We start from the raw sequence: 56,613 nt of genomic DNA, 5'->3' as shown, positions 1-56,613 counted from the left end.
TGGCTGCAAAAACCGGGTCTGTTTGTCCCTTTGGCCTGACGCCGGGCGCTTTAGTCTCCAGCCTGACCAACGAACCTTTGGAGTTCCGGCATGATCGACCGACTCGCCGCCGCGCTGAATTTCGACCGCGAGGCGCTCAACCTGCGCCACGAGCGCCAGAAGGTGCTGGCCGGCAATATCGCCAACGGGGATACGCCCAACTACAAGGCCCGCGACTTCGATTTTTCCCGGGAGCTTTCCCGCGCGATGGAGGGTGGGGAAGCCGGGAGACTGGCGCTGCGCACCACTTCGCCCCGCCACTTGGCCGCCCGGGCTTCCGGGGAGCCCGGCGTGGAACTGCTCTACCGGCTGCCGGACCAGCCCAGCCTGGACGGTAACACGGTGAACATGGACCTGGAGCGCACCAACTTTGCCGACAACTCGGTGCGCTACCAGGCGGCACTGACCATTCTCAACGGCCGTATCCAGGGCCTCAAATCGGCGATGCAGCCGGAATAACCGCGAACAGGAGAGCCCCGTGTTTTCGATTTTCCAGATCTCAGGCTCGGCCATGGCCGCCCAGGCCCAGCGCATGAATGTGACCGCCAGCAATCTGGCCAACGCCGATAGCGTGGCGGGCCCGGACGGGCAGCCCTACCGCGCCAGGCAGGTGGTGTTCGAGGCGCGCGGCCGGGACACCGGTGGCGTGGGGGGCGTGGCGGTCACCCGCGTGGTCGAGGACCCCTCGCCGCTGCGCCGCGAGTACCGACCGGAGCACCCCCTGGCCGACGAGCAGGGCTACGTGAGCCTGCCCAACGTGGAGCCGGTCGACGAGATGGTCAACATGATCTCCGCGTCCCGCTCCTACCAGGCCAACGTGGAGGTCCTCAACACCGGCAAACAGCTGATGATCAAGACCCTGACCCTGGGAGAAAGCTGATGACCGTAAGCAACGTTATCGACAGCGGCGTGCGGGATGCCCTCAACGCCACCACCTCCACCCGGAGCGATGCCGCGGACCTGCAGGGCAGCTTTATGACCCTGCTGGTTACCCAGCTGAAGAACCAGGACCCGCTCAACCCCGTGGAGAACGCGGAGATGACCTCGCAGCTGGCGCAGATCAATACCGTCAGCGGGATCGAAAACCTCAACGAGACCCTCGAGGGTATCGACGGCCAGCTGGACACTGGCCGGGCGCTGCAGGCCGCCGGGCTGATCGGCAAGGGCGTACTGGTGCCCGGCGACCGGGTGCTGGTGGGCGAAGAGGGCAGTGCCACGCCCTTCGGTATCGAACTGGGGCAGTCCGCCGAGGAGGTGACCATCACCATCCGCGACGGCAACGGCGAAGTGGTGCGCCGTTTCGAGCCCTTCGCCCTGGAGGCGGGCAGCGAGTCCTTCACCTGGGACGGGGTTATGGACGACGGCACCACCGCGCCCCAGGGTGCCTACACCGTTTCCGTGGAAGCGGTGAGCGACGGCAGGGCCCTGGACCCCGTCACTCTCAACTACGCCCAGGTCACCGGCGTGAGCCTGGACGACGGCGGCGCGCCGCTGCTGGATCTCGGCGGCATCGCCGAACCGGTTCCCCTGGACGATATCCGCCAGATTCTCTAACGCCCGGATTTTCCAACAAGCAGGAGCAAACCATGGGTTTTTCACAGGCACTCAGCGGCCTCAACGCCGCCGCCACCAACCTGGATGTGGTGGGCAATAATATCGCCAACTCCCAGACGGTCGGGTTCAAGTCCTCCGGCGTACAGTTCGCGGACGTCTACACCGGGGCCATGGCCGGGCAGGGCACCCGGGTGGCGTCGGTGCTGCAGGATTTTACCAACGGCACCCTGGAACCCACCGGGCGCGACCTGGACCTGGCGATCAACGGCAGCGGATTTTTGCGCTTTGCCCAGAACGACCAGGTGGTGTACTCGCGCAACGGCCGACTCACCCTCACCCGCGAGGGCTTCCTGGAAAACGCCCAGGGCGCCCGCCTAACCGGCCTCCCCGCCGGCGTGGGCAGCGGCGGCCAGCCGGAGGTGCTGCGGGTGCCCGCCGGCGGCATGAACGCCAATCCCACCACCGGCGTGGAGGCGTCCTTCAACCTGGATGCCACCGTCGACACGGTCGACCGCACCGCCGTGCCCTTCGACCCGGCCGACGGTGACAGCTACTCCTACGCCAACACCGGCACCGCCTACGACTCCCTCGGCGTGCAGCACACCATGACCACCTACTTTACCAAGACCGCCGACAACACCTGGGAAGTGCGCGTGGCTGTGGACGGCGCAGCCGATACCACTACCGGCCAGTTGGTCTTTGACACCAACGGCACCCTGGACGAAGCGGCCAGCACCTCCCCCGGCTACAGCTTCACCCCGGGCGGAGGCGCGGACCCGATCAACTTCGCCATCGACTTCGACGGCACCACCCAGTTCGGCAGCGACTTCGCCCTGGGCTCGCTGACCCAGAACGGTTATGCCGCCGGCGCGTTGGTGGGCATCGATTTCGACGACGCCGGTAATATCCTGGGCAAGTATGCCAACGAACAGACCCAGGTGCTGGGCACCATCGCCCTGGCCAACTTCCGCAACCCGGAGGGGCTCTCCCCCCGGGGCGACAACACCTGGGTCGAAACCGGCGCCTCCGGCCAGCCGCTGTTGGGCCTGGCGGGCGCCGGCCAGTTCGGCAAGCTGGAGTCCGGCGCGGTGGAGGTCTCCAACGTGGACCTCACCAACGAACTGGTAGACCTGATCGTGGCCCAGCGCAACTACCAGGCCAACACCCAGACCATCAAGGTGCAGGACGAGGTGCTGCAGAGTGCGGTGAACCTGCGCTAGTGCCATCACCGGGCGCCAGCGATGGGCAGGGAGAGTCGTGCCGTTCGACAGCAGCCTCGCAAAGTATCAAACAGGCCCGAATGGGCCGGGAGCTGAAAGATGGATCATATCCTCTACACCGCCATGAGCGGCGCCAGGCAGAGCATGGAACAGCAGTCGGTGGTCAGCAACAACCTGGCCAACGCAACCACCGCCGGCTTTCGCGCGCAGTTGCACGCATTGCGCGCGGTGCCGGTGCGGGGCGACGGCCTGCTGCCCACGCGGGCCTCGGTAATGGCGTCTACGCCGGGTTCGGATTTCAGCACTGGCCCGGTGAATGCCACCGGCCGCGACCTGGACGTGGCCATTCAGGGCGATGCCTGGCTCGCGGTACAGGATGCGGGCGGGGAAGAAGCTTACACCCGCCGCGGTGACCTGCAGGTGGATGCCACCGGCGTGATTACCAGCGGCGGCCGGCCGGTGATCGGCGAGGGCGGGCCCATCGTCGTGCCCCTGGGCGCCTCCCTGTCCACGGGCGCGGACGGTACCGTCAGCGCCATCGGCGCCGGCGAGGACCCGGAGGCCCTGGTGCAGGTGGGCAGGCTCAAGCTGGTCACCCCCGGCGAGGCCGGTTTGCGCCGCGGCGAGGACGGCCTTTTCCGCGCGCCGCCGGATGTCGCGGGCAACGTGGACCCGCTGCCCCGGGACGAAAGCGCAGGGGTGATATCGGGAGCCCTGGAGGGCAGCAATGTAAGTGCCGTGGAATCCATGGTGGCGATGATCGACAACGCGCGGCGCTACGAGATGCAGATCAAGGTGATCGAGAGCGCCGACGAGAACGCCCGCCGGGCGGACAGGCTTTTGTCCACTGAATAACAATCTGCCCCCCCTGTAGGAGCGGGCCATGCCCGCGATCTGCGTTGGTTGAACCCACAGGCCAATCGCGGGCAGGGCCCGCTCCCACGGGGCAATTCGGGCTATAAGAGGAGACGACGATGATCAAATCCCTGTGGACGGCCAAGACCGGCCTCGAATCCCAACAGGTCAAGATGGACGTGATCGCCAACAACCTGGCGAACACCGGCACCAACGGTTTCAAGAAATCCCGCGCGGTGTTCGAGGACCTGCTCTATCAGAACCTGCGTCAGCCGGGCGCGCAGAACGATATTCAGAACGCTCTGCCCTCGGGCATGCAGGTGGGCAGCGGCGTGAGGCCGGTGGCCACCGAGCGGCTGCACAGCCAGGGCGGCCTGGAGAACACCGGCAACTCCCGGGACCTGGCGATCAACGGCAAGGGCTTTTTCCAGGTGCGCATGCCCGACGGCGCCGTTGCCTACACCCGCGACGGCAGCTTCCAACTGGATCAGAACGGTCAGATGGTGACCTCCAGCGGCTACCCCCTGGAGCCGGCGGCGATCATCCCGGAAAACGCCCTGTCCATCACCATCGGCAAGGACGGCCTGATCTCGATCACCGAGCCCGGCTCCAGCCAGAACGTGGAGGTGGGCCAGCTGACCCTCTCCACCTTCGTCAATCCCGCCGGCCTGGAAAGCATCGGCGAGAACCTCTACCTGGAGACTACCGCCTCGGGCATGCGCAGCGAGAGCATGCCGGGCATGAACGGCGCCGGCAGCCTGTACCAGTCCTACGTGGAGACCTCCAACGTCAATGTGGTGGAGGAGATGGTCAACATGATCCAGACCCAGCGCGCTTACGAAATCAACAGCAAGGCGGTGCAGACATCCGACGAGATGCTCTCGCGCCTGGCCCAGCTGTAAGGCCGGGGCCATGTTTTTCGCGGTGAAAAAATCCCTGGTGGTGGCGCTGGCCCTGCTCGCCACCGGCTGTGCGCAACTGCCGCGCTTCTCGGTGGTGAGTGACGAGGAATGGGTGGAAATACCGCTGCCGCCGCCGGCGCAGGCCAACGGTGCCGTCTACCAGCCGGCGCGTGGCTACCGGCCGCTGTTCGAGGACCGCCGCCCGCGCATGTCCGGCGACTTGCTGACGGTGGTGTTCAACGAACAGGTGAGCGCCTCCAAGCGTTCGGCGAGCAATGCCGACCGCAGCGGCGCCGCCTCCCTGACCTCCACCGTGGTGCCGGATGGCCTCGAGAGCCTGGAGGAATACGGCTTCGATATAGAGGGCACCAACGACTTCGAGGGCGGCGGCGGCTCCCAGGCGCAGAACACCTTCACCGGCACCATGACGACCACGGTGCTGGAAGTGCTACCCAACGGCAACCTGCGGGTGCGCGGCGAAAAACAGATACAGATCAACCAGGGCGCCGAGTTTATCCGCTTCTCGGGCATCGTCGACCCGCGCGAGATCTCCGGCAGCAACACCGTGCGCTCCACCCAGGTGGCCGACGCGCGCATTGAATACGTCGGCGAAGGCTATATCGATGAGGCCCAGCAGATGGGCTGGCTGCAGCGCCTGTTCCTGAATATTTCCCCCTTTTGAGCGGCGACCATGCGACTCCTTTTCCCGATTCCGCTCCTTTTGATCCTGTCGGTGCTTGCCGGCGTCGCGCGCGCCGAGCCCCTGCGCGAGCTGGCGGATTTCGCCGGCGTGCGCGACAACCTGCTGGTGGGCTACGGGCTGGTGGTGGGCCTGGACGGCAGCGGCGACCAGACCATGCAGACGCCCTTCACCACCCAGAGTCTCAGCAATATGTTCTCGGAGCTGGGAATTACCATTCCCCCGGGCACCAACATGCAGTTGCGCAATATCGCCGGGGTGATGGTCACCGCCGAGCTGCCGTCCTTTGCGCGGCCCGGCCAGCGCATCGACGTGGTGGTGTCCTCCGTCGGCAACGCCCGCAGCCTGCGCGGCGGCACCCTGCTGATGACGCCGCTGAAAGGCGCGGACGGGCTCACCTATGCCCTCGCCCAGGGCAACCTGCTGGTGGGCGGCGCCGGCGCCGAGGCCGGCGGCTCCAGCGTGCAGATCAACCAGCAGGCGGGGGGCCGCATCAGCGGCGGCGCCGTGGTGGAGCGGGAAGTGCCCCTGGAACTGGGGCTCGGCGGCGTACTGGAACTGCAACTCAGGGAAGCGGATTTTGGCACCGCCCAGCGCGCGGTTCGCGCCATCAACAGTGAATTCGGCCAGCCGGTGGCGGCGGCGATGGATGCCGGGGCAATCCGCCTGCAGGGGCCCGACGACCCCAACGCGCGGGTCAATTTCATGGCTCGGGTGGAGCGGGTTCAGGTGACACCCAGCGAGGCTCCGGCGCGGGTGGTAATCAACGCGCGCACCGGTTCGGTGGTCCTCAACGGCCGCGTCACCCTCCGGCCGGCCGCGGTGGCCCACGGCAACCTGTCGGTGGTGATTGACACCCGCTTCGGCGTCAGCCAGCCGGCGCCCTTCGGCCAGGGCGATACCGTCGTGGTGCCGGACAGCGATATCAGCATCCGGCAGCAGCACGGTTCGCTGCAATTGGTGGAGGGCGCCGACCTGATGCAAGTGGTGGACGCCCTCAACGCGCTGGGCGCCACGCCCCAGGACCTGATGTCGATTCTCGAGGCGCTCAAGGCCGCGGGTGCACTGCGCGCGGAACTGGAGATACTGTGATGGGACCGGATTTACCACACACGGACTTCGCCCTGGATATGCAGGGCCTGGAGCGGCTCCGGCGGGGTGCCGCCGAGGACCCGGAAAACAACCTGCGCGCGGCCGCGGAGCAGTTCGAGGCGCTGTTCCTGCAGAAACTGATGCAGAGCATGCGCGACGCCTCGCCGCGCTCGGAGCTGATCGACAGCACCCGCATCCGCTTCTACGAATCCCTGTTCGACCAGCAGCTCTCCCAGCACCTGGCCGGACGGGGATTGGGGCTGGCGGAGCAGTTGGTGAAGCAGTTGTCCGATTCGTCCGCCGTCGATGAATAGAATCCCCGTAGGAGCCTGCTTGCAGGCGAACAGCTACGAAGTTCTGTTCCTTTTCGCCTGCAAGCAGGCTCCTACAGGTGCGGCTTCCCGAATGCAGCAATTAAAGAAAGAAGGTCCGCCGGCCGATACCCGAGGTGTTGGCTTTACGGAAAGGCAAGTTTGTAGGATGGGCAAAGGAGCGCAGCGACGTGCCCATCACAGGCACGGCTGATGGGCACGCTGCGCTTTGCCCATCCTACGGCTACGAACAGCCAGGGGGTTAACAGGAAGCAAACATGAGTATTTTTTCGATCGGGTTAAGCGGCCTGAACGCCGCGCAGAACGCACTCAACACCACCGGCAACAATATCGGCAACGTCTACACCCCCGGCTACAACCGCGAAATCACCCTGCTGGGCGAACGCAACGCCGGCGGCGGCGTGCAGGTGAACGACGTCCAGCGCCAGTTCGACCACTACGTCTCCGCCCAGCTCAACGCGGCCAACAGCAAGACCAGCGCGCTGGATACCTACCAAACGCAGATAGCGCAGATCGACGACCTGTTGGCCGACCGGGAGGCGGGGCTGGCGCCGCTGATGCAGAACCTCTTCTCCGCCATCGAGGACCTGGTCAGCGCGCCCGCGGACCCGGCGGCGCGACAGGGCGTGATCGGCGCGGCGGACACGCTCAGCGCCCAGTTCCGCGCCTTCGACGGCTACCTGCAGGATATGCAGGACGGCATCAACGGCCAGATCGGCGACGAGATTGCGCAGATCAACAACACCGCCGAACAGGTCGCCGAACTCAACCGCGAAATCGCCCTGGCCAAGGCCAGGACCGGCGAAGCACCCAACAGCCTGCTCAACCAGCGCGACCAACTGGTAGCCGACCTCAGCAAACGCATCGACGTGCGCCTCACCGTGCAGGAAAGCGGCACCTACAACCTGTCCATCGGCAACGGCCAGCCGATCGTCGCCGGCTCCCGCAGCTTCGGCCTGGAGGCGGTGACCGCCTCCTCCGATCCCACCCGCACCGCGGTGGGCTACCGGGATTCCGCCGGCAACCTGGTGCAGCTGGATGAGGACACCCTCTCCGGCGGCTCCCTGGGCGGGCTGCTCAGTTTCCGCCGGGAAGCCCTGGATACCACCCGGAACCAGATTGGCCAACTGGCGGTGTCCCTGGCGGGGGGATTCAACGAACAGCATCGCGCCGGTGTGGACCTGAACGGTGACCCGGGGGGTGATCTGTTCGCCGTGGGCCAGCCGCGCGCCTTCAGCGACCCCGCCAACGCCGGCGGTGCCACCATCGGCGCGGCATTCGGCGACCTGGACCAACTCACCGCCAGTGACTACGAGCTGCGGGTGACCGACGCCGCCGCCGGCGAATTCCAGGTCACCCGCCTCGACAGCGGCGAAACCTTCACCGCCACCCTCGACGGCAGCGACCAGCTCAACTTTGGCGGCGTGGTGGTGACCATCGGCGACGCTGCCACCCTGGCCGACGGCGACCGCTTCCAGTTGCAGCCCACCCGGGGCGCCGCCGGCGGCATGGAAAACCTGATCCGGGACACCGGCGAGATCGCCGCCGGTGCCGGTGGCGGCAGTGGCGACAACGAAAACGCCCTGGCACTGCAAAAACTGCAGGACGAACTGCTGGTGGGCGGCGGCGCCACCCTGAACGGCGCCTACGCGTCCCTGGTCAGCGATGTGGGCAGCCGCTCCAACATCGTCCAGGTAAACCTGGACGCCCAGCAGGGCCTCAGCGAACAGCTGCGCGCCCTGCAGCAGTCCGAATCCGGGGTGAACCTGAACGAGGAAGCCGCCAACCTGATCCGGTACCAGCAGTACTACCAGGCCAACGCCAAGGTAATCCAGGTGGGTTCCACCCTCATGGATGCCATTCTCGGGCTGCGATAAGGAGACAAATCGATGCGCGTCAGCACCGTCACCATGTACGAGCAGAGCATGAACTCCATGAACCGCCAGCAGGGCGAGTTTCTCAAGGTGGGCCAGCAGATCGCCTCCGGGCGCCGGGTGGTCAACCCCTCCGACGACCCCCAGGCGGCTTCCCGGGCGGTGCAGGTGTCCCAGTCCCTGGCGGCCACCGAGCAGTACGGCGAGGCCCGGGTGAGCGCCCGCAACGCCCTGGCCCAGGAGGAGAGCGTGCTCGACAGCGTCGGCGACGCCATCGCCAGCGCCAAGGCGCTTGTCATCCAGGCGGCCAGCGACACTCTCAGCGACGCCGACCGGGCCTCCGTGGCCAGCGAGCTGCGCGGCGTCTACGAGACGGTGATCGGGCAGGCCAACGCCGCCGACGGCAACGGCCGCTACCTGTTCGGCGGCTACCGGGACGGCAGCGAGCCCTTCGTGCGCGCCGCCGACGGCTCGGTGAGCTACGTCGGTGACGCCAGCGCCCGCCAAGTACGCATCGATGCGTCCCGGCTGATGTCGGTGGCGGACAACGGCGAGACGGTGTTCCGGAGCGTACACCCCAGCGCCGGATACGTCGCTGAAGCGGGCGGCGCCAACGCCGGCAGCGTCACCTTCGCGGGGCCCCGGGTAGTGGATGAGACCGATCCGGGCTTCGGCGGCGCCTATGAAATCGCCTTTTCGGTAACCGGCGGCAGCGCCACCTATTCGGTAAACGGCGGGCCGGCACAGCCCTACGAGGAGGGCTCGGCGATCGAATTCGGCGGCCTGTCCCTGACCCTCAAGGGCGCGCCCGCCGACGGCGACCGCATCGATGTGGACCTGGCCGAAAACATGAATACGGACCTGTTCGCGACCTTCGAAAAGGCCCTGGCAGTGCTGGAACAGCCGGCCGGCACCGATGCGGAGAAAGCCGCGCGCGGGAACACCCTGAGCACGGTGATGCGCGAGTTCGACAACAGCCTGGACAATGTACTCACCACCCGCGCCTCCGTGGGCGCGCGGCTCAACGAACTGGACGTGGTGGACTCGGTGGCCGGCAACCGCGCGCTCAACTACGAGCAGGCCCTGTCGGACCTGGTGGACCTGGATTATGTCGAGGCCATTTCCGAGTACAGCCTGCGCCAGGTGGGCTTGCAGGCGGCGCAGAAGGCCTTTGTCGATATCAAAGGCATGAGCCTGTTCGACCGGCTCTGATCCTCCCCCTGATGGGCACGCTCCGCTTTGCCATGCTCGCGTCCGTAGGATGGGCAAAGCGGAGCGTGCCCATCAAAGTTTCGGGGTTCAGTTCCGGCTTTTGTGCCATGTTTGATCGGGTAAAGTGGCCCCCCGTCAAGACAGGTTTTGCAGGAGTAAAAATCTGTCAGGCAAATAAAATAAAGAGCTGGTAGAACACATCTGCTTCTATCGCTTGCTCTGATCGACCCTATTCATACAGCAGCCCGAGCCCAAGCCTTGTCGGCGGAGAAGCGCGAACGGGCGCCGGCGCCCGGCTTCGACCTCACCACCCTGCACACCATAGAAATCACTGAATTTCCTCGGAGGGGGTTATCTCCCGGTTGGCGCTTATGTCATTAATTTTCACGTGAATGGCACAAGAAACCTAATCTGCAATTGGTGTGAGTCGAGATGCTGCATAGCATGGTGGGTTTTTCATGTGCTGCCTCGCACAAAGCTTGCCGAATTTTAATGATTTATGCGCATTATCGAAATTTTTCCAAGTTATAGAACTCGTGCGTAGTTTGGAAATCTTGTCCGGGCTGATTATGGTATGGTCATATTATATTAGATATTATCTGTCTTCCTATCTTAGTGAAATCTAGTTTCTTTGCACGGTTGTACTAAATAAAAACATTCACCAACGGGTTTTGTCCGCTTTAGGCGTGTGTTGTCTAACCCCTGACAAAAGCGAGAAGCATATTATGATGATGAGAAATATAATCTGGCGGCTGGGGTCGCTGACAGTTTTACTTTCATGTGCTCAACTAAGTTGGGCCATTGATGATGGGATCTATACCATCACGTCCAAATACAGTGAAAAGTTGGTAGAGGTGGGATCCGCCGATACCGCCGATGGGGCAAACGTTATCCAATGGTCTGCAAATGGAGGCGCCACCCAGCAGTGGGAAATTTCTAATGTAGGGGGCGATGACTATTCCGTCGTTAACGTGAATAGTGGGAAGGCCATGGAGGTGTACGACTTCAGCACCGCAGATGGCGGCAATGTGGTCCAGTGGGAATACTGGGGGGGTGAATCACAAACGTGGACTATCACTGATCAGGGCGATGGCTATTTTAGTTTTATCAATAAACACAGTGGCAAAAGTCTCGACCTGTTAGATTGGGATACCTCTGATGGCGCAAACATTGCGCAGTGGGAATGGTGGGGTGGCGACACCCAGTTGTGGGCACTTGATCTTGTCGGGGGCAACAACCCCAACCCAACAAGTGTGACGCTTGAAGAGGAAGGTGGCTTTTGTGACGTAGATGGTAGCGTCGACACAAATCACTCCGGCTTCAACGGTAGCGGTTTTGCTAACACTGACAACAACATCGGTACCGGGATCACCTGGGAAGTCGAGATTGGTCAGGCCGGCAGCTACACTTTGCAATGGCGCTATGCTAATGGTGGTGCGAGTGGACGTTTTGCTGATGTGCTTATTGATGGTGAGCTTCAATACACCGGACTAACTCAGGCCACCACAGGTGGATGGACAAACTGGAGTAACAGCGAAGCCGTCGAATTGTGGCTGGACCAAGGCAGCCACACAATTCGTCTGCAGGCTACCACTGCTGAGGGGCTGGGCAATATCGATAGCTTGACCGTAACTGGCAGCGCCGTCAGCGTCGGTGATTGTTCCGGCTCCGGCGGTGTGAAGAACCCCCCGGAAAAGAGTGCGGGTTGCGGCAACCCCCTATCGCTTACGAACGGTAGGAACACCATTATTAGCAGTGGTATAGAGCGCGAATACTTTGTCACCCTTCCCTCTAATTACGATCCTAATGAACCTTACCGCTTGTTTTACGTTTCGCACGGTTTAGGTGGGGTTGGCGAACATGTCTATAATACTGACTTCTTAAACTGGTTTGGCTTAAGGACCCAGGCGCTCAGGGATAATGTCCCGGCGATTTGGATCGCGCCGACAGCCATCGATCGGTGGGATCAACGCGATCATCCTTTATTTGATGACATCACTAATTTCATAAAAAATAGCCTGTGTGTTGATACCACGCGGGTATTCGTCTCGGGCATGAGCTTCGGGGGGATGATCTCTTATTCACTGTCCACCAATCACCAGGACGTAATCCGCGCAGGTTTCGGGATGTCTCCCGCGAACTTCAATATTTGGTTGCCCAACCCAAAACGCACTGAACCCATCGCCTGGATGCAGACAACCGGCATGGCCGACTCCATCACTCCTTGGGATGCTGGCGGCGGACGCGGTGCGAAGTACATCGCTTTGGAGAAAGCGCGCGATAACGGATGTAACGTGCCAAACGACATTGAAACCTGGGTTCCAGGAAGTCCCTCCCAGCATTTATGCGTTAATATGGAAGGCTGTGATGAGGGTTATCCCGTGAAAGTCTGCACCTTCGATGGAGGTCACATTCACGACCATCGGGAGCCCGGCGCGGCTGAATCCTGGATTCCCGCAGAGGCTTGGGATTTCTTTATGCAGTTCTGACCAAGCGAACAGGATCGACCTGTGAGGTTGATCGCTTTGACTATTGAAATAGCCCTGGCCATTTGGTCGGGGCTATTTCAAATGCTGCGCAATAAACGCGTATCTCAATCGGATTCCCTGGCGAAGAAGATCGCCGCCTATACGAACACAGGGCTTTGACTCCACTTCCCAACAACACTAGAATGCGCTCCCTGCATCAGGTGCCTGCTCGACCCTCTCTCGCCCGGGCGGTCTGGAGCAGGATAAGCGGGAAGTGTGGTGCGTTGTAACCACTCCATTGGAATGCAAGAGTCGTTACAACAAAACCTCCGCTGCCCCCGCAACGGTAAGTGAATCCACCGGATTCACAAGCCCGAAACCGGCCTGTTGGGAAAACACGGTTTTGCCATTCGTACAGTATCTGTGACGATGAAGCGGAGGGCTTCTGAGTGCGGTCTGTACTCGCATTCTTTTTCGGGTTCCGTCGACCTGTCATTCCTCTTCTCGCCGTGAAACAACACGTTTGAGGAATAATAATGAGAAGGGCTCTTTTATTTCGATGGCTATCCCTCGCCGCCGTCAGCCACACCCTGGAAGTCGGTGGACGCTGCGCGTTTTATAGCCTCATATTCCGACTGGTCGAGACAGCTTAATGTATCGCTTTCTCAGGGTGACCGTTATCCGCCCCTACTACCCGCTACTGTTGGGTATCCTGTTGCTCTCCTGCACCCTGCTCAGCCATGCGTCGGATCGCCAGCTACTGGTGCTGGTCTCACAGCGCAATGCCGAAACCATCGCCGAGGCGGCACAGCAGTTTGACCGGCGCCACCCGGGTTATCGCATCGTCGCCCGCAGCGACGCCCAGCTTCGGGAAGTGCCTGCGACGGAGATCAAACAACTTATCGCTGGCAGCGATTTGGTATTGGGAGTGGGGCTGTACGGTGCCGCCGTGGCGGAACTGGAACTGTGGTTTGGCCGTACGGGAACACCGCTGCTGATTATGAACAGCGATCACCGACTGCTCAGGCACAGCCGCCTCGGCGGCCGGCCGGTGTTCAACGACGACGAGCAATTGCGCCACATCGCCGGCATCCAGCCCAGCAAGAATTTCCACCAGGTGCTGGACAAGCTAGTGTCGGAATACCCCGAACAGGCGGACTGGATTACCGCCCGCCGCTATTGGCAGGCGGGGGGCAGCGCCAATACCGCCAACCTGTTTGCCTGGGCTTTCCGATTTCTCGGGGCCGATATTGCAGTACCCGGCGCCGAGCCGGTGCCGCGGTTGCGCTGGCAGTTCGGCGGCGAATTCAGCACGGAGCTGCCGCCCATCCCCAGCGATAGACCGGTACTGGTAATGCTGGACCACGCGGGTGGCGACCGACCGGCGGACAACGCTTTGCTGCAGGAGATATGCCGCCGTGCTGCGGAACAAATCGGTCATCAGTGTCTGGTGGGCCTGTCCTACTGGGGTGAGGCGGGTGTGGAAGCGGCGCGCGCGCTGGCGCCCCTGAAATCCAGGCTCAGCGCGGTGGTAATGCTGCAGGACTTCGTTATCGGCGGGGGGGAGGGTCGGGAAAAAGTGACCGACGCCCTCACCCGCCTCAATGTCCCGGTACTGAAAGCCATCAAATTACGGGACCGCACCGCTGCGGAGTGGCAGCTCTCTTCCGACGGCATGGCCCGGGACAAGGTCTACTATCAGGTGGCCATGCCGGAACTGCAGGGCGCTGGTCAACCGCTGGTGATTGCCACCGCGGGGAAACAGGTGGACGATCCGCTCACCGGCATCCGCATCCAGCCCATTGGCGGGGTGGACGACGGGATCGACACCCTGCTGTCCCGCATCGGTAAATGGCGCCACCTGCAGGTCACTGTCAACCGAGACAAGCGTATCGCCATCGTCTACTACAACCACCCGCCGGGGCGCCACAATATCGGCGCCGACAACCTGGACGTGCCCGCCTCCCTGTGGCAGATCCTAAATCGCCTCAAGGCCGAAGGTTACCGAACCGGCGAGCTGCCTGAATCCGCGGAAGCATTGCTGGACATGATGCAGGACCGGGCCATCAACCTGCCCAACAATGCCGATCTCCTGGAGCAGATGGCGCCCAATATCCAGCGCATGTCCGCCGACCGGTACCGGCGATGGTTCGAGACTCTGCCCACCACCGTGCAGCGGGAAATGGTCGACGGTCCCTTCGGCCTCCTGCACGAGCAGCTCCGGCACGCCGTAGAGGCGGGCAAGCCCCAATTTGCCGCCAACTCCCTGAACCACACCGTGGAGGAAATGCGCCACCTGCTGGAGGGTGTGGATCATCCGGGCCGCGGCCGCGCCCTCGCGCTGCTGGAACAACTGGAAAGCTGCTATCGCCGGTCCATTGATCAGCCAGACAACCCCTGCTGGGAGGAGGCGCTGAAGCTCATTGACGCCCTGCGGCAGACCGGCATAGAGGGCCTGGGCGGCTGGGGAGAGATTCCCGGCAAGGTGATGACCTACAACGGCGAAATACTGCTGCCGGGGTTGCGCTTTGGCAACGTTTTTATCGGCCCGCAACCGCCCCGGGGCTGGGAGATCAACGAGGAGCTGTTGCATGCCAACCTGGCGTTTCCCCCGACTCCCCAGTACCTGGCGTTCTACCACTATCTGCGCGACGAGTTTAAGGCGGATGCCATGGTGCATCTGGGGCGCCACTCCACCTACGAGTTTCTGCCCCGGCGCGCCGTGGCCCTGGCCGCGGACGACTACGCCCGCATTATCGCCAGCGACATACCTGGCATTTACCCCTACATCGTCGACGGCGTCGGCGAGGGTATTCAAGCCAAGCGCCGGGGGCTGGCGGTGATGGTGGATCACCTCACGCCGCCGCTGGAGCACACCCCGCTGTACGACGACCTGCTGCAACTGCGCCAGTTGGTAGAGAGTTTCGAGGTCAACCACGATGCCGGCAATCCAACCCTCACCAGCCGGCTGGTCCAACAGATTCGCGACAAGGTGGATGCCCTGGAACTGAGGGACGAACTGGCGCAAGCCATGTCCGCCGAACTGGCGGTGATGGGTATCGGCTTCGATGAGGTGGACGACGACATGCTGGTGCATGAGGTGGGCCACTACCTCACCAGCCTGCAGGAACGCTTTATGCCTCTGGGGCTGCATGTCTTCGGCAGAGACTGGGACGAGAATGCCGTCGCCATGATGCTCGACTCCATGGCGCCGGATAGTGACAGCGAACGGGTGCAGTGGCGAGAGTTGCTAACCCGGTCACCGGCAGCGGAAATGGGCGCTCTGCTCCTCGGGCTGGACGGTGGCTTTATCGCCCCTGGTCCAGGCAACGATCCCATTCGCAGCCCGGAAAGCCTGCCCACCGGCCGCAATTTCTACGCCCTGGACAACAGCCTGATTCCCAGCCCGGTGGCCTGGGAACTGGGCCGGGAAATGGCCGCCGACGCCCGCGCCAGCAACCCGCAAAATCCTGACAAACGGGAGGCCCTGGTGCTCTGGGCGTCTGACGTGGTGCGTGACGAGGGGGTGATGATCGCCTTCGGTCTGGATATGCTGGGGTTGAAACCGGTGTGGAACAGCCGTGGCCTGGTCAAGGGCCTGGAACGGCAACCGCTCGCGGACGGCCGGGTTCGGCGAGACGTGGTGTTCACCACCTCCGGTCTGTTCCGGGACCTGTACAGCCGCCAGATGGCGCTGCTCGACCAGGCAGTGCTCATGGCCCTGGACGCCAGCGCCGATGCCATCGTCCGCGACTACCCGGCTCTCACCCTGGCGTTGCAGGAGGCCCTGCAACCCTTGCGGGAATCGGGACTCTACGGCGGGCAACAGGGCGGCAGCGAAAGCCTGGATCAGAACCAGGTGGCCGCCCACTGGGTGAAACAGGCGCAGGATTTACTGGTCGGCGGCCACGCCGCGGCGGAAGCCGGTGCGCTGGCTAGCCTCCGTGTCTTCGGTGACGCCCCCGGCAGCTACGGCGCCGGGGTCAACCGGCTGGTGGACCGCTCTGGCGCCTGGCAGCAACGGCAGGAACTGGCCGAGGTCTATTTGCGTCGGCTGGGCCACAGCTTTGGCCGCAACGGTGGCGATGGTGGGTTTTTCGGCGCGCCGGTGGAGGGCGTGTTCCGCACCGTGCTCGGTGACGTGGAAAACACCTACCTGGGTCGTTCCAGCAACCTATACGGTCTGATCGACAACAACGACGCCTTCGACTACCTGGGCGGCCTCAGCCTGGCGGTGGAAACCCTCACCGGTAAACCCCCCAACAACTACGTGCTCGACCACGCCAATCCAGGAAAAACCCTCGTCCGGCCCCTGTCCCTCGCCCTGCGCCAGGAACTGCGGAGCCGCTACCTCAACCCGGAATGGCTGAAAGGACTCATGGCCCACGGTTACGCCGGCGCTCGCACCATGGGCAGCGAATTCCTGGAGTATCTGTGGGGCTGGCAGGTGACCAATCCCGCCCTGGTGGGGGACTGGGCGTGGCAGGAAGTGAAGGATGTCTACGTGGACGACCGCTACGGCCTGCAACTGGATGAATTCCTGGAGGAAGGTCACAACGTTCATGTAAAGAGCAATATGCTGGCTATTATGCTGGTAGCCATCCAGAAAGATTTCTGGAAGGAAGATGCCGCCACCACCGCTCAACTTGCCGGGGAGTTCACTGCACTGGTGACCGCCCACGGCCTGCCCGGCAGCGGCCATACCACACCGGACCACCCGCTGTTCCCCTGGCTGGAGCAGCACCTTGCACCGGACCAGCAGGAGTCCCTGAAAGCGGTAGTGGCGCGTGCCCAATCCGAACCGGAACAGCGCAGAGAAACGCACCGGCTGACGGAAGTCGAACTGGAAGAGCCGGAAGACCTGCAGGCCCAACCACCTCAATCCAGTGACGACCGGCCAAGCGAGCCGCCCGCCGCCGATGATCGCCAGCGAAGCAACGGGTCAAACCCGGCAAGCCACTGGGCCTGGCTGCTCCTGGCAGCTTCCATACTGATTATCGCCGCCGGTTTCTACCGGGCGCTGGCCCATTCAAAAGGAGGAGAATCACCATGATCCACGGACTCACCCTGGGCATTCTTCACCAGATTGTCGGCTGGCTGCTGTACCCGGTTATTGCCGGCCTCGGCCTGGCCCTGCTGCTGACCCTGTGGGAATTGGGCATCGCCCTGGCGGAACGCACCGCCACCCTGGCCCGCTACCGCAACGGCGAGGCCGCCCGCTTCGAGGGCTACGCCTTGCGCCGGCTGGAGCGGGCGGACCTGCTGGCCCGCAGCGGTCCGATTCTCGGCCTGATGGGCACCCTGATTCCCCTCGGTCCTGGACTGGTGGCACTGAGCTCCGGCAATATCGACATCCTCGCCACAGCGCTGACCGTGGCCTTCGACACCACGGTGATCGGCTTGCTGGTGGGATTGGTGGCCTACATGATCGGCCGGGTGCGCCGCCGCTGGTACGAATCCGTCTGGCAAACCCTGGAAGTGGCCCACCGTGAACACATTTAATCCGCGCCCCGCCGGCGGCCGCGGCAAAACCCGGTCCTGGAAACGGGGGCATTTCAGCGAGGTGGACAGCGATCCGCTATCCGGCTTCGCCAACATCATGGATGTGATGCTGGTGTTCGCACTGGGCCTGCTGATCGCCCTCATTGCCCAGAGCCGCGAACTGCGCCAGCATTTCCAGCTGGAAGACAAAGTGGATATCCGGCAGGGCAGGGAACTGATCGAGGCTCCGGCGTCCATTCGGAAAGCCCTTGATGGCAATGGCGAGGGTATGGAAAGTCTGGGTAGGGTTTACCGCGATCCGGAGACCGGGAAATTGATTTTGATTGGCGGGGAGTAGTAACGAAAAGGCACGAAAAGAAAAGGCGAAAAGGGGGCGACCCCTTTTGGGACCCTGTGCTCGGGTGAGTTGGACGCAATGTGCTTGACACACCGCTCCGGCTCCAGCTCTTTACTATGGCGGTAGTACACTGACGTACCACACCTACCGAATGGATGCCTTTCTTGGCGTGGCCAGTATTGTCTAGTGTCCATCAAGTCTCCGAGTCCTTCTTGTGTAGTACCGGCAGTACTATACAAAACAGGTCCAGAATTCACGTAGGAGTGCGATTTTCTGGGCCAAATATAACCACAAAGAAGAGGGCGGAGTTTTTCTACTGCCTCGTTAGCTGCCGAAGTTACCGGTCAATGGCGTCATGTCTGCCATCGCGCAGAACGCCCGTTCTAGTTCATCAGCCTTTTCCTGGGCATTAATATCCCGAAATGGGATATTTCAAAAGATGTATTAAGTTGGAATGTCCAGTTTCGAAGCCCAGCTCAGGAGGCAGGATAATGTCGCAAGAATCATCCAAACCAGATAAAACACCGCTCGAAGTCGATTTGATGCACTTCGATGATGACTTTGTTGAATTTGCTGATTATTGCTCTTTTATGTGCGATGCATTTGCCTGTTTGGCTATGAGGGAAGATTATTTAGGTGGAAACACGGCTGGCGGGATTATTCGTTACAGTAGCCGGATAAAACGTCGAGTGGAAGTATTAAAGGAAGACTTAGGGAAAATATATGAGAAGGCCTATCGAATCCGGAAGATTGGGTAGGTTGCAAACACCATTAATAATATGATTCAAATTGCACTTTCGGAAACGATTTTGTTTGTTTTCGTAGGTGGTGATTACATAAGTGGAGGAGAAACATGTCGAAATCGAAAGGTTCTCAATCTCTAACCGGTACAATATTCGCTACACTTCCTGACAGGAACAGCGTTGTGATTCTTGATCTCAAGACAATGAAAATAACCAGCACAATTTCTGTTGGTTACACACCTTATGGAGCAGTGTCAGCTTTTGACGGAAAAAAAGTTTATGTATCGAATTCCGGAAGTGACTCGGTCTCAGTTATTGATATTGCCTCAGCAACAGTTACTCACGAGATTTCGGTTGGACGGCGTCCCTGGGATTTAGCGATTCACCCTGATGGGTCAAAAGTATATGTTGCCAATATCGTTGACGGAACGATCTCAGTAATCGATGTCGATAGTCATGCGGTGGTTGATACGTTTCCGGTCAAGAATTACGGTGGAGCAAACGATATAGCTTTTGCACCAAACGGAACACGTCTCTACGTGACTAGCTTATTTAGCGGGTATGTAACCGCGTTCGATACCAAAGATAACACGATAGTCGGTACGACTAGATTCGGTAACTATGTTCTTGGGATAGCAGTAAGTCCTCTAACTCATGAGTTGTTCGTGACCAACTACGGAACAAACGGGAAATCGTCCGATACGGTTTCAGTCATAGATCCCGATACTTTTTCTGTGACAAGAGACATTAAAGTCGGGACCCAGCCAGGATGTGCCTTCTTCTCTTCAGATGGAAAAACTGTATATGTTACGAATGAGAACAGTGCTACCGTATCTGTAATTGACGCGGCTTCATATTCGGTGACAAAGACCATAGCGGTTGGTGAAGGCCCGCGGTACATCTGGATTCGAAACGATGACTCGGTTGCTTGTGTGACAAACGAGTATTCAAAAACACTATCCATAATTGACCTGTCTTCAAACACTGTAGTCGAAACGAGACCTATTGACGGAGGACCGGTTGGCGTGACTATGTTGCCATCCAAAAAAGAAGCGGGTATCACAATAAGTCAGGTTACATCTCCTACTACCCAGCGGTTATTTGCTGTTACGTACGGTAAAGGGAAGTTCGTTGCAACAGGTTCAGACGGTCAGACAATATATAGCACAGATGGTCTACACTGGAAATTGAATCCGCCACTACCATACACCCAATTTCTATACCTTGATAACGTGGCTTACAACGGAGCTGAGTTCATGATCACAGGGAAAACAGCTTCAAGCAGGAAACCAAACTTCTTTTCCGGTTCGAACGGAACTAACTGGGATGGTCACATAGTTGATGGTATATATTCTGCTATTGCGTGGGGTAACAACGTTTTTGTAGCAGTTGGATCATATGGCGGCGTACATGGGAAAGGTGTATATATCGCTACAACCACTAAAAACAATGGTTGGAAGGTGTTTAAAGATGCTTCTGGGACCTCACTTCAAAGTGTAACGTATGGTAACGGAAAATTCGTTGCAATAGGTTCCCACGTTCGTATTAGCACTGACGGTTTGAATTGGGCTAGTTACGATACAGGCTTTTATCCTTCGCTTGTAGATATATGCTGGAGTCAGAAAAACGGGATGTTCGTCGCGGTTGGGCAGTTAGGATTGATCATAACAAGTCCGGATGGGATTTCATGGACTGTGCAGTCCTCAGGTACACAGAAAACTCTGATGGGCATCTGTTGGGATGAGAGCATTATGGAGTTCGCTGCGGTTGGTGACGGCGGTATTGTTCTTACTAGTCCCGACGGAGCTACCTGGACTTCGCAACTCTCACCGGTGTCTGTTGATCTATATGGCATAGTGTCCGCTGACGAACAATTTGTTGTAGTTGGTGAGAACGGTGTCATATTACAAATGGTAATTACAAAGTAGATTCACCTTTAAAAAACCAGGGATTCAACACGGGCTCTTCGTAATGGTGGCTCCCCGTCATTTTGGCATCTCGGAGGATGGGGTCACCTGGACTGTTTCGGAGTTCGACTTCGGAGATAACTTCGGAGAGGCTCTTCCGGCTCAGCTTACGGAAACGGGACTTTCGTTTCTTACTTATTTAATAGGCGTCGTCTCCCTTGACCGCTACTACAGTGGCGCCAGCGCCTCCACCAACTGCTGCAGGAACCCGAGCCCCTGGCCGAACAGCTGCTGCAGAAATCGCCCGAAGTCCGTCATCAACGTCAGCAGCAGAAACAGCCCCAGGGTCAGCGAGGTGGGAAAACCCACGGAGAAGACGGTGAGCTGGGGTGCGGAGCGGTTGAGAATGCCCAGCGCCAGGTTGACGATCAGCAGCGCCGCTACCGGCGGCAGCGCCAGCAGCAGGCCGGACGCGAAAATGGTGCCGCCGTAGCGGACCAGCATGTCCAGGCCGCCCGGGGCGAGTCCCACGTAGCCGATGGGCAGGATGCGGAAGCTGCCGGCCAGTATATCGATGGCGATCAGGTGCCCGTTGACCGCCAGGAACATCAGCAGGGTGATCATATGCAGCAGCCTCGAGAGGACCACGGTGTTGACGCCGTCCGGGGTCACGAAGGTGGCGAAGGCCAGCCCCATCTGCAGGCCGATATATTCCCCGGCGGCCTGTACCGCGCTGAACATCACCCGCAGGGCCAGGCCCATGGCTGCGCCTATCAGGGTCTGCTCCACCATGATGCCGAGTCCCGCCCAGGACCACACCGGCGCCGCCGGCAGCGGCGGCAGGCCGGGCGCCACGGCGGCGCTGAGCAGCACCGCCAGCCCTATCTTGACCCGAGCCGGCACGGCGGTGTGGCCGAGCAGCGGCGCCGCCATAAAGAAGGCCGAGAGTCGCATAAAGGGCCACAGGAAGGTCACCAGCCAGGCGTGCAGTTGCGCGAAGGTGATTTCTACCACCGCTCAGGAAACCAGGAAGGGGATATTCTGGAACAGGGTGCGGGTGTAGTCGGTGATCAGCTCCAACAGCCAGGGTCCGGCGACCACCAGGACGGCGAAAACCCCCAGGATCTTGGGAATGAACGACAGCGTCATCTCGTTGATCTGGGTGGCTGCCTGGAACAGGCTCACCAGCAGTCCGATCAGCAGGGCGGCGATCAGCATGGGCGCGCCCAGGTAGAGGGTGACCATCATGGCCCGGTAGGCGATGTCCATTACGGTTTCCGGGCTCATATGAAAAAGCTCTCTGCCAGGGACCCGACAATCAGCTGCCAGCCGTCCACCAGCACGAACAGCATCAGCTTGAAGGGCAGGGAAATGGTGGCCGGTGGCACCATCATCATGCCCAGTGCCATCAGCACGCTGGCCACCACCAGGTCGATAATCAGAAACGGAATGAAAATGGTGAAGCCGATCTGGAAGGCGGTTTTCAGTTCACTGGTGACGAAGGCCGGCAGCAGTACCCGCAGGGGAAGCTCCGCCGGACTCTGCACGTTTCCCACCTCCGCCAGCCGGGCGAACAGGGCGATGTCCGGCTCGCGGGTCTGCGCGAGCATAAACTCCCGCAGCGGTTGACTGCTCCGCTCCAGGAACTGGTCGAAGCTGATTTCCTCGTTGGCCAGGGGCTGCCAGGCCGTCTCGCGAATCTCTTCAAGCACCGGGGACATCACGAAAAAGGTGAGAAATAGGGAAAGCCCCAGCAGCACCTGGTTGGGCGGCGCTGCCTGGGTGCCCATGGCGGTGCGCAGCAGGCTGAGCACGATGATGATGCGCGTGAAGCAGGTCATCATCAGTAGCACCGCGGGAATAAAGGCCAGGCTGGTGAGAAGCAACAGGGTCTGTAGCTTGATCGACCACTGCTGCCCACCGCCGGTGGTGGGCTGGCTGACGATACCGGGCAGGGCCTCCTGGGCCCAGGCACCGGCGGCCGGCCACATCAGAGCCAGCGTGACAACCAGAAGAACCGGCGGCCGGATCACGACCGTCTCCCGCCGAGATTGTGCGCGAGCGCCCGGGCGAAGCGGTTGGCGAAACTGCCGTCGCCCGGCGCGGTACCCGGCGCGACTGGCCGCTCCGGCGCCGGCAGTTCGTGCAATTTGCTGACACTGCCGCCGCCCACGCCCAGCACCAGCCAGGTACCTTCCAGTTCCATCACCACCACCCGCTCCCGGGCGCCCACCGCGCGGCTGGCGATCACCTTAAGGCCCGGGTCGGAGGCGCCCTGTACGCGCTGCGGGCCGAGCCGCCGGAGCAGCCAGCCGCACAGCAGGATCAGCGCCACCATCGCCGCCAGCACCAGGGCGGTCTTGCCCAGTGCGGCCATGCCCGATACGGCCTCGGCGCTGTTGGGGGTTGCCGGATTCATCGATTGAGCTTGTGCACCCGTTCGTAAGGGGTGACGATTTCGGTGATGCGGATGCCGTACTTGTCCTCCACGACCACCACCTCGCCCTGGGCGATCAGGTAGCCGTTGATCAGGATATCCATGGGCTCGCCGGCGAGGCCGTCGAGTTCGATTACCGAGCCCTGGGCCAGTTCGAGTAGCTGCTTGATGATGATGCGGGTGCGGCCCAGTTCCACGCTGAGCCGCACCGGAATGTCCATCACCATTTCCAGATCGCGGGGGGCGGCGGTGCCCGCGCCCTGCTCCAGGGGCCTGAAGACCTGCTCGCCGGCATTGCGGGCAGCCGCGGCGGTGTCGTCGTCCGCCGCCGCTTCCCCTTCCATCCGCGTTTGTTCCGCCAGGGCGTCCGCCCAGATATCGGACTCCCCGTCGGCGGGCTGTTCGGCCACGGCCACGTCGTCGTTCAGATCGGGTTCATCGGCATCACTCATCGCTCGGATTCCTCATTTTTCGGCGTAGCTCCCTTGATGAAATGGCCGGCAACCGTTGCCGCCCGCGCGCCGCTGTGCTCGATCACCCTGGATACGCGCAGGGCGCGCTGCCCGTTGCGGCTGCCGTACTCGCATTCCAGTACCGGCACGCCGTCCACCCGTGCGGTGACAGTGTCCGGCAGGTCGATGGGCAGTACGTCGCCGCGCTTCAGGTTCATCACCGCGGCGATGCGGCTGGGCAGGCTGACGAATTCCGCCACCAGTTCCACTTCGGACTGGCGGATCTCGCCGGCCATGCGCCGGTTCCAGGTCTGGTCGCCGGCGTCGCGGCCGTCCGCTACCGGGTTGGTGAGCAGGTCGCGCAGCGGCTCGATCATCGAGTAGGGCATGCAGATCTGGAATTGATCGGACAGGCTGCCCACCTCCAATTGAAAGGTGGTGTTGACGATGATCTCGTTGGGAGAGTTGGTGATATTGGCGAACCTGGCCTGGAGTTCCGAGCGCAGGTAGCTGATGTCCAGCGCGTACACGGATTTCCAGGAGTCTTGGTAGGCATTGATGGCCAGTTGAAGTATGCGCTGGATAATGCGCTGCTCGGTATTGGTGAACTCCCGCCCCTCGGATTTGGTGACGAAGCGGCCGTCGCCGCCGAACAGGCTGTCCACCACCATGAACACCATACTGGGCGGAAACACTATCAGGCCGGTGCCGCGCAGGGGCCTCATGCTGATCAGGTTCAGGTTGGTGGGTACTGGCAGGTTGCGGGCGAAGTCCTTGAAGCTCTGGTAGCGCACCGAGTCGACGGTGATGTCGGCGCTTCGCCGGATCAGGTTGAACAGGGCGACCCGGAAGTGGCGCGCGAACCGCTCGTTGATGATGTCCATGCTGTGCAGGCGTTCGCGGATCACCCGCTGCTGGGACACCGGGTCGTAGGGGCGCACCTGGGGCTTGGCGCTCGCGGTGTCCGCGTCGTCGCCGTCGCCCGGGCCATGGAGCAGGGCATCGATTTCTTTCTGCGAGAGCAGATCGTCCTGGGCCATGTGTGGATCCGTTACTGCACGATGAACTCGGTGAAGAGCACGTCCTCGACCAGGAGTTCGGGCTGGGGGTGGGCCATCGGTTCGGAGAGCGCGGCGAGAATGCCGGCGACCAGCTCCCGCTTGCCTTCCGGCGTGGCCAGCTTCTCCGGGCTCTGCGCCGAATGCAGGAGCAACAGCCGGCTGCGCACCTGGGGCATGTGCTCCAGCAGGAATTCCCGGGTTTCCTTGTTCCCCACCTGCAGCGACAGGCCCACATACAGGAGCCGGCTGCTGTAGGGTTTCCCCTGCAGGTTGACGGTGAACGGATCGATTTTCACGAAGGTTGGGGGGCCGCTGGGCAGAAGAGCACCTTCTCTCTCTTCTTCCACGGCGGCGGCGCCGTCGTCGCTTTCCCTGTCCCCCAGCAGCAGGTACAGATTGATGGCGACCAGTGCGGTGACCAGTATCCCTGTCGGGATCGCCAGCCACAGCCATCTGTACGATTTGCTGGAGGTCTCTGCCATCGACTCGCGCCTTTGCCCGGAAATTCTCAGTTGGGCGGAGAGTATGCCTCTACCGGAGGGTTGGGGATTCGAAGAAAAAGCCACTGTATTGAGCCTATCTCGGCGTATAGACTTTCCGGAGAGGTGACGCTGGGTCGAGTTGATGGTCGGATACAAATTGGCTGAGCCAAAACTGAAAAAATTATTTCAGGAGTCCCTGTAGGATGGGCAAAGCGCAGCGTGCCCATCAGCGGCGCCTGAAGATGGGCACGTCGCTACGCTCCTTTGCCCATCCTACAAAGAAGAAGCGGCTTAACTAAGTGCCATTCCTTCCGGAGCCCTGGGGCGGTGCGCATGGCGCACCCTACGAATACAAAAGTGGCCTAACTCAACCGCTGCGCTCTCGTCCTCATATTCGGACTTCTCTCCTCAGGCATAGAGGTCCACGCCGCCGGTTGCGGGTGCAACTGCCACATGAGTGGGTGGTACGGCCTTGCGCCCGGTTTCCGTGTCGCCGGCCGGCCCTTCGCCGTGGCTCTGGCCGGCGGCTTCCCGCTGTCCGGACTGCTGCCGCTGTTCGCCCACACTGGCCTCACCGAGGGCGATGCCCTGCTGGGCCAGGGCTTCGCGCAGCTGTGGGATGGCCTGTTCCACCGCGCCGCGCACTGCGGCGTGGGCGGAGAAGAACTGTGCCTGGGCACCCTGGTCGTCCACCTTCAGGTTCACCGACAGCGGGCCCAGTTCGCGCGGGTTGAGGCGCAGCTTCATCCGATCCTCACCGCGCTGGACCAGTTCGACCACTTGCCGGCCGAGTTCCTGCTGCCAGGGTTGGCTGGCCACCGGGGCCTGCAGGGTGGCCTGCGGGGCGCTGGTTCGGGGGGCCTCCGGCGCGGGGGCCGCGGCCGGTCCGCCGGAACTGGCGGCGGTGTTCGCCGGGGGGGCTTCCGCCGCTGTGCCGCCGGGAACGACGGGAGGTTCGGCGGGGGCCGGGTTCGTGATCGCGCCGGCGGCGGCGCTGTCCGCCGCCTGGAAGCCGGTATTCCGGGTGGTGCCCGGAGCGACTGGGGTGGATGCGGGCGCCGGTTCCGCGTCGGTCGGGGCACGTTGGTGACGGTCGTCTCCGCGCGGGGCCTGCGCCCTGCCTCCGGGGATGGGTGAATCCGACCGGGGCGGGAGGCTTTCTCCGCCGCCCGGGTTGGTGACGGCGGCAGTGGTAACCGGGGCCGCGGGGGCGGTATCCGCGCCCGCGGTTTCCCCGTCGTCCTGTTTTGGGGCGGCGTCTTCGGGGGTGTCCTCCGGTGCAGCGGCCGGAATGTTGCCGGCGCGAAGCGGGTCGGCGGTGATATCCCGCGGGGCGATTTCTTCTGCCGCCGGCCGGTTGCTGCCCCCGGTTCCGAAAGCAGGGCTCGCCGGTAGTGTCTTGCCCGTGTCGCCGGCAGCGGCCTGGAGGATATGGATAAAGGACGTATCTTCCCCGGTGGTTTCGGGGGAACCGGTGTCGCCAGTCTTCGGCTGCACCTGGGTAAGCAGTGCGGTGATTTCCACGGTCTGTCTCCTATGCGGGGGTCCGGTCATCCGCCCGCGGGCGCCGGGCGAGCATGTTTTGGGCCATTTCATCCGCCTGGCGGCGCTCGAGCCTCTGCGCCAGGTGGCGCTCGCCTTCCGCCCGGCGGGCCGCCAGGGTGTTGTAGGAGGACAATTGGCGCTGGCGCTGTTGCCACTGTCGCTGGCTGGCGGTCACCCTTTCGCCCTGCTGATCCAGGGTGTCGCGGGCGCGGGCGATGGCGCTGTCGAGGGAGCGGATGAAGAGGCTGTAGTCGCCCAGGGCGGCGGCGCTGATGCCCCGGCCCATGGCTTCCTGCAGATGCCGGCGGTACTCCTGCTGGTACTGCTGCAGGGTTTCCAGTTGCGCCGCGGTCTGTTCCCGGCTGCGCCGCTCTTCGGCGAGCAGGCGGCCGGCGCCGTCGCGGGCCCTGCGGCTCCGTTCGATCAGGGTGTCCAGCGGGTTTGTACTCATTGTTCGCCTCCGAGCAGGGCCGCCAGGGCCCGCTGTGAATCCTCGATGCCGGCGCGCTCGCCGATGTCCTGCTGCAGAAACCTTTCCATTTCCGGGTACAACTGCACCGCCCGGTCCAGTTGCGGATCGAGGCCGGGGGTGTAGGCGCCGACGCCGATCAGGTCCCGGTTGCGTTGGTAGCGAGAGAAGAGCTGTTTGAACTGCCGGGCCCGGCGCTGGCAGTCGCCGTCCGCTATGGCGGTCATGGCGCGGCTGACGGAAGCCTCGATATCGATAGCCGGGTAATGCCCGGCCTCCGCCAGCGCCCGCGACAGCACTATGTGCCCGTCGAGGATGGCGCGGGCGGAGTCGGCGATGGGGTCCTGCTGGTCGTCGCCCTCGGTGAGCACTGTGTAAAACGCGGTGATGGAGCCGCCGTTCTCGCCGTTACCGGCGCGCTCCACCAGGCCCGGCAGTTTGGCGAACACCGAGGGCGGATAGCCCTTGGTGGCCGGCGGCTCGCCGATGGCCAGGGCGATCTCCCGCTGGGCCATGGCATAGCGGGTGAGGGAGTCCATGATCAGCAGCACACTCTTTCCCGCATCGCGGAAGTGTTCCGCCACCCGGGTGGCGTAGGCGGCGCCCTGCAGGCGCTGCAGCGGCGAGGTGTCCGCTGGTGCGGCCACCACCACCGAGCGGCGCCGGCCCTCCCCGCCGAGAATATTGTCGATAAAGTCCTTCACTTCCCGCCCCCGCTCGCCGATCAGCCCGACCACGATGACGTCGGCGCTGGTATAGCGGGCCATCATGCCCAGCAGCACGGACTTGCCCACGCCGGAGCCGGCGAACAGGCCCATGCGCTGGCCACGGCCGATGCTGAGGAGGCTGTTGATGGCGCGGATGCCCACATCGATCCCGGTGTGGATGGGGGGGCGCGCCAGCGGGTTGAGCGGTGCCGCGGCCAGGGTGCCGCAGTCCCGGCCGGCGAGGGATTCGCCCCCGTCCAGCGGGCGGCCGCTGCCGTCCACCACCCGCCCCAGCAGGGCCTCGCCGAGGGGAAAGCGGCGCGCCCAGACGCCGCCCGCGCGGAGCGGAAATACCCGCGCGCCGGGCGCCAGGCCGCCGATTTCCTCCAGTGGCATCAGGAACAGCCGGTCGCCGGAAAAGCCCACCACCTCCGCTTCAGCGATAGCCGGCGCACCACTGCCGGCGGGAGACAGCTCGATGCGGCAGCCGCTGCCGAGGGGAGCCTTCAGGCCCACCGCTTCCAGAACCAGACCGGTGGCGCGCACCACCCGGCCGCTGGCGCGGTAGCGGGGGGCGGCCTCGACGCGGGCGGTCGCGCCCCGCAGGGCCCGGCGCCACTGTGCCCGGTGGAGGGGCGCGCAAGCCGTCACAGGCTGCCCTCCCCGGCGGTTTCCGGTCGGGGGGGCGGGCGGCGCACCTGTTCCCGCAGTTCCTGCCAGCGGTTTTCCCAACTGGCGTCCAGTTCCCCGGCGGCGCCGCTCACCCGACAGCCGCCGCGCCGGAGGCGGGGATCTGGACAGAGTTTCCAGCCGGCGGCGGCGAGTTCGCGGCCCAGCTCCGCTTCCGCCAGCGACAGGTCCTCCGGGTGCAGCCACAGGCGGGGCCCGTCGCCAAGCAGGGGCTCTTCGCGGAGCAGTGCCCGGACCAGGTCCAGAATCTGTTCCGGGTGCTCCCGGAGTGCATCGCCGGCCAGTTGCCTGCCCGTGGCCAGGGCCAGGTCCACCAGGTCGGCGGCTATCTCTTCGTCGAGCCGGGAGAGGGCTTCGCTGAAGCCCTGTGCCAGTCCGGCCAGGGGTTCCAGGAGTTCCCGCCGCCGGCGGGCGCTCTCTTCCTCGCCGGCGCGGCGCCCCTCTTCGAAGCCCCGGGCGAGACCTTCCTCCCGACCCGCTTGGAAACCTGCTTCCCAGCCCTCCAGGCGGGCCCGCTCGCGGGTTTCCTCCCGCAGGGCCTCCAGTTCCGTCTCGCGCCGGTCCACCGCCAGGCCGCCGTCGTGCCCGCCGCTCAGTTCGCCCATGCTCCAGCGGCGCCAGGTATCAGACATAGGCGTCGTCTCCGCCGCTGAGCACTATCTCCCCGCTGTCCGCCAGGCGGCGCGCCGTCTGCAGGATCGCCTTCTGCTCGCTTTCCACCTGGGATATGCGGATCGGGCCGCTGGCCTCCATCTCCTCACGCAGCAGGGTGCCGGCGCGGGTGGACATATTGCGCAGGAATTTGTCCACGAGTTTTTCGTTGCATCCCTTGAGCGCCACCATCAGGGACCGGCTGTTGATCTCTTTGAGCAGCAGTTGGATGGCGTGATCGTCCAGGTCGAGCAGGTTTTCGAACAGGAACATCTCGTCGATGATCTTCTGCGCCAGGTCCTCACTGTGGGCACGCACTCCGTCGATTACCGTTTCCTCGGCGCTGGAGTTCATCAGGTTGAGAATCTCGGCGGCGGTGCGCGCGCCGCCCATCTTGCTGCGCTTGAGGTTGGGGCCGTCGAGCATACTGCCGAGTACCTCGGTGAGTTCCTGCAGCGCGGCGGGCTGTACACCGCTGAAGGTGGCGATGCGCAGCACCACGTCGTCGCGCAGTTTGTCCTCGAACTGTTCGAGCACCGCGGAGGCCTGGCGGCGCTCCAGGTGCACCAGGATGGTGGCGATGATCTGCGGATGTTCGTCGCGGATCATCTCGGCAACCACGTTGGCCTCCATCAGGTTGAGGGCGTCGATACCGGATTCGGCGCTGCTCTGCTCAAGGATGTCCTCAAGCAGGCTGGCGGCCCGTTCGTTGCCCAGCGCCTTGGTGAGCACCGAGCGGATGTGTTCGCTGGAGTAGAGGTTGAGCGCGGTGAATTCGCCGGACTCTTCGTGGAAGTCTTCCAGCACCCGGCGCATTTCCTCATGGGAGACGCTGTTCAATGAGGCCATTGCCTGGCTGATTTCCTGTACTTCCCGCGCGGACAAATGCTTGAACACCTCGGCGGCGCTGTCCTCGTCCAGGGCCAGCAGAAGAATCGCGCTGCGGCGCACGTTGCTCAGATATGGTTGATCAGTCACTGCGGTTCATCCAACTGCGCACGATCGTGGCCACCATGGCGGGGTCTTCCCCGGCCATTTCCTGGAGGTCCTTCAGGTTCTGCTGGTAGGCCGAGGAGCGCCGCCGGCGGCGTGGTGGCGGTGGGTTTTCTTCTTCGCCCTCATCCCCGGCGACGGCTTTGACCGCGGGCGCGGCGGCCGGGGCCGGACGGGTGCGGGCGGGTTCCGGCCGCTGCCGGAGGTAGCGCTCGACCATCGGGCGCACCACCCACAACAACAGCAGCAGCGCCGCCAGGCCGGCGAGCAGGTAGCGGCCGAGGCTGAGTAGGAAATGCTGCCAGAAGGGGTTTTCCCACCAGACGGTTTTCACTTCGACGACTTCGCGTTCGGTGAAGGGGCTGTTGACCACTTCCAGGCTGTCGCCGCGGTCCCCGGAATAGCCCATGGCCTGGCGGGCGAGTTGCCCGATGTGCTGCAGTTCCTCCGCGGACAGCGGCGCCGGTTCGCCGCCGGCGGCATCGGTTTCGCGGTAGTCCACCACCACTGCGACCGACAGCCGCTCGATCCGGCCGTACTGGTGCCGGATATGGGTGACGTTGCGGTCCACTTCGTAATTGATCAGGTTTTCCCGACGCAGGCGCCCGCTGTCGCCGGGGGCCTCGGCCTGCGTCTCTTCGTCGGTCTGTTGGATGGGGGAGGCGGCGGCGCCGGGCGGGGTGTTGGTCAGGGCGCCGGGAATTCCCGTGGCCATGGAGGTATCGCCGTCGAGGTACACGTTGTTGCGGGCGCTGCGCACCGCTGCCGGATTGTCGTCCTGGTTGGGGGCGTAGCGTTCGCTGGTTTCCTCGCGGCGGTTGAAGTCGATCTGCGCTGCCACCTGGGCGCGCACATTGTCGCGGCCGAGGATCGGCGCGAGGATGTTTTCGATGCGCTGTTGGTAGCGGTGCTCGACTTCCCGCACATAGTCCAGTTGGGTGTCGTCCAGACCGTCGCTGGCGCCCAAGCGGGACAGCAGGCGGCCGGCCTGGTCCACCACGGTGACATTCTCCATCGCCAATTCCGGCACACTGCTGGAAACCAGATGCACGACGGCGTTCACTTGCCCCCGGCTGAGGCTGCGGCCCGGCTGCAGGGTCAGTATCACCGAGGCTTTGGCCGGTTCCCGGTCGCGGATAAATACGGAGGGCTTGGCCATGGCCAGGTGCACCCGAGCCCTGGACACCGGCCCCAGGGATTCGATGGAGCCGGCCAGTTCGCCCTGCAGGCCGCGCTGGAAATTTACCTGCTCGGCGAACTGGCTGATGCCGAACGCCTGCCGGTCCATGATTTCAAAGCCTGCGTTGCCTCCTTCGGGCAGCCCCTGCTCGGCCAGTTGCAGGCGCAGCCTGTACACCTGGTCGCCGGGAACCAGAAGGGTGCGGCCGCCCTGGCTGAACTCGTAGGGAATGCCGCGGCTTTCCAGTTCGCCGATAATGCGGCCGCCGTCGGATTCCCCCAGGTTGCTGTAGAGTACCCGGTACTCCGGGGCACCAGCCCACATCAGCAGTACCGCTACCACGGCGATCCCGGCCGCGCCGGCCACCAGCAGGGGAATCAGCGGGTTGGAGAGAAGCCGGCCCGGGAGTTGCTTCGCTGCGGACGCCGCCTCCTTTGCGGAGTGAACGGCACCGCTCACGCCGATGCCTTCCGGCAATTGGATGAAAAAGTGTTGCGGCGCTCGGGTCGGTTGCGAAAAGCCATTGCTGCTTTATTGGATCCTGATGCATCCGCCTCCGGGCGGGTCCTGACTCAGCGTGGAATTATGGCGGGGTGCCATTCGGGCAAAGGAGAGAAAAAGCCATTTTTTTGTCGTCAATTGGCTGCTTGGGTGCGGGCCGGGCGCTGGTACCTTTGCGTCGAAATTGGGAAAAGTTGACAACGCTATGAGTACGCCCGGGATCGACCGCACACTGGAACAGATGAAGCCTCTCACCCGCGAGGTCGTGGACTCCCCGGGTGGGAATTTCCAGGTGGAGGGCGGCGGTTTTGCCGATGCCCTGCGCGGCAGCCTGGAGCGCATCAACGGATTGCAGAGTTTGAGCGGCGAAATGAGCCGCGCCTTCCAGGCCGGGGAGCCCGGCGTGGCCCTGCACGATGTGATGATTGCCAGCCAGAAGGCCGGCATCGCCTTTGAAATGGGCGTGCAGGTACGCAACCGGCTGGTGAACGCTTACAAGGATGTGATGAATATGCAGATATAAGAGGGCGCCCGGGCTGCTGGCGTTGTAGTGCGTAGGATGGGCACGCTGCGCCTTGCCCATCCTGCATCAATGAATTAATTGCTTAACTTAGTCTGTTATCGCGGAGCGCCGAATCAGGCCTCCAGGCTCAGCAACCGCCCCCTGACTTCCTCCTGGCGTTGGGCCGCATTCAGCGCTTCCTCCGGGGGAATCTGCCGGATCAGCTCTCCGTTCTCCCGATCCACCAGCAGGATGACGGTGCGTCCGGAATCCTCGCTGATTTCGAATTGCACTCCGTAGGGGCGCAGTACCTCATTGACCTGTTGGATCGGTTTCACCAGCTCTTCCTTCGCCGCGGCGCGGATTTCCGGAGCGCTCTCCCCGGCGGATGACAGCTGGGCGAGCACTCTTTCCACTCGCTGGCGGGCGGACAGGTAGGAGAACTGGGAGGGCAGAGGGGAGGCGGTGTTGTTGTCCACCGGGCTGGCCATGGTTGTATCTCTTCCTTTGAGCAGGGTTGTTACGGTCTGTTTGGAGTATCGGCTGTTTCGTTGGGAGCTTTAGGTAATGGAAACCCGGCTTTCACGGTGCTGTGAGGAAGTGGGATATTTGAAAAGAAAAAGGCCCCGCAAGGGGGCCGAAAAAGGGGCGCAGGGCGCCCCTTAGCGCACGCGTTACCCCAGGAGGGATAGAACGTTCTGGGGTACCTGGTTGGCCTGGGCCAATACGGAGGTGCCGGCCTGCTGCAGGATCTGCGCCCGGGTCATGTTGGATACCTCCACGGCGTAGTCGGCGTCCTCGATGCGGGAGCGGGCCGCGGACAGGTTGGTTTCCGTTGTGCTCAGGTTGTTGATTGCGGATTCGAAGCGGTTCTGCATCGCACCCAGGTCGGAGCGCAGGGAGTCCACGTTGCTCAGTGCGGAGTCCAGGCTGGACAGCGGGTTGGCGGATCTCTGCGATAGGGCGATGTCTGCGTCAACGGTGACAGTGATGGCTGCGTCGTCGGCGGTGCCGTCGCCGTCGCCGTCGCTCACGGCTTCGATGTTAGTGACGGCGAAGGTGTCGCCGTTGCCGTCGGTCACGAAGTAGTTGCCGTCGGCATCCTTCTCTAAGGCACCGGTGACGGCGTTGCCGTCCGCGTCTTCGATGGTCACGGCGGTGGCAACGGTGCCGCTGGCGGCACCGGCGCTGTCGAAGGTCACGTCCAGGCCGGAATCGGATGCGGTAAAGGTATCGCCGTTGCCGTCCGCTGCGGTGAGGGCGCCGGCGTAGCCGTTTACGTTGAAGGTGTCCAGGCTCAGGGTTTGGGCGTTGATCTCCTTCAGGTTCATGGTTATCTGCTCGCCGTCGTTGGCGCCTACCTGAATGGAAAAGGCCTGGTCTTCGGCGAGCACCTTGACGCCGTTGAAGTTGGTTTCCTGGGAAATGCGGTCTATCTCGGACAGGCGCTGGTTGATTTCGTCCTGGATGGAGCTCAGGTCGCTCTGGGAGTTGGTGTCGTTCTGGGCCTGCACGCTCAGTTCGCGGATGCGCTGCAGGTTGTCGTTGACCTGGTTGAGGGCACCCTCTGCGGTCTGGGCCACGGAGATGCCGTCGTTGGCGTTGCGCTGGGCCTGGGCCAGGCCGGTGATCTGGGCGTTCATGCGGTTGGCGATGGCCTGGCCGGCGGCGTCGTCGGCGGCGCTGTTGATGCGCAGGCCGGAGGACAGTCGCTCCATGGAGGTCTGCAGGGCGTTCTGGGATTTGCCCAGGTTCTGTTGGCCGATCATGGCCGTGATGTTGGTGTTGATTACTGACATATCGATGTCCCTCGATGTTTCACCGTTTGATTGGTATGGCAACGGCGCGGGCCGTTATCCGGTCTTTCGGCGATTTTGCGATTTGCTTTAGGGATGGCCGAAAAACTTTTCCACTAAGGGCTCGCGCAGGAATAACTTCGTCGCACCGAGAGCGCAGCTGTGCCGCGCCGGCAAGGCGCACTTCGCAGGCAATGGCGTGCCCTTGTCAAGAAGTGCAACGCCGCAGGCGTGGCACAGATGCGCTCGAATGCAGAAGTTATTCCTGCGCGAGCCCTCAAGTCCCGCCCGCCCGGGCCGATAGCCTGAAATAGCGGGTGTCGCCGGGCCTTATCGACGGTTTCCGACCATTCCGGTGCGCCACAATGTGTGTGAAAGCTTTAAAGGGATGCACATGGCCAGTATTTCATCTTTGGGTATCGGGTCCGGCCTGGATTTGAACAGCCTTCTCGATCAGTTGGAATCCGCGGAGCGTCAGCAACTGAACCCGATCGCGCAGCAGCGGGAAAGTTACCAGGCGAAGATCTCCGCCTTCGGCAAGCTGGAGAATGCCCTGGCCTCCTTTCAGGACGCCGTGGCCGAACTCGCCGACGCGGACAGTTTCCGGGCCGTGAAGGCCGAGGTCAGTGGGGAATCGCTCACCGTTTCCGCCGGCGAGGAAGCGGTGGTGGGCAGCTATGACATAAACGTGGTGTATAACGCCCGCAGCTACAGCGTCGCCACCGCGGGCCTGGCGGACAAGACCGAGACCCTCGGAGCGGGCACTATCAGTTTTACCCTGGGCAGCGGCGATTCCTTTAGCGTCGACGTGAGCGAAAGCGAGAGTTCCCTCGAGGGCATTCGCGATGCCATCAACGACGCGGATGCCGGTGTCACTGCGTCGATCATCGACGACGGCAGCGGCCAGCCATACCGCCTGGCCCTGTCCTCCTCCGAAACGGGTACCGACGCGGCCATCGCTTCGGTGGATTTCGGCAGCCTGGGTGGGAGCCTGGCCCTGGATGCGGCCACCGAAGTCCAGGCCCGCAATGCACAACTGACGGTAAATGGTATCGCCATCGAAAGCCAGGGTAACCGGGTCGAGGGGGCCATCCAGGGCGTCACTCTGAATATTGCCGAGACCGGCACCGAGACGCTGGAGATCGCCCGGGACAGCGCGGCCATCGGCAAGAGCGTCCAGTCCTTCGTCTCCGCTTACAACGACCTGCAGGACACGCTGTCCGGCCTGACCGGCTACAACGCCGAATCCGGCAGCGCGGGGGCACTGCTGGGCAACGCCACCGTGCGCGGTGTGGAGTCCCGGCTGCGCGGCCTGATGGGCCAGGTCGTGGAGGGAAGTGGCCTGAACACCCTGTCCGAAGTGGGTATCAGTCTGCAGGTGGACGGCACTCTGGAACTGAACGAGGAAGCGCTGGACGATTTGGTGGCGAACCGCCTCGGGGAAGTGTCCGACTTCTTTGCCGGCGGCGGCGCTTTCGCCACCCGCATCGACACCGCCCTGGATGCGATCCTCGAGGACGGCGGCACCCTGGAAAACGTCACCGATGGCCTGGAAACCAGTATCGAGAACCTCCAGGAGCGCTACCGGCGCACCGAGGACCGAATCGACCAGACGATCGCCCGCTACCGGTCTCAGTTTATCGAGCTGGACAGCCTGATCGCACAGATGAACTCCACCAGTAGTTACCTGACCCAGCAATTCGAGTCGCTCAATGCGCAGTTGAGTCAATAACTTATAAGGACAGGATTCATGAATGTAGTTCGAACCGCCGGCTGCGCCCGCGGCGCCGCCGCTTATGTCCGGGTTGGGGTGGAAAGCGATGTGATGTCGGCCAGCCCCCACCGATTGATAACCCTGCTGTTCGACGGCGCTGACACCGGCATTCGCACCGCCGCGATACACCTGCGCGATGGCAATGCGGCGGAGAAGGGCAGAGCCATTTCCCGGGTCTTGGACATCGTCAACAACGGCCTGCTGGCCGCTCTCGACCACGAGCGTGGCGGCGAGTTGGCCGGGCGGATGGCGTCGCTGTACGACTACATCGCCCGCTTGCTGCTCGAGGCCAACCTGCACGACGACCTGGCCGCGCTGGAAGAGGCCGGCCGCCTGCTCGGCGACCTGGGGTCCGCCTGGCGTGAAATCGACCCTCAAGGCAGACAGGGGGAGCAATGAAGAACTTGACTTCCAGGTGGGACGGCCCGCTGTCCTCGCCGGAGCGATTGCTGGCGGCCTACGAAAGTCTGCTGGCGCGCTCCACCCGAATGCTCGCCTGCGTGCGCGAGCGGGACTGGTTTGCCCTGGTCGAGGAGCAATCCTGCTATGTCGTCGAGGTGGAATCGATCTCCAAGGCTGAGGGTGGCTTCTCGCTCAGCGGCGAGGAGCGAGGCCGCAAAGCCGACCTGCTCGAGCGGATCCTGGAGCAGGATGTGGAGATTCGCCGCAGTCTGCTGGAAAGGCGGGAGGAGCTGTACAAGCTGCTCGGCATGTCGCGGCGCAAGCGCGACCTCGCCCGCTCCTACGGTGTCCGGGAGTTCCCGGGTTCGGGTGGCGGAAGCCGGCCCGGCGAAGAGTATCCGTGAGCGGGGTCACCCCGATACTGGACACCCTGCTGCACCAGGTGTTGGGCAAAAGAGTGGACATTCCTCTCGTGCGGAATACGCACGAGCCGGTGCGGCCGCCGGACGCCGGCGGGCTGGTTCAGGCGGTGCGCAGCGATTCCCGCCTGGACCCGCGTGCACCCCTGCGGGAACTCCCGGGTGCTGACGGCCGGGTGCGGCCCGGCGCGGCCCCGGCGCGGGCCGGCCCGGCGGAGTCCGGTTCCGTCCGCACCCATTTTAGCGCCGCCGCGCGCACTATTGCCGATCTACTGGTGCGCTATCCGGCGCCGCCCTCGGCGATACGGCCTCCGGCGCCGCTGCTGGCTCCCGGCGACGGGGTCGAGCGGCTGGCCCGACAGCTGCGGGCCAGCGTGGACCGGAGCGGATTGTTTTACGAAGCCCACCTCGGGGACTGGTTCCGCGGAAAACTCAGCGTCGAACAACTGGCTCGTGAACCGCAGATGACGTTGACCCGGGTGCAGTCGCCGACAACCGGGATTGTGGGTGGCGCGCAGGACGCCCCTCCGCCGGCTGCGGGCCCGGAAGGTGCCGGGGGAAATGCCGGCCAGCCCGGTCCGGCGGTGAGGGTGCCGGTCGACGACGCCGCCAGCGAGACGCTGCAGGGTTTGTTGCGCCACCAGTTGGAAATGCTCGCCAATCCGGTTTTGCGCTGGGACGGGGAAGTGTGGCCCGGCGTCGCCATGGCGCTAGTGGTGCAGGCGCCCCCGCAAGCCCAGCGGCGGGAAGACCCGGGCGAAAAAGGAGAGGAGAGTGAACGGGAACAGGAGCGCGAGGAGAGCTCCTGGCACTCCCGGCTGACCCTGCGCTTGGACGGGCTCGGCGAGATCCTCGTACGGCTGCAAATGCGTGGTGAACACCTGGCCCTGTCCCTGGGCACTCCGTCCGGGGATGTGGCGGAGTGCCTCGACGGTTCCAGAGACAGGTTGCGCGAGCGGCTCCGTGCCCATGGCTTCCGCGAGGTTCTGCTGAACGTGGAAACGACGCAATGACGGGAGACGGAAACCGCGAAGAGCGCCGCCAAGCGGTAGCGCTGGCCTATCGGCACGGCGAGGCGGTGCCCCGGGTGCTGGCGCGAGGGTATGGCGGGCTGGCTGAACGCATCATCGGCGAGGCCCGCCGCCAGGGTATTTTTGTCCACGACGCCCCGGAAGTGGTGGCACTGTTGATACAGCTGGATATCGACGAGCGAATTCCGCCGAACCTCTACCAGGTGGTCGCGGAGCTTTTGGTTTGGGTTCGCGAGCTGGAGGCGAGTGCGCGGGGAGAGAAGCCCTGAAAGGCTGTCGATAATTTTTCGATGAGGCAGGCCGGCCGGTGTGTTTTTTTTGCGAGACCGGGCAATTTGCCGCATCGTTTTTTTGATTTTTTGACCCGGTCTTTTTTCGGGTAGTGCACTGCAAGATATTTTTCGCGCGCCGGCGAGTGCGGGGGGATCTCTTGTGTCTAGTCAATTTTGGTTGCGCGAACTCAATCACAAAAATAATTATATATAGTATGATATTAAGAAATGGCAGAGCCAAATATGAGTGTAGTGTGGTAACTTGTACCAAGAGTTTGAATCATATCACTAAAATGTTGTGGTTAATGTCGCAGTAATTGGAATTTCGTTCCGGTAAAGGGAGGGTAGGAAAATCAGTGAAGGAGGATGCACAGCTATGAAGTCGGACGGCATTATTGATGAAATTCAAGACATCAACCTCACCTATCTGCTGCTGGCCCAGCGTCTTCTCAAGGAGGATTACACCACGGCCATGTTTCGCCTGAAAATCGAGGAGTCTATCGCCGAAGTACTGGTGTCGCTGACTGCGAAACAGTTGGCTCAGCTGGCGCGCACCAATCAGCTTCTGTTCCGTCTGAATTTCGACGATGCCGACCAGTTGGTCAAGCTTACCAATGACAAACGTGTGCTGGGCCTGGGCCAGATGCACACGGCTCTGTTGATATCCTCATGTGCAGTTTGAGAGGTTCCATCCCATGTCAGGGAAAAGTCTGCTTGGTGAAATGCAGCAGGTGCAGCTCGCTATCGAGCTGATCGAGTTGAATGCGCGACTGCAGGTGCTGGAGTCGGAAACTGACCTGAGCCGGGGCCGTTTGATTCGGCTCTACAAGGAGGTGCGCGGCATGTCGCCGCCCAAGGGTATGCTGCCTTTTTCCACGGACTGGTTTATTACCTGGTTGCCGAATATTCACTCCTCGTTGTTCTACGGAATCTACCGTCGGCTTATCGAGGAGCAGGGCTGCGAACGCATGGAGGGATTCGTAAAGGCTTATCGGCTGTATCTGGAACAAATTGCCCTGGATGGCGCGGAACCGGTACTCGGGCTCACTCGCGCCTGGACCCTGGTGCGCTTCTTCGAGAGCGGTATGTTCGAATTGTCCGTCTGCACCAGCTGTCATGGGCGTTTCGTAAATCACGCGCACACGCCCAGCCATGATTTCGTCTGCGGTATCTGCCAGCCGCCTTCCCGGGCCGGCAAGACCCGCAAACGCCGGGCCGCCACCAGCGGCAGCGTCGGCGAAAATGACCGGAAACGACGGACTGCCGACGCCTGAGAGGAATGGCACTAACTTAAGCGGAAATGGCTTTATTATTTGTAAGGTGGATAAGCGAAGTGCATCCACCGTTACAGGAGGCCGCCAGGGATGGCGGTCATGCAGAGCAAATTACAGAGAGCAATTTGACGCGGCAAAGCTGACCAAAGGGGCGGGCACATGGATGTGTCCGGCGCAAACGCATGAAGCATTTTTCTGCGTTTGCTTATCCGACCTGCGGGAGCCGGAAACCGCTTAAGTGAGCACGAGCTACTCCTGCCCCTGGGGATTGCGCTGTAGGAGCCTGCTTGCAGGCGAACATTCCCGGTGCCTTGCCGCGACCTCAATTCGCCTGCAAGCAGGCTCCCACAGGGGGCTTCCGCTTAACTTAGTACCATTCGTCTCTGAGTGCATTTCTCAAGTCCACTCCCGCTCAAGACCGTGATGCTCGGTCTTCCCCTCTGTGACACCCTCAAGTCTGCAACCGGCCTGCCGATAGAGATGTTATGTAGATGCCATGATGGGATATCGGCCGTATCGGGTATTCCGGATTCATCATCGCCGTCTACTGCAAGGTGACGTTTGGCCGGAACAGCAGCCGAAAGCGGCAGGAGTCTCCTGGTATCAAATATTCCCCGGGGGTGCGGGGTAGCCGCGTTGCGAAACCCATCGGGCGAATCAACCGGGGCTGGAAGCCGAAGTGGGAGTAGGGGGCTTGCACAATGGAGTATCGGAAGTCAGCACTCGGTACGTTGTTGGGGGTGGGTATTATTGTCTTGCCGGTTTCCACCGGCGGGGTCGAAATCACCAGCGCCTCTGCCTCTGCAAGAATTACTCTCTATATTCCGCCCCGGGCGGAGGTACGCCCAACCAACGATCCCGGCATCGGTCAACTGTGTCTCAGCCATATCCCCGCGCGTAGTTACTACCTGTCGATCCGGGATACCGGGGAAGAGGCTGTGGTCGAGAAACGTCTGTTCGGCCAGCCCGGCAACTACTGTGTTCCGGTATCCACCTCTCAACAGGGCAAGACTGTAGTGATAGTGGCGCAATAGTGATTTCCCGCAGCTCCCGGTAGCAGGCCCGTCCGAAAGCCTTTCGGACCTGTGGTCACTAGTCAAACCTTCATTCCCGCAGTTCAAATTCAAGCCGGAGGCGATCCAGCAGCAGTGCCGCACCGGCTTCATCCAGGCCGTGGGAGAAGATGAGGCTCTTGAGTACCTCCCGCCATATTGCCGGAGGCTTGTAATCCATCTCATCCTCCATTTCCGCCAAGGCGTCGTCGGCACGGCGAAGGCGGGCCGGTATCGACAGCTTGGGGAGTTTGTCCTGCGTGGCGGGCATCTCCCCGAAGATGTGTATAAGAAGCCAGTCCGCATGAGCCCGCACGCGGTCCTTCTGTGGAACTGACTCAAGCTGCTGTTTCGCCTGCATAAGCTCCGGTTTCCGGAGTAGCCGGGCCGGTGGCACAGGAATGGTCTCTTCCTGTTTGAGTTGTTCTTCCACGCGGTCGATAACCTCCTGGAAAGCCGAAATCCCGTATAGCGGACCGCCATCGGAGAATTCATCCGGGGTGCGCATTTGTCCTTCACCGGTGGCGAGCCACGCGGCGGATACCTCCGCGGCGTCAGCAATGCGCAATACATTGTCCAGTCTGGGGATTCCTCCCGATAGCAAATTACGCAAAGTGCCTTCTGCTACCCCCGCCCTTTCCGCGAAGGCGCGAACGGATGCTCCGTTCATCGCAAGCTTCAACCGATCCCGCAGCTGTTCGATTCTCGGATCGAGAGCGGTACTCCCTGTCCTCCGTTCGTCAGTCATGTCCCGTTCCGCGTAATCCACTAAATTTCTTCATCTTTTTGTTCTAAAAGACGACTATTTAAGCAATATGCTGTTGATTTCATCGTGCAGAATGCGTAATTTATTGATGGTTGGGCGATCTAGGCATTGGTTACCCCCAGGGTATATGTTCATATATGAACGAAAAAAAAAGCCAACGAAAAAGCCAGTCGGTAGCGACTGGCATCGCGCGGACATGAAGGCAGCCGCTGTTGATAAAGCCGGCTGGACATTGTGCCGGCTTTTACCGCCACCGCGATTGCAAATTCCCCCGACACTTTGACCAAGGCGCTGGGCGGCCCCCTGGCCCTATGAACCTGTTTACGTTCTATGGTGCTGCACGCCCAGCGCGGGGCCGGGAGGGGTGCCTCTTTCCGGGACACGGGCTGGGCGCCCCCCTTAAATACGTCCCTGTACGCTCGTAATCGGCATCCCTGCCTCATACGGTCCCGAAAAGAGGCCCCCCTCCCGGCCTGGAGAGTTCTTCGCGAGATCCTAAACAGGCTCTAAAGGAAGCGAATCATCAAGGATGTAATCGGCATATATCCCGCAGTCTATAGCCCTGCTATTGGGAAAAGCGTAGCCCAGGTCCGCTCCCACAGGCCCGGAAACGGCAGAGCAAAAGCGTGACCATCGCGTCCCCACCCCTTGTCCCGGGGAGTGCGAAGCCTACCCGGGGTGGTTGCAAGGTGCCAGGGCGGGAACCGGCGGTGTCAGAGCTTTAGACGCCAATAATCCCACGCCCCGGGAGGTCACCCCTGCAAAGCCCGGTGGGCTGATAAACTGATAAAAGCGGACGGTGAAGTCTGACAGACCGCCGGAAGCGGAAGTCGGGAACTCGATGTCATGGAATATGGAAAGTCCACGCTCGGTACGCTGTTGTGGGTGGGTGTTGTCCTGTCGGCCCCCGCTGGTGCAGCTGAAAGCACCACCAGCGCCTCTGCCTCCGCGCGCATCACCCTGTATGTACCCCCCCGGGCCGAATGGCGTCAAACCGACAATCCCGATACTGACCAGTTATGTCTCAGTCATATCCCTGCGCATAGTTATTACCTGTCAGTCCGGAATATCGGGGAAGGGACTGCGGCCGAAGAGCGCTTTCCCGGCCAAGCTGGCAGCTACTGTATTTCGCTGTCCACCTCCCAGCAGGGCAAGATGGTGCTCATTGTTGCGGAATAGCGGTTTCCTGTGGTTAACGGCCCGGATAAAATGTGATTTTTATCATAAATCCGTGCGAACAAGCTATGAACAGAATCATCGCCGCCTTTCTGCTACTGCTGGCACAACCGGTGTTGGCCGGCATGTCGCTGGACAAAATCATCATTTACCTGGATGACTCCCCCAACGCCCGGGACGATATCGTGGTCTCCAATCCCGACAAGGAAAACCTGTATCTGCAGACGGAAATCTACCGGGTGGACAATCCGGGAATGCCGGATGAAAAGCGCGTGCGGGTGGTGAACCCGAAGGAATTCAAGCTGCTGGTGAGTCCCGCCAGGGCAGTGCTCACCAGCGGCGAGCAGAAGCGCTTTCGGCTGATGTCGCTGGAGCGGGACCTGGATCGGGAAAAGGTCTACCGGGTGACCTTCAAGCCGGTGGTGGGGGAGATCAAAACTGACAAGACCGCGCTGAAGATACTGGTGGCCTACCAGGCCCTGGTCTTTGTCCAACCCGAGGGTGGCAGTTATCGCCTGGAAGTGGCCATGGAGAACGATACCTGGGTACTGAAGAACACCGGCAATATCAATGTTGAAGTGAGCGATGTGCAGCACTGCCAGAGCGAAGCCGGTTGCCGGCCCGTGGCGTTGAGCGGGCGGCTCTATGCGGGTGCCAGTCTGCCGATTGAGGAGAAACTGCTGGGCGGCCATCTGGAACTGCTGGCGCGCGGGCGGGAAACCGAGAAGGTGCAACTGCCCCTGCCGTAGGGGCCTGTTTGCAGGCGAATGGGATGCCCGTCGGGGAATGTTCGCCTGCAAGCAGGCTCCTACAGGGGCATCAGTGCCGTAGGATGGGCAAAGCGAAGCGTGCCCATCAAAAACCGGTGATGGGCACGTCGATGCGCTCCTTTGCCCATCCTACAAGGCTATTCCAACTCCACTGTCAGCGTCAGGGTATCGGTGTAGGTTGAATCCTGGGCGTTTGCCAGCTCTCCCTGTGGAATACGGATGGTCAACAGCATATTGTCCCCGGAGTTGCAGCCATCTTGCTGGTGACCGTTCCACCGCCCGTTTGTAGTCGATACCCCCTCGTTCAGCCATGTGGGCCTGCGAGGCGGTGTTTGGCTTTCTACACGCAGTTGATAATCAACTGAATCGATACCGGCGTTGCCGATCAGTATAAAAGCGCCATTGCCATTCTGGCTTTCGGCGCGAAGATCGAAGCTTATGCCTCCGGTGGTGTATACACAGAAGCTCTGTTGGTCTTCCGTATTGCCGCCGGGATTAGCGGTGAGGGTCATATCCTGGAGACTGCTGATACGGATTTGAGGCAAAACAGTGATTTCGATGGTAAAGAAAATAGGTGGGGAGAGTTCGGCGGCTTGACTCGCTGTTGTACCTTTGCAGATACCTCCTGACCACCAGGGGTCGCATTGGTACAAATAAAACTCGAAGTTGCCGCTATAAATACCGGGAGAAAAACTGGTTGATCCCAGTAGAGAAATTTCAAACTCTACTGGTATTTGCGCGCCATTTATGGAGCCGGCGAAACGATTGTTGGTTTCCGTGTGTGGAGTTAAGGTTTCTGATCCGCTGGATGGCTGTGAAAAAGTTAGCGCAAAAGGAATATTTCCTCCCGGCCCAGAGAGTACAAATTGTCCACCCTGTGTGGGGCCGCCAACTTCGATGGTATAGTCTCTTGGGTGTTCACAATATGCGACACTCCATTCGTTTCCCGTCCAATCTGCCCAGCAGCTGCGAATACTGAAAGGAATTGTCTTATTGCCTTCATTGGGGAAGGTGTGGCTATTGGTGTCCAGGTTGCATACACCTATGGCTTTTTCGGGCAGTGGCATACTATCCGAACCATCGCGACAGGGGTCGCTATTGGTGGATTGCGCCTGGGTATTGCCAGCCAGAACCCCCAAGAGGATCGGAGAAATGAAGTATCTCAGAAACTGCATACTATCATTCGACCATGACGGTAACTCTGACGGTGTCAGTATAGCTGGTCTCGTTGGCACTTCCCCAGTCGGCTGCGGCGATGGAGATGATCACCCGGGCGTTGTCCACGGTACAGTTTTCGTTGCCGGTGCGCGGAAATGGCTGACTGATATCGCCGTTGGCGTCTGGAGAAAAACCGCTGGTGCTGGAGGTATTGTCGATAAACTCAGAAGTATAAGGCAGGTTCTGGCTGACGCCATTCAGTTGAAATGGAAAAGTGCCGGAACCGCCGGTGGAACCATTTGTACTTGCCAGGTTCACTGTATAATTGGCGAAGCCAACCCCGCCCACACAGATATCCTCATACCCTTCGATCGGATTTCCCGGTGTTGCCGTGACTGTATCCAAGGGCATATCGTTAAAGTTTTTGACGATAATCCGGGTAGGCACCGTGAGATTGACTGTGAAGTCGACGCTAAGGTTTTGACAACCGAAAAATCCACAATTGCCCTGTTGTTCTATAAGGAACTCGAATTCGCCTGAGTAGTTGTTGCTTACCAAGGCATCCGGGTTGGTCAAAGTAAGAAAGAGGGATGCGTTGACCAGATCTGTGCTTCCGGTGAAGTCGCTGCTGGGGGTTCCGGGAGAGAGTGCAACTGACGCCCCGTTGCTTGGCTGGAAGGTGAGTGAAAAATCCGCCTGGTCTACAGTGGAGAAGAGGGCGAATCCCGTTCCAGTCAATGGGTTGACTGTCACTCGGTAGTCGGCGGGTGTCAACCCTACAAAAAAGACAAACGTGCGGCTGTATAGCTGGAAATCGATATTTTTCGCGGTGCTCGCCGGGTCGTAACTGATATCGTGATTCCCTTCCAGATCGCAAATTTGAAGAAAGAAACCGGTGTTATTGCACTGGGAAAGTGCGGGCCCCGCCGAGAGGATTCCCAACAATAGCAGCCAAAGCCTATAGGTGAATTTCAATTGCAGCTCAGGAGTGCGCATCTTGTCCTCGCTGCGCAACTGTCTGCGAACAACGGGCTTTATCCCAATCAACATCCCCCAAATTCAACCAGTGCTTTCCTCCCGTCTGCCCCGGCAAAGGCACCAGGCAGCCTCCCCATTGCACTTCCGGTGATCGCAGAAACTGTGGATCGCTGTGCACTTCCATTTGGAAAACACCGAATTCGTCGGTAACCGCGGTGTATTCGCCGATGGAAATTTTCCTGTGCGCTACCGGTTGCCCGTTGCGTATCAGGCGGCCGAGAACCAGGATTATCGGCCGGATTTCATACTCGGCGGCAGCCACATTCCCCGGGTAGAGGGTAACGGTATCCTGTATTTCCCGATAGTCGTAAAAACCCTCCGCCATCGGGCGCAGCTGGATGTCGTAACTCTTGAAGGAGGGCAGGTTGACCACGGAGCGGCCGCCGCCTTTGGCGTAACCGCGGCGCACGCCGTCCACCAGTATCTCGAACTGCTGGTCTTCGCCGCCGGCGATATCCACCAGCACAGCGCTGTTCAGGGCGCGTTCACCGCCCCAGGCAAAGGCGTCGCCATCGGTCATCAGGTTGGTGCTGAAACTGCCCAGGTAATTGAGGGTACCGCCATCGTTTGCGTCGCTGTGGCGGTAGTCGAGGGTGGAGCTGAGCTGGCCGCGGCGGCCGGCGACGCGGGTGCGGCTGCGCAGGGCGTATTCGTCCGCCGACATTTCGCTGGAAAACTGTTGATGTACTTCCGCCGCCCAGCGGTCGCCGTCGCGCCAGCTGCTGTTGAATCCCGTTCGGCCGTTTTGGCCATCTTCGCGACCGCTGTCCGCGCGCAGGCGGGCGCTGTGGTTCCAGTGGTCGCCGCGGAAGCGAAACTCAAAGGTGGCGGTGGTGAGTCCCCGGCCGTCGGCGTCGCTGTGTGCCAGGGTCAGGTCTCCGTGCCAGTGGCGGTTGCGAAAGAAGTCGCGGCGATACTCCAATGTTGTCAGCTGCGTGGCTCCGGTGTATTCGGTGTCCAGTGTGAATTCGGGGGATTCGAGATAGAGGTTGCGATCCCGTTCCGAGTAGCGCAGGGACAGGCGCCCGCCCATCAGGAGGCCGGTGAGTCCGGCGTTGCGCTGGCTGTAGCCGGTCCCCAGCGGGCTGTAGCCGGTGGTTGTTTCGTCGCTTTCCTGCAGGTGGGTTTCCGACAGGCTCAGGTTGAACAGCGGGGTTTTCAGCAGGGCATAGAGGCGGTGGCCGCTGCGGCCGTCACTGGACTGGATCAGGCTGGGGGAAACTTCCAGGTATTCGCTGATCCAGCGCCCTCCCAGTTCCGCCAACTGCTGGTAATCGCTGGAAGCCAGGTTGACGAACAGGCCGGTGTCGTCGAAGAGGCGGCGGGCTATACCGGCCTGTACGAAATAGGTGTCCTGCTGTTCCGGCAGCAGTTCCGTTTGCTCGAACCGGGCAGGTCTTCCCGCCTGGATCGTCCAGCGCCACTCGCCGGGTGCGGGCAACTGGGAGTCCTTGGCGAAGAACTCGCGCCGTTGCGCCAGGGGCCTTCCACTCTCGTCGAAGGTGCGAATCTCCACTTCGTAGGCGCCGCTGGGCAGGCCGGATGTGTCCAGCAGGCGGTTTCCGGCCTCCAGCAGCTCGCTGTGGACCAGGCGGCCGTCCCGGTAGACTTCCACGCGGCCGCGCACTGGCATATTGATTTCCAGCGGGGCGCCCTGGTTGTAGCGGTTGTCCCGCCGGCTGTTGTTGGAGCTGCGGTACTCCAGGCCATAGAGATAGGGGGAGGCCACGAAGCTGCTGAAGCCCCCGGCCGGCTGGATCAGTCCTGCGGACCAGGCACGGCCGCGGTAGTCCCTGGTCAAGTGCAGCTGGGTTATCTGCGAGTTGCCGTCGTCGGTGGCGGACCACTGGCTGTGCAGGCCGCTCTCGCCGAAACTCAGGATCGATTGGCCGAACAGGGAAGCGGTTTGCGAGTCGCCGGCGTGGGCTCTTACCCCGGACCAGGTGCCCGTGAGGTTCTGCATAAAGGAGAAGCCGCTGCTGGATTCCGGCAGGTAGGGATCGGCAATGGCCGGCTCCTGGGGCAGCAGCTCCGGGGCGAAGAACAGGTCGATACGGAAGCGGTCGCCGTCGTAGATCAGCGCGAACTGCTCCGGGGTGAGGAAGCCGCAATCGCGCTGCCGGCGCGAGCGGCACACCCTGTGGGAGTTGCGCGGCTGGGGCCGGCGCAACTGTGCCAGGACGCCTTCTGGGTCCAGTGTGGGGGGCAGCAATTCCAGAACCGCTGCGGGATCGCTGAAATGTACCGTATACAGGTCCACGGTGATCTGTGCCGCGCCGATGGCGCGGCCGCCGTAGTAGAGGTCGGCCACCAGCGGCTGCGCCTCGGTCAGGTCGGCGAAACCGTCCGGCGCCGCAGTATCCAGCGTAAAGGCCGCACTGGCCGCGAGCCCGAAATCGCTTCGGGCGCACAGCGCCAGCGCGAGCAGGGCTCCCGCAAACGCGCGATTCATTGTGAGGTGGTGCGTCGCCGATGGATTGCCGACGGTTGGCCCAGCCTGGTTACAGAGCGGTCACTGTGACCGTCAGGGTGTCGCTGTAGCTGGTTTCCACCGCTGACTCCCACTCCGTGGCACCGATGGTGACGAATACGCGGGCATTGTCGGTGTCGCAATCCAGGTTGCCATTGCGGGCAAAGCTGCCGGTGATATCGCCGTTGGTGTCGGCGGCGGTGCCGGTAGTGCTGCTGGTGTTATTGATGAAGGCGGCGCTATAAGGCAGGTTCTGGCCGACGCCATTCAGTTGGAAAGGATCGGTGCCAGAGCCGCCGGTGGAACCGTTCTGGCTGGAGAGGCTAACGCTGTAGTTGCCGAAGCCGATACCGCCCACACAGATATCCTCTGTACCTTCAATTGGGTTGCCGAGGGTGGCACCAGTAGTGTTTAGAGCCATATCGTCAAAGTTCTTGACGATAATTTGGGTGGGCACTGTGAGTGTGATATCGAAGTTGCCGCTGGAGTTGCTGCTGCCGACGGTGCCGTCGGTAGCGGCAAAGCTATTAAAAGTCACAGCAGCCAGGGAAGCGGCGGCCAGGATACGAAGTGTCGTGCGCATGGTGGTTCTCCAAGTTCTTGTTGTACGGGTTTTGATCTTTGTATACCCGATACTCTTGATAGCATTGCACCTGGATTTTCGCTTATGGAGAAAAGATACAGGCGACAAGCAAACCCAATGATACTTACTTGTGATATTGGTCACAAAATATTTGTGATGAATCGTATGACACATTTTTGCCGAGGACGATTGTGAGTAAAAATTGAACAATCCGGTTTTGCCTGTGCCCTATGCTCCTCCGGCGATATAATCCCGCGCCGAAAAGATCACCGTCAACCTCCAAACCAGGTTTGCCATGAGCGTAAGAACCCGAATTGCCCCTTCTCCCACCGGCGACCCCCATGTGGGCACCGCCTATATCGCCCTGTTCAACCAGTGCTTCGCCCGCGCCCAGGGCGGCCAGTTCGTGCTGCGTATCGAGGATACCGATCGGCAGCGCAGTACCCCCGAGTCGGAAAAGGCCATTCTCGACAGCCTGCACTGGCTGGGTCTGGACTGGGACGAGGGCCCGGACGTGGGCGGCTCCCGTGGTCCCTACCGCCAGAGCGAGCGCGGGGATATCTACCGCGAGTACTGCGACCAATTGGTGGAGAAAGGTCACGCCTTCCACTGCTACCGCACCGCCGGAGAGCTGGAGCTGTTGCGCGAACAACTGCGCGAGGCCGGCCGCACCGCCCTCAAGCCCAGCGACCTGGCCCTGCCGCCGGAAGAGGTGGAAAAACGCCGCGCCGCCGGCGCGCCCTATGTGGTGCGCATGCACGTGCCCGAGACCGGAACCTGTCTGGTGGAAGACCTGCTGCGCGGCCCCATCGAGATCGACTGGGCCCAGGTGGATGCACAGATACTGCTCAAGTCCGACGGCATGCCCACCTACCATCTCGCCAACGTGGTGGACGACCACCTGATGGAAATCACCCACGTGCTGCGCGGCGAGGAGTGGATCAACTCCGCCCCCAAGCACAAGCTGCTGTACGAGTACTTCGACTGGGTGATGCCGGTGCTCTGCCACCTGCCGCTGCTGCGCAATCCGGACAAGACCAAACTGTCCAAGCGCAAGAACCCCACCTCCATCCTCTATTACCAGCGCGCCGGCTTTATGCCCGAGGCCCTGCTCAACTACCTGGGGCGCATGGGCTGGTCCATGCCCGACGAGCGCGAGAAGTTCTCCCTGGAAGAGATGCTCGAACACTTCGATATCCACCGGGTCTCCCTGGGAGGGCCGGTGTTCGACGTGGAGAAACTGTCCTGGCTGAACGGCCTGTGGATTCGCGAACTGGAGAACGAACAACTGGCGGACCGCCTGCGCGACTGGCTGTTCAACCGCGAGAACCTGCTCAAGGTGCTGCCCCACGCCCGCGAACGCATGGAGACCTTCGGCGACTTTGCCCCCCTGGTCGGCTTCCTTGCCGCCGGCACCCTGCCGCTCACCGAGGCCGATTTCAGCGGCAACAAGCTGGAGCCGGATGAGCAGAAGAAGCTGCTGCAGTTTGCCCTCTGGCGTCTTGAGGCGCTCAGAACCTGGGATCGCGACGGTATCTTCGAACAGGTGAAATCCCTGGCCACCGCCATGGAGATCAAGCTCAAGGACTTCAATGCCCCGCTGTTCGTGGCCATCAGCGGAACCACCGCCTCCTTCTCGGTCATGGACGCCATGGTGCTGCTGGGCCCCGACCTCAGCCGCGCGCGCCTGCGTCACGCGGTGGAAGTGCTCGGCGGCGCCGGCAAAAAGGTGCTCAAGCGCTGGGAGAAGGAGTACGCCGCCCTGGCCTGACCGCTGCCCTAACTACTTGATTAAAAAGTTATTTTTTTCCGGTTGACAGGCCGGCGCCCGGTGTTAGAATGCGCCCCGCTTTCGACGGAAAGCACAGCAAATTTGGGGCTATAGCTCAGCTGGGAGAGCGCAACACTGGCAGTGTTGAGGTCAGCGGTTCGATCCCGCTTAGCTCCACCAAATTTCCAAACCCCGCGCCGCATGGTGTGGGGTTTTTTTTCCCGCATGACCCCCGCCCTTCGGCTCGTGTCCCGCTCCCTATACTTGCCGGCCCCGCCGCCAGCCCCAAGCGTAACTACCATGACAGACTCCCAGATCGCCACCAGCTTTTCCCAGCTCGAACTCCCCGCCGAAATCCTCAGTGCCGTTGAAAAGCTGGGCTACGAAACCCCATCCCCCATCCAGGCGGAGACGATCCCCTCCCTGCTGGCCGGCCGCGACCTGCTGGGCCAGGCGCAGACCGGCACCGGCAAGACCGCCGCCTTCGCGCTGCCGCTGCTGGCGCAACTGGACCTGAAGGATCGCCGTCCCCAGGCGCTAGTGCTGGCGCCGACCCGCGAGCTGGCGATCCAGGTGGCTGAAGCCTGCCAGTCCTACGCGCAGAACCTACGCGGTTTCCATGTGGCGCCCATTTACGGCGGTGCCGACTACCGAGGGCAGATGCAGCAACTGAAGCGCGGCGTGCAGCTGGTGGTGGGGACACCGGGGCGGGTGATGGACCATATGCGCCGCGGTTCACTGGACCTGTCCCGCCTGAAGACCCTGGTGCTGGATGAAGCCGACGAAATGCTGCGTATGGGTTTTATCGACGATGTGAAGTGGGTGTTGGAGCAGATTCCGGAGGAGCGCCAGATCGCGCTCTTCTCGGCCACCATGCCCAGGGAGATCGCCACCATCGCCCGGGAACACCTGCGCGACCCGGTGGAAGTGAAGATCCGCGTAAAAACCGAGACCGCGGAGACTATCCGCCAGCGCTACTGGCCGGTGGGCGGCTTGCACAAGCTGGACGCGCTCACCCGCATCCTGGAGGCGGAGCCGGTGGACGCGACGATCATTTTCGTGCGCACCAAGAACAGCACCGTGGAGCTGGCGGACAAGCTGGCCGCGCGCGGTTTCGCCAGCGCGGCGCTGAACGGCGATATGGCGCAGAACCTGCGCGAAGCGGTGATCGACAAACTGAAGAAGGGCAAGCTGGATATCGTGGTGGCCACCGATGTGGCCGCCCGCGGCCTGGACGTGGCGCGTATCAGTCATGTGATCAACTACGATATCCCCTACGACGCCGAGGCCTACATCCACCGCATCGGCCGCACCGGCCGCGCCGGCCGCGAGGGCGACGCGATCCTGTTTGTGGCGCCGCGGGAGCGGCGCATGCTGCGGGTGATCGAAAAGGCCACCAAAAAGCCGATTGAGCAACTGCAGCTGCCCAGCGCCGCTGCGGTCAACGACGTGCGTATGCAGCGCTTTCGCGAGCGCATTACCACCACTCTGGAGGGCGCTACCGATCTGGCGCCCTACCGCCAATTGGTCGAGGAATACCTGGCGCAGGCCGAAGCCGACCCGCTGGACGTCGCCGCGGCCCTGGCCGCCATGGCCCAGGGCGACCAGCCGCTGCTGGTAAAGGAGCAGGAACACAAGCCCCGGGAGAGAACAGAGAGGCGGGAGCGCCGCGAGCGCGATGAGGATTTCGAAAGCCGGGGCCGTAAGAAAAGCGGCTACGAAAAGGACAAAAAAATGCCGCCGCCGGACAAGGGCATGGAGCGCTTCCGCATCGAGGTGGGGCGCGAGGCCGGGGTGAAACCGGGCAATATCGTCGGCGCCATCGCCAACGAGGTGGAGCTGGACAGCTCCTATATCGGGCGCATTGAAATCTACCCGGAATACACTACGGTGGACCTGCCGGAAGGTATGCCCAAGGAAATTCTGCAACACCTGAAAAAAGTGCGGGTGGCGGGAAAGGCGATGAATATAGCCCGCCTGGGTGAGGGCGGTAGTGGTAAACCGCGCGGCAAACCGAAAGGGCGCAAGCCCAAACGATAGCGCCCCGCGTCTTTCGTCATATCGGTATTCACCGGTATGACCGCGGTGTGTTCAAGTGTGAGAGGGGTGAAGGGTCCGCTCGCGGCCATGGGCGGATGGCCGCCCCGCCGCTCCTACAATAATCGTCGTCATTCCGGCGCAGGCCGGAATCCAGCCGGCCTTGAGGCTGACACTGGGTATGACGACGGTATCTTCAAGCGCGTTGCCGAACTTTTATCGCTGCGGAAACATATGCCGCAGCGTGTCGTCGCGGTTTACGAAGTGATGCCAGAGCGCGCCGGAAATATGCAGCACCAGCAGTGCCAGCAGAGCGTTCCACAGCAGTTCTTTATGGAAAAATTCCAACTGTTTGGCAATATCGATATTCTTTTCCACCAGCGGTGGCAGTTTGAACAGCCAGAAAAGTGGTGTCTCCTTTCCTGCAAACTGGCGCATGGCCATGCCGGTAATCGGCATGGCCAGCATCAATACGTAAAACAGCCCCTGTACCAGTAGTGAGAGTTTCTGCTGCCAGCGGCCACCGAAGAGTTTCGGCCGGGGGTGGGTGCTGCGCCAGTAGAGGCGCAGCAGCGCGAGTAGCAGTATGCCGAAGCCGACAGTGAAATGCAGGTATTCCCACCACTTGCGCATAGGGTCGCCTTTCTCGTAGAACTCGTGGAGCTCTATTGATCCCCAGGCGCACAGGATCAAAATGGCAATCAGCCAGTGTAAGCCCTTGCTTACCGGGTTCCAGCGGTCGGTGTTGGTTTGCATGGGTGTTTCCCCTCATATTTCGCGGAAGTTACATTAGCGTGTCGGGAAGCATTTGTCTCGCGGGAATTCCGCCTTCAGTTCGCAGCGCGAATACCTTTCAAATCGGCAAAACTGGTCTCCCGCGCGGTATGTAAAAAATCCTCCAGAAATGCCTGCTCCAGCATCTCCTCGCGCACCGCCGCGTAGAGGGTGCTCCACAATCCTTTCTCCCCCAATCGCAACTGGGCGATAAACCCCTTCTGCCCCTTTTGTAGGTAGTCGTGCAGCGCCCAGTTGGGCAGCGCGCAGACGCCGCGGCCGCTGGCCGCCAGCTGCACCATCATTACGGTGAGTTCCGCGGTGCGTATTTCCGCCGGTTCCACTCCGGCGGGGTCGAGGAAGTGCTGGAAGATATCCAGCCGCTCCCGCTCCACCGGGTAGGTGATCTGCACCTCGCCGGCCAGGTCCTCCGGGGCCACCCAGCTCTTCTCCGCCAGCGGGTGTTTGCGGCTCACCGCCAGGCACATCTCGAAGCTGAACAGCGGCTGGTAGTGGATGCCTTTCAGTTCCGGGTCCGGGTTGGAGGTCACCACCAGGTCCAGGTCGCCGCGCACCAGCGCCGGCAGTGGCGCAAAGTGGAAGCCGCTGGAAAGGTCCAGTTCCACCTCCGGCCAGTTGTCCCGGTAATGGTCCAGGGTGGGCATCAGCCATTGATAGCAGCTGTGGCACTCGATGGCGATATTCAGCCGCCCCGCCTGGCCGGAGGCCAGCCGCGCCAGATCCCGCTGGGCCAGCGCCACCCGGGGCAGAACCTCGTCCGCCAGCTGCAGCAACCGCAGCCCGGCGCTGGTAAAGCGCAGCGGGCGCGACTTGCGCACGAACAGCGCCTGGTCGTGCCGCTCCTCCATCTCGCGGAACAGATGGGAGAGGGCGGACTGGGTCAGGTGCAGCCGCTCCGCGGCGCGCACCATGCTGCCGGTCTCCCGCAGCAAGGTGAGCGCCCGCAAATGTCGCAGTTCGATCATCTTTAGAAAAATTCATGTTCAGGGCAAAAAATATGAAATTGATTGAACAACACCTGCCCCTCAGAATCAACCCCGAATTTACGCCGGGAGCGCCGAGCCCCGGCTCGGCTACGGGCCGCAGGCCCGTCTCCCCCGCAGGAGCGCCCCATGGCCGCGATCGGACTCTCCGCATTCTTCGAGCATCGATCGCGGCCATGGGCCGCTCCTACAGAACGATCAGCGAATTGACAGGAAGGAAGGCAAATGGCACAGACACATATCCTCGGCTACCCGCGCATCGGCGCCGGCCGCGAACTGAAAAAGGCCCAGGAGGCCTACTGGAAAGGCGAGATTTCGCAGCAGAGGCTGCTGGCGGTGGGTGCGGAGATTCGCCGCGGCAACTGGCAGGCGCAGCGCGATGCGGGGCTCTCCCGTGTCGCCGTGGGCGATTTCGCCTGGTACGACCAGGTGCTCAACCATACGCTGATGTTCGGCGCGGTGCCGCCGCGTTTCGATGAGGGCGCCGCGGAAAGCAAGCTGGACCAGTACTTCCGCCTGGCCCGCGGCCGCGCCCCTTCCGGCGAGCCGGTGGCGGCCAGCGCCATGACCAAGTGGTTCGATACCAATTACCACTACTTGGTGCCGGAGTTCGCTGCGGACCAGTCTTTCGCGCTGGACAGCGACTGGTTGCTGGAGGAGGTGCGGGAGGCCCAGTCCCAGGGGCACCGCGCCAAGCCGGTGGTGATAGGTCCGCTGACCTACCTGTGGTTGGGCCGCGCCGAAGGCGAGGCGCTGGACCTGCTGCCGAAACTGCTGCCCTGCTACGAACAGCTGTTGCAACAGATCGCCGGGGCCGGTGTCGACTGGGTGCAGATCGACGAGCCGATCCTGGGGCTGGACCTGCCCGCTGCCTGGTGCGACATCTTCGCGCCGGCGTACCAGCAGCTCGCCGAGGCCGCGCCTTCGCTCAAACTGCTGTTGGCCACCTATTTTTCCTCCCTGCGGGAAAACCTGCCTCTGGCCTTTTCCCTGCCGGTGGCCGGGGTGCATATCGACTGCGTGCGCGCGCCGGAAGAATTGGCCGCGGCCGTGGAGGCGCTGGGCGAAGATCAGGTGCTCTCCGTCGGCGTGTTGAACGGACGCAATGTCTGGCGCGGCGACCTGGGCAAGTGGCAACGGCAGCTGCAGCCGCTGGAGCGGCAATTGGGCGAGCGCCTGTGGCTCTCCGCCAGCTGTTCGCTGCTGCACTGCCCGGTGGACCTGGAAACGGAGACCGCGCTGCCCGCGGAACAGTTGCGGAAACTGGCCTACAGTCGCCAGAAACTCAATGAACTCGGCCAGTTGCAGTCCCTCCTGAAGGGGGAGGCCACTGCCGCTGAAGGATCCGCGGCACCCTCGGCCGCCGCCGCAGTGGCGGCGGAACTGGAGGACACCTGGCGCCCGCAAGCCTACGGGGAGCGCGCCGCCCTGCAGCGCGAGCGCTGGCAACTGCCGTCGCTGCCCACCACCACCATCGGCTCTTTCCCGCAAACCGACCTGCTGCGCAAGGTGCGCAAACAGTTTCGCAGCGGGGAGATTTCCGAAGCGGATTACAAGGAACACCTGCGCGCGGAAATCGCCGAAGCCATCCGCCGCCAGGAAATACTCGGCCTGGATGTACTGGTGCACGGCGAGGCGGAGCGCAACGACATGGTGGAATATTTCGGCGAGCAGCTGGATGGCTTTGTGCACACCGGCAATGGCTGGGTACAGAGCTACGGTTCCCGTTGCGTAAAGCCGCCGATCATATTCGGGGATATCTCCCGCCCCGAACCCATGACCGTGGAGTGGAGCAGCTACGCCCAGAGTCTGACCCAAAAACCGGTCAAGGGTATGCTCACCGGACCGGTGACCATTCTCAACTGGTCGTTCCCCCGCGAGGATATTCCGCGCAGCGAGAGCTGCCTGCAAATCGCCAAGGCGCTGCGGCAGGAAGTGCTCGACCTGGAAGCCGCCGGTATCGGCATTATCCAGATCGACGAGCCGGCCCTGCGCGAAGGGGTACCGCTGCGGGAATCGGAGCACCAGGATTATTTCAGTTGGGCGGTGGCCTGTTTCCGCTATACCTGCAGCAAGGTGAAGCCGGAGACGCAGATCCATACCCATATGTGCTACAGCAATTTCAACGCAATCATGAATGCGATAGTGGCACTGGACGCGGACGTAATCACCATCGAGTCCGCGCGTTCGGATCTGCAATTGCTGCACGCATTTGCCGGCAAGAACGGCGGTTACCCGAACGAGATAGGCCCGGGCATTTACGATATCCACTCGCCCAATGTGCCGGAGCGGGAGGAGTTGGTGGCGCGGCTGAGAAAGATCGCCGAAGCGATCCCCGCGGAGAAGCTCTGGGTGAATCCGGACTGCGGTCTCAAGACCCGCAACTGGGCGGAGGTGGGTTCGTCGCTGCTGAATATGGTGGAGGCGGCGCGTGCTTTGCGCACGGAGTTGGCGGCCTGATATTTTTCTTTAAACATGGATCGCGGGCATGGCCCGCTCCTACAGGGTATTTTTTCCGGAATCTGTAGGAGCGGCCTATGGCCGCGATTGAATTCTCAGTTGGCGGGAAGTCCGGTCGCGGGCATGGCCCGCTCCTACAGGGTATTTTTTTCCGGGAATCTGTAGGAGCGGGCCATGCC

The 56,613-nt window shown here is 62.0% G+C and carries 53 protein-coding genes, 1 tRNA gene and 1 riboswitch; of the genes, 32 read left to right on the top strand and 22 right to left on the bottom strand.

Annotation, left to right across the window (positions count from 1 at the left end):
* Positions 1-90: 90 nt before the first annotated feature.
* The 17 genes from flgB (at position 91) to ACRC0P_RS02800 (ending at position 20,758) form a co-directional block, all read left to right on the top strand.
* A complete protein-coding gene (flgB, locus tag ACRC0P_RS02880; RefSeq protein WP_438628279.1) occupies positions 91-498 on the top strand; it encodes a flagellar basal body rod protein FlgB in 408 nt (135 codons plus the stop codon).
* Positions 499-517: 19 nt separating this feature from the next.
* Entirely contained in the window at positions 518-919 is a 402-nt protein-coding gene (flgC, locus tag ACRC0P_RS02875) for a flagellar basal body rod protein FlgC (RefSeq protein WP_438628278.1), read from the top strand.
* Entirely contained in the window at positions 919-1,593 is a 675-nt protein-coding gene (gene flgD, locus ACRC0P_RS02870; protein WP_438628277.1) for a flagellar hook assembly protein FlgD, read from the top strand. The genes flgC and flgD overlap by 1 nt, the downstream gene beginning before the upstream one ends.
* 32 nt (positions 1,594-1,625) lie before the next feature.
* Positions 1,626-2,813, top strand: a complete 1,188-nt coding sequence (gene flgE, locus ACRC0P_RS02865) for a flagellar hook protein FlgE (protein WP_438628276.1) — start codon at positions 1,626-1,628, stop codon at positions 2,811-2,813.
* A gap of 99 nt (positions 2,814-2,912) precedes the next feature.
* Positions 2,913-3,668 (top strand): flagellar basal body rod protein FlgF, encoded by a 756-nt coding sequence (locus ACRC0P_RS02860; RefSeq protein ID WP_438628275.1) that lies wholly within the window; start codon positions 2,913-2,915, stop codon positions 3,666-3,668.
* Between the two features lie 119 nt (positions 3,669-3,787).
* A complete protein-coding gene (flgG, locus tag ACRC0P_RS02855; RefSeq protein ID WP_438628274.1) occupies positions 3,788-4,570 on the top strand; it encodes a flagellar basal-body rod protein FlgG in 783 nt (260 codons plus the stop codon).
* Between the two features lie 10 nt (positions 4,571-4,580).
* Positions 4,581-5,252: a flagellar basal body L-ring protein FlgH gene (locus tag ACRC0P_RS02850; protein WP_438628273.1), complete on the top strand. Its 672-nt coding sequence runs from the start codon at positions 4,581-4,583 to the stop codon at positions 5,250-5,252.
* A 9-nt stretch (positions 5,253-5,261) separates the two neighbouring features.
* Positions 5,262-6,362, top strand: a complete 1,101-nt coding sequence (locus ACRC0P_RS02845) for a flagellar basal body P-ring protein FlgI (protein WP_438628272.1) — start codon at positions 5,262-5,264, stop codon at positions 6,360-6,362.
* Entirely contained in the window at positions 6,362-6,676 is a 315-nt protein-coding gene (locus tag ACRC0P_RS02840; RefSeq protein WP_438628271.1) for a rod-binding protein, read from the top strand. The genes ACRC0P_RS02845 and ACRC0P_RS02840 overlap by 1 nt, the downstream gene beginning before the upstream one ends.
* A 275-nt stretch (positions 6,677-6,951) precedes the next feature.
* Positions 6,952-8,571, top strand: a complete 1,620-nt coding sequence (flgK, locus tag ACRC0P_RS02835; protein WP_438628270.1) for a flagellar hook-associated protein FlgK — start codon at positions 6,952-6,954, stop codon at positions 8,569-8,571.
* A gap of 12 nt (positions 8,572-8,583) precedes the next feature.
* The gene (gene flgL / locus ACRC0P_RS02830; protein ID WP_438628269.1) at positions 8,584-9,780 is read left to right on the top strand and encodes a flagellar hook-associated protein FlgL; all 1,197 of its coding nucleotides are present in this window, start codon (positions 8,584-8,586) and stop codon (positions 9,778-9,780) included.
* Positions 9,781-10,505: 725 nt separating this feature from the next.
* Positions 10,506-12,269, top strand: a complete 1,764-nt coding sequence (locus ACRC0P_RS02825) for an RICIN domain-containing protein (RefSeq protein WP_438628268.1) — start codon at positions 10,506-10,508, stop codon at positions 12,267-12,269.
* A 181-nt stretch (positions 12,270-12,450) separates the two neighbouring features.
* Positions 12,451-12,650: riboswitch (cobalamin riboswitch) on the top strand.
* Positions 12,651-12,900: 250 nt separating this feature from the next.
* On the top strand, positions 12,901-17,301 hold the full coding sequence (locus ACRC0P_RS02820) for a cobaltochelatase subunit CobN (RefSeq protein ID WP_438628267.1): 4,401 nt from the start codon (positions 12,901-12,903) through the stop codon (positions 17,299-17,301).
* Positions 17,298-17,750 carry a MotA/TolQ/ExbB proton channel family protein gene (locus tag ACRC0P_RS02815; protein WP_438628266.1) on the top strand — a complete coding sequence of 151 codons (453 nt, stop codon included), beginning with the start codon at positions 17,298-17,300 and terminating at the stop codon, positions 17,748-17,750. The genes ACRC0P_RS02820 and ACRC0P_RS02815 overlap by 4 nt, the downstream gene beginning before the upstream one ends.
* Positions 17,737-18,087, top strand: coding sequence for a DUF2149 domain-containing protein (locus tag ACRC0P_RS02810; protein ID WP_438628265.1), 351 nt, complete (start codon positions 17,737-17,739; stop codon positions 18,085-18,087). The genes ACRC0P_RS02815 and ACRC0P_RS02810 overlap by 14 nt, the downstream gene beginning before the upstream one ends.
* A gap of 491 nt (positions 18,088-18,578) precedes the next feature.
* Positions 18,579-18,845 (top strand): hypothetical protein, encoded by a 267-nt coding sequence (locus ACRC0P_RS02805; RefSeq protein WP_438628264.1) that lies wholly within the window; start codon positions 18,579-18,581, stop codon positions 18,843-18,845.
* A gap of 95 nt (positions 18,846-18,940) precedes the next feature.
* A complete protein-coding gene (locus ACRC0P_RS02800; protein WP_438628263.1) occupies positions 18,941-20,758 on the top strand; it encodes a beta-propeller fold lactonase family protein in 1,818 nt (605 codons plus the stop codon).
* 207 nt (positions 20,759-20,965) lie between these two features.
* Here the strand turns inward: ACRC0P_RS02800 and fliR are convergent, their stop codons facing one another.
* From fliR to fliF, 13 genes are all read right to left on the bottom strand, one after another.
* On the bottom strand, positions 20,966-21,751 hold the full coding sequence (fliR, locus tag ACRC0P_RS02795; RefSeq protein WP_438628262.1) for a flagellar biosynthetic protein FliR: 786 nt from the start codon (positions 21,749-21,751) through the stop codon (positions 20,966-20,968).
* Between the two features lie 3 nt (positions 21,752-21,754).
* Entirely contained in the window at positions 21,755-22,024 is a 270-nt protein-coding gene (gene fliQ, locus ACRC0P_RS02790; protein ID WP_438628261.1) for a flagellar biosynthesis protein FliQ, read from the bottom strand.
* The gene (gene fliP, locus ACRC0P_RS02785; protein ID WP_438628260.1) at positions 22,021-22,770 is read right to left on the bottom strand and encodes a flagellar type III secretion system pore protein FliP; all 750 of its coding nucleotides are present in this window, start codon (positions 22,768-22,770) and stop codon (positions 22,021-22,023) included. Before fliP ends, fliQ begins: the two co-directional genes overlap by 4 nt.
* Positions 22,767-23,156 carry a flagellar biosynthetic protein FliO gene (fliO, locus tag ACRC0P_RS02780; protein ID WP_438628259.1) on the bottom strand — a complete coding sequence of 130 codons (390 nt, stop codon included), beginning with the start codon at positions 23,154-23,156 and terminating at the stop codon, positions 22,767-22,769. Before fliO ends, fliP begins: the two co-directional genes overlap by 4 nt.
* Positions 23,153-23,626 carry a flagellar motor switch protein FliN gene (gene fliN, locus ACRC0P_RS02775; protein WP_438628258.1) on the bottom strand — a complete coding sequence of 158 codons (474 nt, stop codon included), beginning with the start codon at positions 23,624-23,626 and terminating at the stop codon, positions 23,153-23,155. Before fliN ends, fliO begins: the two co-directional genes overlap by 4 nt.
* Complete coding sequence (gene fliM / locus ACRC0P_RS02770; RefSeq protein WP_438628257.1) at positions 23,623-24,666, bottom strand: flagellar motor switch protein FliM; 1,044 nt, start codon at positions 24,664-24,666, stop codon at positions 23,623-23,625. The genes fliN and fliM overlap by 4 nt, the downstream gene beginning before the upstream one ends.
* Positions 24,667-24,677: 11 nt before the next feature.
* Positions 24,678-25,169, bottom strand: coding sequence for a flagellar basal body-associated protein FliL (gene fliL / locus ACRC0P_RS02765; protein ID WP_438628256.1), 492 nt, complete (start codon positions 25,167-25,169; stop codon positions 24,678-24,680).
* Positions 25,170-25,577: 408 nt separating this feature from the next.
* On the bottom strand, positions 25,578-26,693 hold the full coding sequence (locus ACRC0P_RS02760) for a flagellar hook-length control protein FliK (protein WP_438628255.1): 1,116 nt from the start codon (positions 26,691-26,693) through the stop codon (positions 25,578-25,580).
* A 10-nt stretch (positions 26,694-26,703) separates the two neighbouring features.
* A complete protein-coding gene (gene fliJ, locus ACRC0P_RS02755) occupies positions 26,704-27,165 on the bottom strand; it encodes a flagellar export protein FliJ (protein ID WP_438628254.1) in 462 nt (153 codons plus the stop codon).
* Positions 27,162-28,541, bottom strand: coding sequence for a flagellar protein export ATPase FliI (fliI, locus tag ACRC0P_RS02750; protein WP_438628253.1), 1,380 nt, complete (start codon positions 28,539-28,541; stop codon positions 27,162-27,164). The genes fliJ and fliI overlap by 4 nt, the downstream gene beginning before the upstream one ends.
* A complete protein-coding gene (locus ACRC0P_RS02745; protein WP_438628252.1) occupies positions 28,538-29,212 on the bottom strand; it encodes a flagellar assembly protein FliH in 675 nt (224 codons plus the stop codon). The genes fliI and ACRC0P_RS02745 overlap by 4 nt, the downstream gene beginning before the upstream one ends.
* Positions 29,205-30,209, bottom strand: coding sequence for a flagellar motor switch protein FliG (gene fliG / locus ACRC0P_RS02740; RefSeq protein ID WP_438628251.1), 1,005 nt, complete (start codon positions 30,207-30,209; stop codon positions 29,205-29,207). Before fliG ends, ACRC0P_RS02745 begins: the two co-directional genes overlap by 8 nt.
* Positions 30,202-31,863, bottom strand: coding sequence for a flagellar basal-body MS-ring/collar protein FliF (fliF, locus tag ACRC0P_RS02735; protein ID WP_438628250.1), 1,662 nt, complete (start codon positions 31,861-31,863; stop codon positions 30,202-30,204). The genes fliG and fliF overlap by 8 nt, the downstream gene beginning before the upstream one ends.
* Positions 31,864-32,110: 247 nt before the next feature.
* Here fliF and fliE point away from each other — a divergent pair, with 247 nt between their 5' ends.
* Complete coding sequence (fliE, locus tag ACRC0P_RS02730; RefSeq protein ID WP_438628249.1) at positions 32,111-32,428, top strand: flagellar hook-basal body complex protein FliE; 318 nt, start codon at positions 32,111-32,113, stop codon at positions 32,426-32,428.
* Between the two features lie 113 nt (positions 32,429-32,541).
* Here fliE and ACRC0P_RS02725 read toward each other — a convergent pair whose 3' ends face one another.
* Together ACRC0P_RS02725 and ACRC0P_RS02720 are read right to left on the bottom strand one after the other, a co-directional pair.
* Complete coding sequence (locus tag ACRC0P_RS02725; protein WP_438628248.1) at positions 32,542-32,898, bottom strand: flagellar protein FlaG; 357 nt, start codon at positions 32,896-32,898, stop codon at positions 32,542-32,544.
* 183 nt (positions 32,899-33,081) lie between these two features.
* Complete coding sequence (locus tag ACRC0P_RS02720; protein ID WP_438628247.1) at positions 33,082-34,206, bottom strand: FliC/FljB family flagellin; 1,125 nt, start codon at positions 34,204-34,206, stop codon at positions 33,082-33,084.
* A 391-nt stretch (positions 34,207-34,597) separates the two neighbouring features.
* Between ACRC0P_RS02720 and fliD the strand changes: the two genes are divergently transcribed.
* The 8 genes from fliD (at position 34,598) to ACRC0P_RS02680 (ending at position 40,409) form a co-directional block, all read left to right on the top strand.
* Positions 34,598-35,935: a flagellar filament capping protein FliD gene (fliD, locus tag ACRC0P_RS02715; RefSeq protein WP_438628246.1), complete on the top strand. Its 1,338-nt coding sequence runs from the start codon at positions 34,598-34,600 to the stop codon at positions 35,933-35,935.
* An 18-nt stretch (positions 35,936-35,953) separates the two neighbouring features.
* Positions 35,954-36,376 (top strand): flagellar export chaperone FliS, encoded by a 423-nt coding sequence (gene fliS, locus ACRC0P_RS02710; RefSeq protein WP_438628245.1) that lies wholly within the window; start codon positions 35,954-35,956, stop codon positions 36,374-36,376.
* Positions 36,373-36,783 (top strand): flagellar protein FliT, encoded by a 411-nt coding sequence (locus ACRC0P_RS02705; protein ID WP_438628244.1) that lies wholly within the window; start codon positions 36,373-36,375, stop codon positions 36,781-36,783. Before fliS ends, ACRC0P_RS02705 begins: the two co-directional genes overlap by 4 nt.
* Positions 36,780-37,811 carry a flagellar hook-length control protein FliK gene (gene fliK / locus ACRC0P_RS02700; RefSeq protein ID WP_438628243.1) on the top strand — a complete coding sequence of 344 codons (1,032 nt, stop codon included), beginning with the start codon at positions 36,780-36,782 and terminating at the stop codon, positions 37,809-37,811. The genes ACRC0P_RS02705 and fliK overlap by 4 nt, the downstream gene beginning before the upstream one ends.
* Complete coding sequence (locus ACRC0P_RS02695; RefSeq protein WP_438628242.1) at positions 37,808-38,098, top strand: EscU/YscU/HrcU family type III secretion system export apparatus switch protein; 291 nt, start codon at positions 37,808-37,810, stop codon at positions 38,096-38,098. The genes fliK and ACRC0P_RS02695 overlap by 4 nt, the downstream gene beginning before the upstream one ends.
* A gap of 379 nt (positions 38,099-38,477) precedes the next feature.
* Positions 38,478-38,783: a flagellar transcriptional regulator FlhD gene (gene flhD, locus ACRC0P_RS02690; protein WP_438628241.1), complete on the top strand. Its 306-nt coding sequence runs from the start codon at positions 38,478-38,480 to the stop codon at positions 38,781-38,783.
* Positions 38,784-38,796: 13 nt separating this feature from the next.
* Positions 38,797-39,375: a flagellar transcriptional regulator FlhC gene (gene flhC / locus ACRC0P_RS02685; RefSeq protein ID WP_438628240.1), complete on the top strand. Its 579-nt coding sequence runs from the start codon at positions 38,797-38,799 to the stop codon at positions 39,373-39,375.
* A gap of 740 nt (positions 39,376-40,115) precedes the next feature.
* Positions 40,116-40,409 (top strand): hypothetical protein, encoded by a 294-nt coding sequence (locus ACRC0P_RS02680; protein ID WP_438628239.1) that lies wholly within the window; start codon positions 40,116-40,118, stop codon positions 40,407-40,409.
* A gap of 70 nt (positions 40,410-40,479) precedes the next feature.
* On the opposite strand, the gene ACRC0P_RS02675 is transcribed toward ACRC0P_RS02680, so the two are convergent.
* On the bottom strand, positions 40,480-41,175 hold the full coding sequence (locus ACRC0P_RS02675; protein ID WP_438628238.1) for a helix-turn-helix domain-containing protein: 696 nt from the start codon (positions 41,173-41,175) through the stop codon (positions 40,480-40,482).
* A gap of 864 nt (positions 41,176-42,039) precedes the next feature.
* On the opposite strand from ACRC0P_RS02675, the gene ACRC0P_RS02670 reads away from it, so the two are divergent.
* On the top strand, positions 42,040-42,372 hold the full coding sequence (locus tag ACRC0P_RS02670; protein WP_438628237.1) for a hypothetical protein: 333 nt from the start codon (positions 42,040-42,042) through the stop codon (positions 42,370-42,372).
* Positions 42,373-42,437: 65 nt separating this feature from the next.
* Positions 42,438-43,118, top strand: coding sequence for a fimbrial biogenesis chaperone (locus tag ACRC0P_RS02665; RefSeq protein ID WP_438628236.1), 681 nt, complete (start codon positions 42,438-42,440; stop codon positions 43,116-43,118).
* Between the two features lie 158 nt (positions 43,119-43,276).
* On the opposite strand, the gene ACRC0P_RS02660 is transcribed toward ACRC0P_RS02665, so the two are convergent.
* Genes ACRC0P_RS02660 through ACRC0P_RS02645 form a run of 4 tightly spaced genes read right to left on the bottom strand, consistent with a single transcriptional unit; the run spans position 43,277 to position 48,388 of the window.
* Positions 43,277-44,314 carry a hypothetical protein gene (locus tag ACRC0P_RS02660; RefSeq protein WP_438628235.1) on the bottom strand — a complete coding sequence of 346 codons (1,038 nt, stop codon included), beginning with the start codon at positions 44,312-44,314 and terminating at the stop codon, positions 43,277-43,279.
* A 4-nt stretch (positions 44,315-44,318) separates the two neighbouring features.
* Entirely contained in the window at positions 44,319-45,272 is a 954-nt protein-coding gene (locus tag ACRC0P_RS02655; protein WP_438628234.1) for a hypothetical protein, read from the bottom strand.
* Positions 45,273-45,279: 7 nt separating this feature from the next.
* Positions 45,280-47,787, bottom strand: coding sequence for a TcfC E-set like domain-containing protein (locus ACRC0P_RS02650; protein ID WP_438628233.1), 2,508 nt, complete (start codon positions 47,785-47,787; stop codon positions 45,280-45,282).
* A 49-nt stretch (positions 47,788-47,836) separates the two neighbouring features.
* Positions 47,837-48,388: a hypothetical protein gene (locus tag ACRC0P_RS02645; RefSeq protein ID WP_438628232.1), complete on the bottom strand. Its 552-nt coding sequence runs from the start codon at positions 48,386-48,388 to the stop codon at positions 47,837-47,839.
* A 295-nt stretch (positions 48,389-48,683) separates the two neighbouring features.
* On the opposite strand from ACRC0P_RS02645, the gene gltX reads away from it, so the two are divergent.
* The 3 genes from gltX to ACRC0P_RS02630 all read left to right on the top strand — a co-directional run bounded on the left by gltX (position 48,684) and on the right by ACRC0P_RS02630 (position 52,199).
* On the top strand, positions 48,684-50,159 hold the full coding sequence (gene gltX, locus ACRC0P_RS02640) for a glutamate--tRNA ligase (protein ID WP_438628231.1): 1,476 nt from the start codon (positions 48,684-48,686) through the stop codon (positions 50,157-50,159).
* A gap of 104 nt (positions 50,160-50,263) precedes the next feature.
* A tRNA-Ala gene (locus tag ACRC0P_RS02635) sits at positions 50,264-50,339 on the top strand.
* 120 nt (positions 50,340-50,459) lie between these two features.
* Positions 50,460-52,199 (top strand): DEAD/DEAH box helicase, encoded by a 1,740-nt coding sequence (locus ACRC0P_RS02630; RefSeq protein ID WP_438628230.1) that lies wholly within the window; start codon positions 50,460-50,462, stop codon positions 52,197-52,199.
* Positions 52,200-52,412: 213 nt separating this feature from the next.
* On the opposite strand, the gene ACRC0P_RS02625 is transcribed toward ACRC0P_RS02630, so the two are convergent.
* Together ACRC0P_RS02625 and ACRC0P_RS02620 are read right to left on the bottom strand one after the other, a co-directional pair.
* Positions 52,413-52,952 (bottom strand): cytochrome b, encoded by a 540-nt coding sequence (locus ACRC0P_RS02625; RefSeq protein ID WP_438628229.1) that lies wholly within the window; start codon positions 52,950-52,952, stop codon positions 52,413-52,415.
* 74 nt (positions 52,953-53,026) lie between these two features.
* A complete protein-coding gene (locus ACRC0P_RS02620) occupies positions 53,027-53,956 on the bottom strand; it encodes a LysR family transcriptional regulator (RefSeq protein ID WP_438628228.1) in 930 nt (309 codons plus the stop codon).
* Between the two features lie 243 nt (positions 53,957-54,199).
* On the opposite strand from ACRC0P_RS02620, the gene metE reads away from it, so the two are divergent.
* Positions 54,200-56,434 (top strand): 5-methyltetrahydropteroyltriglutamate--homocysteine S-methyltransferase, encoded by a 2,235-nt coding sequence (gene metE, locus ACRC0P_RS02615; protein ID WP_438628227.1) that lies wholly within the window; start codon positions 54,200-54,202, stop codon positions 56,432-56,434.
* Positions 56,435-56,613 lie beyond the last annotated feature (179 nt).

Source organism: Microbulbifer sp. (assembly GCF_051659245.1).
Classification (GTDB): Bacteria; Pseudomonadota; Gammaproteobacteria; order Pseudomonadales; family Cellvibrionaceae; genus Microbulbifer.
This window is presented reverse-complemented; position numbering and strand designations above follow the sequence as displayed.

What these genes read in the sequence shown, in the direction of transcription:
- flgB (WP_438628279.1), top strand. Translation starts at nt 91, where the DNA reads ATGATCGACCGACTCGCCGCCGCGCTGAATTTCGACCGCGAGGCGCTC.
- flgD (WP_438628277.1), top strand. Translation starts at nt 919, where the DNA reads ATGACCGTAAGCAACGTTATCGACAGCGGCGTGCGGGATGCCCTCAAC.
- flgE (WP_438628276.1), top strand. Translation starts at nt 1,626, where the DNA reads ATGGGTTTTTCACAGGCACTCAGCGGCCTCAACGCCGCCGCCACCAAC.
- ACRC0P_RS02860 (WP_438628275.1), top strand. Translation starts at nt 2,913, where the DNA reads ATGGATCATATCCTCTACACCGCCATGAGCGGCGCCAGGCAGAGCATG.
- flgG (WP_438628274.1), top strand. Translation starts at nt 3,788, where the DNA reads ATGATCAAATCCCTGTGGACGGCCAAGACCGGCCTCGAATCCCAACAG.
- ACRC0P_RS02850 (WP_438628273.1), top strand. Translation starts at nt 4,581, where the DNA reads ATGTTTTTCGCGGTGAAAAAATCCCTGGTGGTGGCGCTGGCCCTGCTC.
- ACRC0P_RS02845 (WP_438628272.1), top strand. Translation starts at nt 5,262, where the DNA reads ATGCGACTCCTTTTCCCGATTCCGCTCCTTTTGATCCTGTCGGTGCTT.
- ACRC0P_RS02840 (WP_438628271.1), top strand. Translation starts at nt 6,362, where the DNA reads ATGGGACCGGATTTACCACACACGGACTTCGCCCTGGATATGCAGGGC.
- flgK (WP_438628270.1), top strand. Translation starts at nt 6,952, where the DNA reads ATGAGTATTTTTTCGATCGGGTTAAGCGGCCTGAACGCCGCGCAGAAC.
- flgL (WP_438628269.1), top strand. Translation starts at nt 8,584, where the DNA reads ATGCGCGTCAGCACCGTCACCATGTACGAGCAGAGCATGAACTCCATG.
- ACRC0P_RS02825 (WP_438628268.1), top strand. Translation starts at nt 10,506, where the DNA reads ATGATGATGAGAAATATAATCTGGCGGCTGGGGTCGCTGACAGTTTTA.
- ACRC0P_RS02820 (WP_438628267.1), top strand. Translation starts at nt 12,901, where the DNA reads ATGTATCGCTTTCTCAGGGTGACCGTTATCCGCCCCTACTACCCGCTA.
- ACRC0P_RS02815 (WP_438628266.1), top strand. Translation starts at nt 17,298, where the DNA reads ATGATCCACGGACTCACCCTGGGCATTCTTCACCAGATTGTCGGCTGG.
- ACRC0P_RS02805 (WP_438628264.1), top strand. Translation starts at nt 18,579, where the DNA reads ATGTCGCAAGAATCATCCAAACCAGATAAAACACCGCTCGAAGTCGAT.
- ACRC0P_RS02800 (WP_438628263.1), top strand. Translation starts at nt 18,941, where the DNA reads ATGTCGAAATCGAAAGGTTCTCAATCTCTAACCGGTACAATATTCGCT.
- fliQ (WP_438628261.1), bottom strand. Translation starts at nt 22,024, where the DNA reads ATGAGCCCGGAAACCGTAATGGACATCGCCTACCGGGCCATGATGGTC.
- fliO (WP_438628259.1), bottom strand. Translation starts at nt 23,156, where the DNA reads ATGAATCCGGCAACCCCCAACAGCGCCGAGGCCGTATCGGGCATGGCC.
- fliN (WP_438628258.1), bottom strand. Translation starts at nt 23,626, where the DNA reads ATGAGTGATGCCGATGAACCCGATCTGAACGACGACGTGGCCGTGGCC.
- fliM (WP_438628257.1), bottom strand. Translation starts at nt 24,666, where the DNA reads ATGGCCCAGGACGATCTGCTCTCGCAGAAAGAAATCGATGCCCTGCTC.
- fliL (WP_438628256.1), bottom strand. Translation starts at nt 25,169, where the DNA reads ATGGCAGAGACCTCCAGCAAATCGTACAGATGGCTGTGGCTGGCGATC.
- fliJ (WP_438628254.1), bottom strand. Translation starts at nt 27,165, where the DNA reads ATGAGTACAAACCCGCTGGACACCCTGATCGAACGGAGCCGCAGGGCC.
- ACRC0P_RS02745 (WP_438628252.1), bottom strand. Translation starts at nt 29,212, where the DNA reads ATGTCTGATACCTGGCGCCGCTGGAGCATGGGCGAACTGAGCGGCGGG.
- fliE (WP_438628249.1), top strand. Translation starts at nt 32,111, where the DNA reads ATGAGTACGCCCGGGATCGACCGCACACTGGAACAGATGAAGCCTCTC.
- ACRC0P_RS02725 (WP_438628248.1), bottom strand. Translation starts at nt 32,898, where the DNA reads ATGGCCAGCCCGGTGGACAACAACACCGCCTCCCCTCTGCCCTCCCAG.
- ACRC0P_RS02720 (WP_438628247.1), bottom strand. Translation starts at nt 34,206, where the DNA reads ATGTCAGTAATCAACACCAACATCACGGCCATGATCGGCCAACAGAAC.
- fliD (WP_438628246.1), top strand. Translation starts at nt 34,598, where the DNA reads ATGGCCAGTATTTCATCTTTGGGTATCGGGTCCGGCCTGGATTTGAAC.
- fliS (WP_438628245.1), top strand. Translation starts at nt 35,954, where the DNA reads ATGAATGTAGTTCGAACCGCCGGCTGCGCCCGCGGCGCCGCCGCTTAT.
- ACRC0P_RS02705 (WP_438628244.1), top strand. Translation starts at nt 36,373, where the DNA reads ATGAAGAACTTGACTTCCAGGTGGGACGGCCCGCTGTCCTCGCCGGAG.
- ACRC0P_RS02695 (WP_438628242.1), top strand. Translation starts at nt 37,808, where the DNA reads ATGACGGGAGACGGAAACCGCGAAGAGCGCCGCCAAGCGGTAGCGCTG.
- flhD (WP_438628241.1), top strand. Translation starts at nt 38,478, where the DNA reads ATGAAGTCGGACGGCATTATTGATGAAATTCAAGACATCAACCTCACC.
- flhC (WP_438628240.1), top strand. Translation starts at nt 38,797, where the DNA reads ATGTCAGGGAAAAGTCTGCTTGGTGAAATGCAGCAGGTGCAGCTCGCT.
- ACRC0P_RS02675 (WP_438628238.1), bottom strand. Translation starts at nt 41,175, where the DNA reads ATGACTGACGAACGGAGGACAGGGAGTACCGCTCTCGATCCGAGAATC.
- ACRC0P_RS02670 (WP_438628237.1), top strand. Translation starts at nt 42,040, where the DNA reads ATGGAATATGGAAAGTCCACGCTCGGTACGCTGTTGTGGGTGGGTGTT.
- ACRC0P_RS02665 (WP_438628236.1), top strand. Translation starts at nt 42,438, where the DNA reads ATGAACAGAATCATCGCCGCCTTTCTGCTACTGCTGGCACAACCGGTG.
- ACRC0P_RS02660 (WP_438628235.1), bottom strand. Translation starts at nt 44,314, where the DNA reads ATGCAGTTTCTGAGATACTTCATTTCTCCGATCCTCTTGGGGGTTCTG.
- ACRC0P_RS02650 (WP_438628233.1), bottom strand. Translation starts at nt 47,787, where the DNA reads ATGAATCGCGCGTTTGCGGGAGCCCTGCTCGCGCTGGCGCTGTGCGCC.
- ACRC0P_RS02645 (WP_438628232.1), bottom strand. Translation starts at nt 48,388, where the DNA reads ATGCGCACGACACTTCGTATCCTGGCCGCCGCTTCCCTGGCTGCTGTG.
- gltX (WP_438628231.1), top strand. Translation starts at nt 48,684, where the DNA reads ATGAGCGTAAGAACCCGAATTGCCCCTTCTCCCACCGGCGACCCCCAT.
- ACRC0P_RS02630 (WP_438628230.1), top strand. Translation starts at nt 50,460, where the DNA reads ATGACAGACTCCCAGATCGCCACCAGCTTTTCCCAGCTCGAACTCCCC.
- ACRC0P_RS02625 (WP_438628229.1), bottom strand. Translation starts at nt 52,952, where the DNA reads ATGCAAACCAACACCGACCGCTGGAACCCGGTAAGCAAGGGCTTACAC.
- ACRC0P_RS02620 (WP_438628228.1), bottom strand. Translation starts at nt 53,956, where the DNA reads ATGATCGAACTGCGACATTTGCGGGCGCTCACCTTGCTGCGGGAGACC.
- metE (WP_438628227.1), top strand. Translation starts at nt 54,200, where the DNA reads ATGGCACAGACACATATCCTCGGCTACCCGCGCATCGGCGCCGGCCGC.